General features: G+C 72.8%; 47 protein-coding genes and 1 tRNA gene (1 of these 48 cut by a window edge). 24 read left to right on the top strand and 24 right to left on the bottom strand.

From position 1 onward, the window contains the following. Positions 1-25 precede the first annotated feature (25 nt). The 3 genes from cydD (at position 26) to AB0E05_RS06345 (ending at position 7,074) form a co-directional block, all read left to right on the top strand. Positions 26-3,670 carry a thiol reductant ABC exporter subunit CydD gene (gene cydD / locus AB0E05_RS06355; RefSeq protein ID WP_361959642.1) on the top strand — a complete coding sequence of 1,215 codons (3,645 nt, stop codon included), beginning with the start codon at positions 26-28 and terminating at the stop codon, positions 3,668-3,670. A 68-nt stretch (positions 3,671-3,738) separates the two neighbouring features. Further along, positions 3,739-5,595: a GAF domain-containing protein gene (locus tag AB0E05_RS06350; RefSeq protein WP_361959639.1), complete on the top strand. Its 1,857-nt coding sequence runs from the start codon at positions 3,739-3,741 to the stop codon at positions 5,593-5,595. A 231-nt stretch (positions 5,596-5,826) separates the two neighbouring features. Continuing rightward, positions 5,827-7,074 (top strand): peptidoglycan DD-metalloendopeptidase family protein, encoded by a 1,248-nt coding sequence (locus tag AB0E05_RS06345; protein ID WP_361959636.1) that lies wholly within the window; start codon positions 5,827-5,829, stop codon positions 7,072-7,074. Between the two features lie 30 nt (positions 7,075-7,104). Here the strand turns inward: AB0E05_RS06345 and AB0E05_RS06340 are convergent, their stop codons facing one another. Both AB0E05_RS06340 and AB0E05_RS06335 read right to left on the bottom strand, forming a co-directional pair. Continuing rightward, positions 7,105-7,944, bottom strand: a complete 840-nt coding sequence (locus tag AB0E05_RS06340; RefSeq protein ID WP_361959633.1) for a Cof-type HAD-IIB family hydrolase — start codon at positions 7,942-7,944, stop codon at positions 7,105-7,107. A gap of 422 nt (positions 7,945-8,366) precedes the next feature. After that, positions 8,367-9,272, bottom strand: coding sequence for an LLM class flavin-dependent oxidoreductase (locus AB0E05_RS06335; RefSeq protein WP_361959630.1), 906 nt, complete (start codon positions 9,270-9,272; stop codon positions 8,367-8,369). A gap of 80 nt (positions 9,273-9,352) precedes the next feature. Between AB0E05_RS06335 and AB0E05_RS06330 the strand changes: the two genes are divergently transcribed. After that, positions 9,353-9,601 (top strand): type II toxin-antitoxin system CcdA family antitoxin, encoded by a 249-nt coding sequence (locus tag AB0E05_RS06330; RefSeq protein ID WP_361959627.1) that lies wholly within the window; start codon positions 9,353-9,355, stop codon positions 9,599-9,601. Next, entirely contained in the window at positions 9,598-9,999 is a 402-nt protein-coding gene (locus AB0E05_RS06325) for a DNA-binding protein (RefSeq protein ID WP_361959624.1), read from the top strand. Before AB0E05_RS06330 ends, AB0E05_RS06325 begins: the two co-directional genes overlap by 4 nt. 85 nt (positions 10,000-10,084) lie before the next feature. Here AB0E05_RS06325 and AB0E05_RS06320 read toward each other — a convergent pair whose 3' ends face one another. The 3 genes from AB0E05_RS06320 to AB0E05_RS06310 all read right to left on the bottom strand — a co-directional run bounded on the left by AB0E05_RS06320 (position 10,085) and on the right by AB0E05_RS06310 (position 13,822). Continuing rightward, positions 10,085-11,038: a MerR family transcriptional regulator gene (locus AB0E05_RS06320; RefSeq protein ID WP_361959621.1), complete on the bottom strand. Its 954-nt coding sequence runs from the start codon at positions 11,036-11,038 to the stop codon at positions 10,085-10,087. Beyond that, positions 11,035-12,849, bottom strand: a complete 1,815-nt coding sequence (locus tag AB0E05_RS06315; protein ID WP_361959618.1) for an SDR family oxidoreductase — start codon at positions 12,847-12,849, stop codon at positions 11,035-11,037. The genes AB0E05_RS06320 and AB0E05_RS06315 overlap by 4 nt, the downstream gene beginning before the upstream one ends. A gap of 112 nt (positions 12,850-12,961) precedes the next feature. Beyond that, on the bottom strand, positions 12,962-13,822 hold the full coding sequence (locus AB0E05_RS06310; protein ID WP_361959615.1) for a M24 family metallopeptidase: 861 nt from the start codon (positions 13,820-13,822) through the stop codon (positions 12,962-12,964). Positions 13,823-14,231: 409 nt separating this feature from the next. On the opposite strand from AB0E05_RS06310, the gene AB0E05_RS06305 reads away from it, so the two are divergent. From AB0E05_RS06305 to AB0E05_RS06290, 4 genes are all read left to right on the top strand, one after another. Next, on the top strand, positions 14,232-15,272 hold the full coding sequence (locus tag AB0E05_RS06305; RefSeq protein WP_361959914.1) for an ABC transporter ATP-binding protein: 1,041 nt from the start codon (positions 14,232-14,234) through the stop codon (positions 15,270-15,272). Continuing rightward, positions 15,269-16,171, top strand: a complete 903-nt coding sequence (locus AB0E05_RS06300; RefSeq protein WP_361959612.1) for an ABC transporter permease — start codon at positions 15,269-15,271, stop codon at positions 16,169-16,171. The genes AB0E05_RS06305 and AB0E05_RS06300 overlap by 4 nt, the downstream gene beginning before the upstream one ends. A gap of 67 nt (positions 16,172-16,238) precedes the next feature. Further along, complete coding sequence (locus tag AB0E05_RS06295; RefSeq protein WP_361959609.1) at positions 16,239-17,150, top strand: ABC transporter ATP-binding protein; 912 nt, start codon at positions 16,239-16,241, stop codon at positions 17,148-17,150. A 16-nt stretch (positions 17,151-17,166) separates the two neighbouring features. After that, on the top strand, positions 17,167-17,886 hold the full coding sequence (locus tag AB0E05_RS06290; protein ID WP_361959606.1) for an ABC transporter permease: 720 nt from the start codon (positions 17,167-17,169) through the stop codon (positions 17,884-17,886). A 390-nt stretch (positions 17,887-18,276) separates the two neighbouring features. Here the strand turns inward: AB0E05_RS06290 and AB0E05_RS06285 are convergent, their stop codons facing one another. From AB0E05_RS06285 to AB0E05_RS06245, 9 genes are all read right to left on the bottom strand, one after another. Next, positions 18,277-19,092 (bottom strand): Cof-type HAD-IIB family hydrolase, encoded by an 816-nt coding sequence (locus AB0E05_RS06285; protein WP_361959603.1) that lies wholly within the window; start codon positions 19,090-19,092, stop codon positions 18,277-18,279. Beyond that, a complete protein-coding gene (gene serS / locus AB0E05_RS06280) occupies positions 19,089-20,366 on the bottom strand; it encodes a serine--tRNA ligase (protein ID WP_361959599.1) in 1,278 nt (425 codons plus the stop codon). Before serS ends, AB0E05_RS06285 begins: the two co-directional genes overlap by 4 nt. Positions 20,367-21,011: 645 nt before the next feature. Beyond that, positions 21,012-21,947 carry a prephenate dehydratase gene (gene pheA, locus AB0E05_RS06275; protein ID WP_361959596.1) on the bottom strand — a complete coding sequence of 312 codons (936 nt, stop codon included), beginning with the start codon at positions 21,945-21,947 and terminating at the stop codon, positions 21,012-21,014. A 76-nt stretch (positions 21,948-22,023) separates the two neighbouring features. Continuing rightward, positions 22,024-23,307: an iron uptake transporter deferrochelatase/peroxidase subunit gene (gene efeB, locus AB0E05_RS06270; RefSeq protein WP_361959910.1), complete on the bottom strand. Its 1,284-nt coding sequence runs from the start codon at positions 23,305-23,307 to the stop codon at positions 22,024-22,026. 36 nt (positions 23,308-23,343) lie between these two features. After that, positions 23,344-25,317 carry a copper resistance protein CopC gene (locus AB0E05_RS06265; protein ID WP_361959593.1) on the bottom strand — a complete coding sequence of 658 codons (1,974 nt, stop codon included), beginning with the start codon at positions 25,315-25,317 and terminating at the stop codon, positions 23,344-23,346. Between the two features lie 19 nt (positions 25,318-25,336). Continuing rightward, on the bottom strand, positions 25,337-25,816 hold the full coding sequence (locus AB0E05_RS06260; protein WP_361959907.1) for a copper chaperone PCu(A)C: 480 nt from the start codon (positions 25,814-25,816) through the stop codon (positions 25,337-25,339). A 56-nt stretch (positions 25,817-25,872) separates the two neighbouring features. Then, positions 25,873-26,523: an SCO family protein gene (locus AB0E05_RS06255; protein ID WP_361959590.1), complete on the bottom strand. Its 651-nt coding sequence runs from the start codon at positions 26,521-26,523 to the stop codon at positions 25,873-25,875. 79 nt (positions 26,524-26,602) lie between these two features. Then, a complete protein-coding gene (locus AB0E05_RS06250) occupies positions 26,603-27,358 on the bottom strand; it encodes a YcnI family protein (RefSeq protein WP_361959587.1) in 756 nt (251 codons plus the stop codon). 136 nt (positions 27,359-27,494) lie between these two features. After that, positions 27,495-28,337, bottom strand: a complete 843-nt coding sequence (locus AB0E05_RS06245) for a hypothetical protein (protein ID WP_361959584.1) — start codon at positions 28,335-28,337, stop codon at positions 27,495-27,497. Positions 28,338-28,582: 245 nt separating this feature from the next. Here AB0E05_RS06245 and AB0E05_RS06240 point away from each other — a divergent pair, with 245 nt between their 5' ends. Next, the gene (locus AB0E05_RS06240) at positions 28,583-29,125 is read left to right on the top strand and encodes an ATP-binding protein (RefSeq protein WP_361959581.1); all 543 of its coding nucleotides are present in this window, start codon (positions 28,583-28,585) and stop codon (positions 29,123-29,125) included. A gap of 40 nt (positions 29,126-29,165) precedes the next feature. On the opposite strand, the gene AB0E05_RS06235 is transcribed toward AB0E05_RS06240, so the two are convergent. Both AB0E05_RS06235 and AB0E05_RS06230 read right to left on the bottom strand, forming a co-directional pair. Further along, positions 29,166-30,623, bottom strand: coding sequence for an aminopeptidase P family protein (locus tag AB0E05_RS06235; protein WP_361959578.1), 1,458 nt, complete (start codon positions 30,621-30,623; stop codon positions 29,166-29,168). A 140-nt stretch (positions 30,624-30,763) separates the two neighbouring features. Then, complete coding sequence (locus tag AB0E05_RS06230; protein WP_361959904.1) at positions 30,764-32,299, bottom strand: PP2C family protein-serine/threonine phosphatase; 1,536 nt, start codon at positions 32,297-32,299, stop codon at positions 30,764-30,766. An 831-nt stretch (positions 32,300-33,130) separates the two neighbouring features. On the opposite strand from AB0E05_RS06230, the gene AB0E05_RS06225 reads away from it, so the two are divergent. After that, on the top strand, positions 33,131-33,814 hold the full coding sequence (locus AB0E05_RS06225; RefSeq protein ID WP_361959575.1) for a bifunctional DNA primase/polymerase: 684 nt from the start codon (positions 33,131-33,133) through the stop codon (positions 33,812-33,814). A gap of 893 nt (positions 33,815-34,707) precedes the next feature. Continuing rightward, entirely contained in the window at positions 34,708-34,845 is a 138-nt protein-coding gene (locus AB0E05_RS06220; RefSeq protein WP_361959572.1) for a hypothetical protein, read from the top strand. A gap of 311 nt (positions 34,846-35,156) precedes the next feature. On the opposite strand, the gene AB0E05_RS06215 is transcribed toward AB0E05_RS06220, so the two are convergent. From AB0E05_RS06215 to AB0E05_RS06205, 3 genes are all read right to left on the bottom strand, one after another. Beyond that, positions 35,157-36,152: a DUF5926 family protein gene (locus tag AB0E05_RS06215; RefSeq protein WP_361959569.1), complete on the bottom strand. Its 996-nt coding sequence runs from the start codon at positions 36,150-36,152 to the stop codon at positions 35,157-35,159. Positions 36,153-36,343: 191 nt separating this feature from the next. Then, a complete protein-coding gene (locus AB0E05_RS06210; RefSeq protein ID WP_361959567.1) occupies positions 36,344-36,916 on the bottom strand; it encodes an ATP-binding protein in 573 nt (190 codons plus the stop codon). Positions 36,917-37,139: 223 nt separating this feature from the next. After that, positions 37,140-37,949, bottom strand: coding sequence for a glycerophosphodiester phosphodiesterase (locus AB0E05_RS06205; RefSeq protein ID WP_361959564.1), 810 nt, complete (start codon positions 37,947-37,949; stop codon positions 37,140-37,142). A gap of 273 nt (positions 37,950-38,222) precedes the next feature. On the opposite strand from AB0E05_RS06205, the gene AB0E05_RS06200 reads away from it, so the two are divergent. From AB0E05_RS06200 to AB0E05_RS06190, 3 genes are all read left to right on the top strand, one after another. Then, complete coding sequence (locus AB0E05_RS06200; RefSeq protein ID WP_361959561.1) at positions 38,223-39,890, top strand: trypsin-like peptidase domain-containing protein; 1,668 nt, start codon at positions 38,223-38,225, stop codon at positions 39,888-39,890. Positions 39,891-40,402: 512 nt separating this feature from the next. Continuing rightward, positions 40,403-40,756: a DUF4333 domain-containing protein gene (locus AB0E05_RS06195; protein ID WP_361959558.1), complete on the top strand. Its 354-nt coding sequence runs from the start codon at positions 40,403-40,405 to the stop codon at positions 40,754-40,756. 119 nt (positions 40,757-40,875) lie between these two features. After that, a tRNA-Ser gene (locus tag AB0E05_RS06190) sits at positions 40,876-40,960 on the top strand. A gap of 246 nt (positions 40,961-41,206) precedes the next feature. Here AB0E05_RS06190 and AB0E05_RS06185 read toward each other — a convergent pair. Next, positions 41,207-41,695, bottom strand: coding sequence for an N-acetylmuramoyl-L-alanine amidase (locus AB0E05_RS06185; protein ID WP_361959555.1), 489 nt, complete (start codon positions 41,693-41,695; stop codon positions 41,207-41,209). Positions 41,696-42,255: 560 nt separating this feature from the next. After that, entirely contained in the window at positions 42,256-43,719 is a 1,464-nt protein-coding gene (locus AB0E05_RS06180; RefSeq protein ID WP_361959552.1) for an amidase, read from the bottom strand. A 201-nt stretch (positions 43,720-43,920) separates the two neighbouring features. Between AB0E05_RS06180 and AB0E05_RS06175 the strand changes: the two genes are divergently transcribed. Together AB0E05_RS06175 and AB0E05_RS06170 are read left to right on the top strand one after the other, a co-directional pair. Beyond that, positions 43,921-44,514, top strand: coding sequence for a helix-turn-helix domain-containing protein (locus tag AB0E05_RS06175; protein ID WP_361959549.1), 594 nt, complete (start codon positions 43,921-43,923; stop codon positions 44,512-44,514). Positions 44,515-44,632: 118 nt separating this feature from the next. After that, on the top strand, positions 44,633-45,595 hold the full coding sequence (locus AB0E05_RS06170; RefSeq protein WP_361959546.1) for a GNAT family N-acetyltransferase: 963 nt from the start codon (positions 44,633-44,635) through the stop codon (positions 45,593-45,595). Here AB0E05_RS06170 and AB0E05_RS06165 read toward each other — a convergent pair. Then, positions 45,523-46,146, bottom strand: a complete 624-nt coding sequence (locus AB0E05_RS06165) for a GNAT family protein (protein WP_361959543.1) — start codon at positions 46,144-46,146, stop codon at positions 45,523-45,525. The genes AB0E05_RS06170 and AB0E05_RS06165 overlap by 73 nt on opposite strands. Before the next feature lie 178 nt (positions 46,147-46,324). On the opposite strand from AB0E05_RS06165, the gene AB0E05_RS06160 reads away from it, so the two are divergent. Continuing rightward, positions 46,325-47,125: a VOC family protein gene (locus AB0E05_RS06160; protein ID WP_361959540.1), complete on the top strand. Its 801-nt coding sequence runs from the start codon at positions 46,325-46,327 to the stop codon at positions 47,123-47,125. Here the strand turns inward: AB0E05_RS06160 and AB0E05_RS06155 are convergent. Beyond that, the gene (locus tag AB0E05_RS06155; protein WP_361959537.1) at positions 47,088-50,765 is read right to left on the bottom strand and encodes a hypothetical protein; all 3,678 of its coding nucleotides are present in this window, start codon (positions 50,763-50,765) and stop codon (positions 47,088-47,090) included. The two genes, AB0E05_RS06160 and AB0E05_RS06155, sit on opposite strands and share 38 nt — an antisense overlap. A gap of 285 nt (positions 50,766-51,050) precedes the next feature. Beyond that, on the bottom strand, positions 51,051-51,980 hold the full coding sequence (locus AB0E05_RS06150) for a bifunctional DNA primase/polymerase (protein ID WP_361959534.1): 930 nt from the start codon (positions 51,978-51,980) through the stop codon (positions 51,051-51,053). Positions 51,981-52,362: 382 nt separating this feature from the next. Between AB0E05_RS06150 and AB0E05_RS06145 the strand changes: the two genes are divergently transcribed. From AB0E05_RS06145 to AB0E05_RS06120, 6 genes are all read left to right on the top strand, one after another. After that, a complete protein-coding gene (locus tag AB0E05_RS06145; RefSeq protein ID WP_361959531.1) occupies positions 52,363-52,671 on the top strand; it encodes a hypothetical protein in 309 nt (102 codons plus the stop codon). Between the two features lie 248 nt (positions 52,672-52,919). Continuing rightward, entirely contained in the window at positions 52,920-54,164 is a 1,245-nt protein-coding gene (locus AB0E05_RS06140; RefSeq protein WP_361959528.1) for an acyl-CoA dehydrogenase family protein, read from the top strand. Between the two features lie 131 nt (positions 54,165-54,295). Further along, positions 54,296-55,357 (top strand): OB-fold domain-containing protein, encoded by a 1,062-nt coding sequence (locus AB0E05_RS06135; RefSeq protein ID WP_361959901.1) that lies wholly within the window; start codon positions 54,296-54,298, stop codon positions 55,355-55,357. Between the two features lies 1 nt (position 55,358). Next, positions 55,359-56,459: an acyl-CoA dehydrogenase family protein gene (locus AB0E05_RS06130; RefSeq protein WP_361959525.1), complete on the top strand. Its 1,101-nt coding sequence runs from the start codon at positions 55,359-55,361 to the stop codon at positions 56,457-56,459. An 83-nt stretch (positions 56,460-56,542) separates the two neighbouring features. Beyond that, positions 56,543-57,058, top strand: coding sequence for a MaoC/PaaZ C-terminal domain-containing protein (locus AB0E05_RS06125; RefSeq protein WP_361959898.1), 516 nt, complete (start codon positions 56,543-56,545; stop codon positions 57,056-57,058). Next, a protein-coding gene (locus AB0E05_RS06120; RefSeq protein ID WP_361959522.1) for a lipid-transfer protein crosses the window boundary here: on the top strand, positions 57,055-57,671 show its 5' portion. It continues 550 nt past the right edge of the window; the window shows 617 of its 1,167 coding nt (coding positions 1-617); it begins with the start codon at positions 57,055-57,057; its stop codon lies beyond the right edge, outside the window. The genes AB0E05_RS06125 and AB0E05_RS06120 overlap by 4 nt, the downstream gene beginning before the upstream one ends.

Here is a 57,671-nt window from a genome sequence, read left to right as displayed (position 1 = left end):
CCCACCCGCCTCTCGTCCGTAGGGGATGTTTCACGTGAAACCGATCGACCCGCGTCTGCTGCGCTACGCCCGGACCACCCGTCGCTTCCTGATCGCGGTGGTGCTGCTCGGCCTGGTCGGGGCGGCGCTGGTCATCGCCCAGGCGATGCTGATCGCCGAGATCGTGGTCGGGGCCTTCCAGCAGGGGCTCTCGGTCGCGGACGTGTTCACCCCGCTGACGCTGCTGGCGGCCGTCGCCGTGGCCCGGGCGCTGGTCTCCTGGCTGACCGAACTCGCCGCCCACCGGGCGAGCGCGGCGGTCAAGTCGGAGCTGCGGGGGCGGCTGCTGGAGCGGGCGACCGCGCTGGGGCCGGAGTGGCTGAGCGGACAGCGCACCGGCTCCCTGATGGCGGTGGCGACCCGGGGCATCGACGCCCTCGACGACTACTTCGCCCGCTATCTGCCGCAGTTGGGCCTTGCGGTCGTCGTGCCGGTCGCGGTGCTCGCACGGGTGGTGACCGAGGACTGGGTCTCCGCGGCGATCATCGTGGGCACCCTGCCGCTGATCCCGATCTTCATGGTCCTGATCGGCTGGTACACCCAGACCCGGATGGACCGTCAGTGGCGGATGCTGTCCCGGCTGTCGGGTCACTTCCTCGACGTGGTCGCCGGGCTGCCCACCCTCAAGGTCTTCGGGCGGGCCAAGGCCCAGGCCGAGTCGATCCGTTCCATCACCGCCGAGTACCGGCGGGCCACCATGCGGACGTTGCGGATCGCCTTCGTCTCCTCCTTCGCGCTGGAGCTGCTGTCCACGCTCTCCGTGGCGCTGGTCGCGGTCACCATCGGCATGCGGCTCGTGCACGGCGGCATGGACCTCTACACCGGGCTGGTCATCCTGATCCTGGCGCCCGAGGCGTACTTGCCGATCCGGATGGTGGGCGCGCAGTACCACGCCGCCGCCGAAGGGCTGGCCGCCGCCGAGGAGATCTTCGAGGTCCTGGAGGAGGAGCCACGCGCCGCCGGCACCCGGCCCGTACCGGCCGGGCTGCGGCTGGAGCTGGACGGCGTGACCGTACGGCACCCGGGGCGCACCGAGCCCTCGTTGGACGCCGCGTCCCTGACCGTGGCCGAGGGGGAGACCGTCGCCCTGGTCGGTCCCAGCGGCATCGGCAAGTCCACGCTGTTGGACGTGGTGCTCGGCTTCCGGGCCCCCAGCGCGGGGCGGATCAGCGTCGGCGGCGTCGAGCTGGCGGAGCTGGACCCGGCGCGCTGGCGGGAGCGGATCGCCTGGGTGCCCCAGCGGCCGTACTTCTTCGCCGGCACGATCGCCGAGAACGTACGGCTGGCCCGACCGGACGCCGAGGACGCGGCGGTGGAGACGGCGCTGCGGCAGGCCGGGGCGTATGACTTCGTGGCCGCGCTCCCGGACGGCGTCCAGACCCCGCTCGGCGAGGACGGCGCGGGGCTCTCGGCCGGTCAGCGCCAGCGGCTGGCGCTCGCCCGGGCATTCCTCGCGGACCGGCCGCTGCTGCTCCTGGACGAGCCGACGGCCGCGTTGGACGGGGAGACCGAGGCGGGCGTGGTGGAGGCGGTGCGGCGGCTGGCTGCCGGCCGGACCGTGCTGCTGGTGGTGCACCGCCCCGCGCTGTTGGCGGTCGCGGACCGGGTCGTCACCCTGACCCGTACCTCTCCCGTCGCCGACGTCCCGGTGGAGGAGCCGGAGGCGGCCACCGCGCGGGAGCGGGCCGCCGTGCGCGCTGCGGGCCGTGGCGACCGGGTGGAGTGGCTGGAGGAGTCGTCGCGCCCGACGGGAACCGCGCGGGACACGGAAGACGCGAAGGACGCCGCGGGATCCGAGCGGGGCGACGGGTACGCCTTCGATCCCGCTGGCGGCGACGTCGAGCGGAAGCGGGTGCCGGTGCTCACCCGGGTGCGGCGGGCCGCCGAGCAGCAACGGGGCCGCTTCTGGCTCGCCCTGCTGCTGGGCAGTCTGGCGCTGGCGTCCTCGGTGGGCCTGATGGCCGTCTCCGGCTGGCTGATCTCCCGGGCCTCCGAACAACCGCCCGTGCTCTATCTGATGATGGCCGTCACCGCGACCCGCGCCTTCGGCATCGGCCGGGCCGTGTTCCGCTACGCGGAGCGCCTCGTCTCCCACGATGCCGTGCTGCGGATGCTCGGCGAACTGCGGGTCGCCGTCTACCGGCGCCTGGAGCGGATCGCCCCGGCCGGGCTGGGCGCCCGCCGCCGCGGCGACCTGCTGGCCCGGCTCGTCAACGACGTGGACGCGCTCCAGGACTACTGGCTGCGCTGGCTGCTGCCGGCCGGCTCCGCGGTCCTGGTCAGCGTCGCCGCCGTCGGGTTCACCGGCTGGCTGCTGCCGGAGGCCGCCGCGATCCTCGCCCTCGGGCTGCTCGCCGGCGGCCTCGCCGTACCGCTGCTCAGCGGTGCGCTCGCACGGCGGGCGGAACGCCAACTGGCGCCCGCCCGGGGCCGGCTCGCCGCCCGCACCGTCGACCTGCTGCGCGGCACCGCCGAGCTGACCGTGGCCGGGGCGCTCGGCACCCGGATCGCCGGCACGCGCGCCGCGGACCGGGAGCTGACCGGGATCGCCCAGCGCGGCGCCGCCGCCACCGCGCTCGGCGCCGGGCTCTCCGCACTGGCCTGCGGGCTCACCGTGGTGGCCGCCGCGGCCGTCGGCGTCCAGGCGGTGCGGGACGGCCGGCTCGACGGGGTCAACCTCGCCGTCGTCGTCCTCACCCCCCTCGCCGCCTTCGAGGCGGTCACCGGTCTGACGCTGGCGGTGCAGTACCGGCAGCGGGTCAGGCGGAGCGCGGAGCGGGTGTACGAGGTGCTGGACGCGCCCGTGCCCGTACGCGAGCCCGAGCAGCCGGCCGCGGCGCCGGACACGGCGTTCCCGCTGCGGCTGACCGGCATCCACGCCCGGTACCCGGGACAGCGTCGGGACGCGCTCGACGGGCTGGACCTCACCGTCACCGCCGGCAAGCGGATCGCCGTCGTCGGCGCCTCCGGCTCCGGCAAGACCACGCTGGCACAGGTGCTGCTGCGCTTCCTGGACGCCCGGGACGGCACGTACGAACTCGGCGGGGTGCCCGCGGACCGGCTCGACGGGGACGCCGTGCGCGGCCTCGTCGGACTCTGCGCCCAGGACGCCCACATCTTCGACAGCTCGGTGCGGGAGAACCTGCGGATCGCCCGTACCGGGGCGAGTGAGGACGAGCTGCGGCAGGCGCTCGCCGACGCGCGGCTGCTGGAGTGGGTCGACGCGCTGCCGCAGGGGCTGGACACCCTCGTCGGCGAGCACGGCGCCCGGCTCTCGGGCGGCCAGCGGCAGCGGCTCGCGCTGGCGCGGGCGCTCCTCGCGGGCTTCCCCGTGCTCGTCCTCGACGAGCCCGCGGAGCACCTGGACGTGGCGACCGCGGACGCGTTGACGGCGGACCTGCTGGCGGCGACGGAGGAGCGCACCGCGCGCGGGGCCGCGACCGTGCTCATCACGCACCGGCTGCACGGGCTCGACGCCGTGGACGAGGTCGTCGTCCTGGCGGAGGGACGGGTCGTCCAGCGCGGTCCGTACGCCGAACTGGTCGCCGTCGAGGGGCCGCTGCGCGCGATGATGGAGCGCGAGCGGGCGACCGACGCGGCGGCGGAGCTGGTGGGGGCCGGCAGGGGCTGAGCGCCGTGGCCCGGGCCGCCAGCAGAGCCGACTTTCCTCGCTAAATAGGAATTACTAGGCTCAAGGCCATGACAGTGCCCGAACCGAAGGACGCGGTGGAACCGACCGGATCCGGGGCGTCGCCGGAGGCCCCGGATCCGGACGGGCGCGGCGGACCACCGGCGTCCGGAAGAACGGAGCAGGACGCCGCCCCGCAGGCCGGTCCGGACGCCGGCTCGGGCATCGGCCCCGGCGCACGGGACCCGCTGGAGGCCGCGACGCGCGCCACCCGCAGCCTCCAGGGCCTGTCCACCGAGCTGACCGCCCGGGTCCCCCAGCTCCTGGAGGCGATGCGCTCCGTCGGCACCGGCCTGGAGCTGCACACCACCCTGGACCGGATCTGCGAGACCGCGGCGGAGCTGGCCGACGCCCGCTACGCCGCGATCGGCGTCGTCGACGAGGAGGGCCGAGGCCTCTCCGACTTCGTCACCCACGGCATCGACGACGAGGTCGCCGCCCTGATCGGCCACCGCCCCGACGGCCACCGGGGACTGCTCGGCGCGCTGATCCACGACCCCGTCCCGGTGATGCTCGCGGACCTGACGTCCGATCCGCGCGCCGCCGGCTTCCCGCCCGGCCATCCGCCGATGCGCACCTTCCTCGGCGTGCCGATCCGCGTCCAGGGCGAGATCTTCGGCAACCTCTACCTCGCGGAGAAGCGCGGCGGGGCCGAGTTCAACGACGACGACCTGCACATGGTGCGCGTCCTCGCCACCGAAGCCGGCATCGCCATCGGCAACGCCCGGCTGTACGAGGCCGCCCGGCAGCGCGAACGCTGGATCGACGGCTCGGTCGCCGTCACCACCGCCCTGCTGTCCGGCGGCGACGCCGAGGACGCCCTGACCGTCGTCGCCGAACAGGCCCGCAGGCTCGCCGACTCCGCGGCCGGCATCGTGCTGCTCCCCGCCGAGGAGGGCGGTCTGGAGATCGCCGCCGTCGCCTCCGAACAGCCCACGACGTTCCTGGGCGAGGTGATGCCCCCGGAGAGCCCGGTGATCGCGCAACTGCTCGCCGGCGAGGCGGTCTTCGTCGCCGACGCGGCCAGCGATCCGCGGATCATCACCAAGGTCGCCGGGCGGTACGGGCCGTGCATGATGCTGCCGTTGCAGAGCGGCGGGCGGGTGCTGGGAGCGCTCGCCACCCCGCGGCGGCGCGGCGGGAAGCAGTTCACGGAGGCCGAACGGACCCTCGCCAGCCAGTTCGCCTCGCAGGCCGCCCTGGCGCTGATCATGGCGGAGGCGCAGCGCGACCGGGAGCGGCTCGCCGTCTTCGAGGACCGCGACCGGATCGCCCGCGACCTGCACGACCTGGTCATCCAACGGCTGTTCGCGACCGGGCTGATGCTGGAGGGCGCCCAGCGCCGCTCGGTCGTGCCCGCGCTCCAGGACGGCGTCGGCAAGGCGGTCGACGAGTTGGACGTGACGATCCAGGAGATCCGCACGGCGATCTTCGCCCTGCAACAGAGCCCGGCGGAGGCGCCGTCCGGGCTGCGGACGCGGGTGCTGCGCGAGATCAACATGGCGGCGGTGCCGCTGGGGTTCAAGCCGGGACACCGGTTCGTGGGCGCGGTGGACGCCCTCGTCGGCGAACTCACCGGGAAGAACCTGATCGCGGCGTTGCGGGAGGCCCTGTCGAACGCCTTCCGGCACGCGGATGCCTCGCGCATCGAGGTCGTGGTGGACGCGACCGTACGGCTGCCGGACGGTGCGGACGGCGTACGGCTGACGGTGGCCGACGACGGGGTCGGCATCCCGGACGGCGGCCGGCGCAGCGGGCTGCGCAACCTCGCGCGCCGGGCCGAGTCGCTGGGCGGGTCGAGCGCGTGCGGGCCGGGCATCGGGACGGACGGGCGCGGCACGACGGTCCGGTGGGAGGCCCCGCTCTAGGGTCTTTCGTTTGGATCGGGCTGGGCGAGCCCAGCAAGATCCAAGCGAGCGGCCCTAGGGGCGAGCCGGAGCGGTGCGGGCCGGGCGGGACTTTCCGGGCCCGTTCCAGGGCCCGGGCTGCGCCGGGGGTGGGGCGATTGTCCGTGGCCTGGGGGTTTTTGCTGGGCCGGGTGGCCGTACGACCTTCCGCGGTCCCCGGATTCGGGCGGGGGCCGGGTGACCATCCCGAGCATGTCCCGAAGATGCCGGTCGCCGTTGCTCGCCCTCGTGGTGGTGCCGTACGTGCTGCTGACGCCTGCCGGGGCCGCCGGCGCTTCCGGGGTGTCCGAAGCGGTCGACGAGTCGCCGCCCCCGTCCGCCGCCGCTCCTCCACCGTCGCCGTCCCCGGTGCCGTCGGCCGGTCCGGTGCGGCAGGCGGCGCTGGTCCCGGCTGCCGCCACCGCACCCGAGGCCGCCCCGAAGCCCCCGGCACCGTCCCCGCCGTCGGCCCGGAAGCCGTCGCACGGGCCCGCCGCCGACACCACCGCCGAGACGGCCCGGCTGTTCGAGGAGGCGGCGAAGGTCACCGCCGCGTACGAGAAGAGCCTGCGGCAGGCCGAGGAGCGCCGGAGGGAGGCGATCCGGCTCCAGGGCGAGATCGAGCGGCAGCGCAAGGAAGTGGCCGCGATCCACGACGCCGTCGGCGCGGTCGCCCGCGAGCAGTACCGCACGGGCGGTCAGCTCACCGCCACCGCGCAACTGCTGCTCAGCCGGGACCCCGACGAGCTGATGCGGCTGCGGCGGCTCGCCCGGCAGGCCGAGAACGCCGTACGGCAGCTCCTCGGCAGCGCGCGGCAGGCGGAGCGGCAGCTGGTGGCCGCGGAGGACCGGGCGCGCCGGGCCTGGCACGACCTCGACGAGCGCAAGGAGAAGCTGGCGAAGGTGAAGGCGGGCCTGGAGACCAAGCTGGAGAAGGCCCGCTGGACCCTCCAGGGCGAGGCGGACGACCGGGTCGCCGCGGGCTCGTGCCCCGGGGCGGTCCGGTCCACGGAGCCGGCCCCGGACCCGGTCGGCGCGGGCGCCGGGTGGGTGGCGCCGGTGGCGGAGTACGTGCTGTCCGCGGGCTTCGGCAGCGGCGGCGCGCGCTGGGCGAACCGGCACACCGGCCAGGACTTCGCCGTGGACATCGGCACCCCGGTGCGCTCGGCGGGTGCCGGTCGGGTGCGTTCCGTCTCGTGCGGGGGCGCCTTCGGGATCGAGATCGTCGTCGAGCACCCCGGCGGTTACTACACGCAGTACGCGCACCTGTCGTCGGTCGCCGTGGACCAGCGCGACCCCGTGGCCGCCGGCCAACTGATCGGGCTCGCCGGCTCCACGGGCAACTCGACCGGGCCGCACCTGCACTTCGAGGTGCGGCTCACGCCGTACCTGGGCTCGGGCGTGGACCCGGCGGCGTGGCTGCGGGAGCGCGGGGTGCGGTTGGGGTCGGCGGGGGACTGACCGGGCCTTACGGCCCCTTGCCCCGCCGGCTCACGGCAGGTCGTGCAGGATCCGCTCGATGACGACCGCGACGCCGTCCTCGTTGTTGGCCACGGTGCGGCCGGACGCGGCGGCCAGCACGTCGGGGTGGGCGTTGCCCATGGCGTACGAGGTGCCGGCCCAGCGCAGCATGTCCACGTCGTTCGGCATGTCCCCGAAGGCGACGACCTCCGCGGCCGAGATGCCGCGCTCGGCGCAGCACAGCGCGAGGGTGCTGGCCTTGCTCACGCCCGGACCGCTGATCTCCAGCAGCGCGCTGGGGCTGGAGCGGGTGAGGGAGGCGAGCGAGCCGGCGTGCGTACGGGCCAGGTCGAGGAAGGCGTCCGGGGTCAGCTCGCGGTGGTGGGCGAGCAGCTTGAGCACGGGGGCGCCGGCGCCGGTCTCGACGTGCAGCAGCTTCTCGGCGGCGGCGACGATCGTGCCGGCGTCGTGGCTGAACAGCGGGGGGTAGGCCGGCTCGTGGTGGAACCCCGCGGTCGTCTCCACGGCGAACGTGGTGCCGGGCGCGGCGGCGCGCAGCGCGTCGACGACGTCGAGCGCGGTGGGGCGCTCCAGGGGGTGCGTCTGGAGCAGCCGGCCGCCGGAGTGCAGGTCGACGACGGCGGCGCCGTTGGCACAGATCGCCAGGCCGTGGCCGTGCACGTGCGCGCTGACGACCTCCATCCAGCGCGCCGGCCGGCCGGTGACGAAGAAGACCTCGATGCCGGCGTCCTCGGCGGCGGCGAGCGCGGCGACGGTGCGTTCGGAGACGGACTTGTCGTCGCGCAGCAGCGTGCCGTCCAGATCCGTGGCGATGAGCCGGGGCGCGGGGGCATCGGTTGCAGGGGTCACTCATGCATTCTTGCGCACCTACCGCACGGACGTGCGAGTGGTTGCACACATGAGTGCGGTGCGCTGCGCCGGCGGCTGGCCTTGGTGCGGGTGCGCGCGGCCCACGGCGCGGCTGCCGGACTGCCGTGCCCGGGCGGGCCCACGGTTTCCTTGCCGGGGCGTTGGCCTCTGCGGCTTGTCCGTGGCTTGTCGCGCAGTTCCCCGCGCCCCCAACCCCCTCCCGGCTGCGGGCCGTGGGCGGTGCGCCCGGCACGCTCGTGGGGCGTGGAGTTCGAGGGCCGCGGGGAACTGCGCGATCCACCACAACGTGGGGCGCTGCCCGAGCAGCCCACCTCCGGGGCGCGGAGGCCCGGGTACGGCAGGGGGAGCTGGGGCCGCACGGACCCGGGGCTTGGGCGCCCGGCAGGCACGACGGAGCGCGGTCAGCGCAGTTGGGCGAGCGCGTCCGTGGCGATCTTCTCGAAGACCGCCTCGTCCGCCGCGAACTCCGAATCCGCGATCGGCGCGTGGATCACGATCTCGTGGATCCCCAGCGCGAAGTGCCCGCCCGCGAAGTCGACGAACGCGTCCAGGGACTCCAGCATCCGGCCGTGGTCCGGTGTGAAGCCGGTGAGGAGGACCTTGTCCAGGTCGCGCACGTCCCGGCCGGCCTCCTCGCACGCCTCGCCGAGGCGGCGCACCTGCGCGCCCACCGCCCGGAGGGACTCCTCGGGCGTGCCGCCGCTGCGGCCGATCTTCGGGTCGCCCGTGGTGACCCACGCCTGTCCGTGCCGCGCGGCCAGCCGCATGCCGCGCGGGCCGGTCGCGGCGACCGCGAACGGGACGCGCGGGCGCTGCACGCAGCCGGGGAGCGCCCGCGCCTCGTGCGCGGAGTAGTGGGTGCCCTCGTGGGTGACCGCCTCCTCCGTGAGCAGGCGGTCGAGGAGCGGGACGAACTCCGCGAACCGGTCGGCCCGCTGCCGCGGGGTCCACGCCTCCTGCCCGAGCGCGGTCGCGTCGAAGCCGTCGCCGCCCGCGCCGATGCCGAGGGTGAGTCGCCCGCCGCAGACGTCGTCGAGCGTCATCAGCTCCTTGGCGAGGGTCACGGGGTGCCGGAAGTTCGGCGAGGTGACGAGCGTGCCCAGGCGCAGCCGGTCCGTGGCGGTCGCGGCGGCCGTCAGGGTCGGGAGCGCGCCGAACCAGGGGCCGTCGCGGAAGGCGCGCCACGTGAGGTGGTCGTAGGTGTACGCGGTGTGGAAGCCCAGCGCCTCGGCGCGGGTCCACTGGTCCCGCCCGCCCTCGCTCCAGCGGCGTACGGGCAGGATCACGGTGCTCAGACGCTGACTCATGGCACCGAGGCTACGTGGCTGCGGTACGCCCTCTCCGGGAAGGCTGCTCAGCGACTTGCATACCGCAGTATGCTTCCCTTATGTCAGCAACCACGCGCATCACCGTCACGCTCCCGACGGAGCAGGTGGCCGAGCTCAGGAAGCTCACGGACAACGTCTCCGGGTACGTTGCGGAGGCGGTCGCCCGTCAGATCCGACACCAACTGCTCGCGGACGACCTCCGTCGCTACCAAGAAGAGCACGGGGCGTTCAGCGACGACGAGATGTCCGCAGCGCACGCCAGGATCTTCGGTCCCGACGGGTCGGCTGATTCGGCGAGCGCCGCGTGACCGAGCGCTTCGAAACCGTCGTGCTGGACTCCCAGGGAGTCTCCGCCTGGCTCACGCAGGACCGCGAGGTCCTGGCGATGCTCCATGTGTTCAACACCATGGGAGCCGACCTCGTCGTCGGCGCGAACACCATCGTGGAGGTCACTCACGCACGGGTGAACGAGGCCCGGCTGAACTGGACGCTGTCCCGGGTCAAGGTGGAGCCGGTCACCGAGCAGGCCGCCAAGAGCGCGGCCAGGCTGCTGAAGCAGGCCGGCCTGCACGGTCACAAGTACGCGATCGATGCGACCGTGGCGGAGATGGCGCTGCGCCAGCCTGGCCCGGTGGCCATCCTCACTTCGGACGTCGACGACATGGCCAGGCTCTGCGACGGCCGAGTCCGGCTCATCGCGATCTGAGTCGCAGAGAAACTCTTTTCGCGCAGAGGTTTGATCCACAGCCAACAGGAGTTATCCACAGGGTAATTGGCGATTCTGTGGACAACTACTCTGCGTCGACGCCGTTTTGTGTAACTTCGTGACCAGTGAACGACCTTATGGTCAGTGCGTCCAACATCCTGGCCTGCACCTCCCGTTCGGTCGCCGCCGTGACGAACGCCGCCACGTGCTCTGCGCCAACCAGGCTCCTCACGGCGCGGATCGTCTCGGGCGGCAGGGCGACGGCGCGTGGCGCCGGTGCCTGGGTGGGTGTCGGGGTCGGGGCGTCCGCGGTCAGGTGGCGGTGGAGGTGGCGGGTGGCGAACGTGCGCATCGCGCGGGCCAGTTCGGCGTCCACCGTCTGTTGGGCGAGCGGGCGCAGTCGGCGGACCAGGGACGCGGCTTCGTCCGCATCCGCGTCGTTCGGCGGGCGATGACCCAGGTAGCGGGCGAAGACATGTTCCGTCGTGAACTCCAGGAAGCGGGACGCGATGTGCTCGACCTGGCCGCGAAGCTCCCGCAGGTGACCGGAGATTGCGGACAGCGGTACGCCCGCGGCGTGCAACTCGGCGGCCACCGCCAGCTCCTGGGGGCTCGGCACCAGGAACTCGTCCTCGCGGCCCGGGACCGGTTCCAGGACGCCCAGCTCGACCGCTTCCGCCACGGCCTCCTCGTCCGGGCCGCCGCCGAACGTCGCGGCGAGTTCGGCGCGGGTGATCCGGGCGGCCTGCTCGTCCGTCCACGGGCCGTGCACCTCGGCGACGAGGCCCAGCACTCCGCCGAGGCCGCGGCCGGTGTCCCACGCCTCCAGCAGTTCCTTGATGGAGGCGAGGGTGTAGCCGCGGTCGAGCAGGTCGGCGATCTGCCGGAGCCGCGCCAGATGGGCCGTGCCGTACACGTTGGACCGGCCCCGCCGCTCCGGCTTCGGCAGCAGACCGCGGTCCTGATAGGCGCGGATCGTCCGGACCGTGGCACCGCTGTGGTGCGCCAGGTCCTCGATCCGGTACTCCCCGGGCCTCACAGCGGCGGCTCCAATCGGGCGACCCCGCGCAGCGCCCGCGGGGCGAACCGGGACATCCACAGCGCGCCCCGCGCCTCCGGGGTCACCGGCACCACCGCCCGGTCGTGCACCACCGCGGCGAGGATCGCGTCGGCCACCTTCTCCGGCGGGTAGTTCCGCAGGCCGTACAGCCGGGAGCTGCGCCGCTGCCGGCGCTGCTCCTCCGCCGCGTCGACCCCGGCGAACCGGGCGGTGGACGTGATGTTGGTGTTGACGATGCCGGGGCAGATCGCGGACACCCCGATGCCCCGGCCCGCCAGCTCGGCCCGCAGGCACTGGCTGAGCATCAGGACCGCCGCCTTCGACGTGCTGTACGCGGGCAGCGCCTTCGACGGCTGGAAGGCCGCGGCCGACGCCACGTTGACGACGTGGCCGCCCTGGCCGCGCTCCGCCATCTGCCGGGCGAAGAGGCGACAGCCGTGGATCACGCCCCACAGATTGACGTCGAGGACCTTGCGCCAGTCGTCGGGAGAGGTGTCCAGGAAGGAGCCCGACAGGCCGATGCCGGCGTTGTTGACGAGGACGTCCACCACGCCGTACTCGGTGGCGACCTTCTCGGCCAGCTTCTCCATCGCCTCCTCGTCGCCGACGTCGACCACCTCGCCCCAGGCCGCGGGCGCGCCGATCAGCCGGCACATCTCGGCGGTCCGCGCCGCCCCGTCCGCGTCCCGGTCCACGGCCACGATCCGGGCGCCCGCCTCGGCGAACGCGAAGGCCGTGGCCCGCCCGATGCCGCTGGCCGCGCCCGTGATCAGGACGAGCTGGCCGCCGAACCGCTCGCCGTACGCACTGCGGACGACGGGCGCCGCGGCGGTGCCCACGGCCGTCCCTCCCGTGCCCGTGGGGCTGTCCTCGTGGGTGTGGACGAAGTCGGCCACCCATGCGGCCAGTCGGTCCGGGCGGGAGCGCGGGACCCAGTGCCGCCCGGGCAGGGAGCGCCGGGTCAGCCGTGGGGCCCACTCGCCCAACTCGTCGTACAGCCGCGGGGACAGGAAGGCGTCACCGGTCGGGGTGATCAGCTGGACCGGTACGTGCGCGTACGCGTCGGAGCGGGGGCGCAGCAGGCGGGCCCGGACGTTGTCGCGGTAGAGCCAGGCGCCGTGCGCCGCGTCCTCGGGCAGGGAGGCGGTCGGATAGCCGTCCGTCGGCGGCTTCTCCATCCGCTCCAGGACCTTCGGCCACGCCCGGCCGAGGGGGCCGCGCCACAGCAGCTCCGGCAGCGCCGGGGCGTGCAGCGCGTACACGTACCAGGACCTGGCGCCCTGGCCCAGCAGCTGGCCCACCCGGCGCGGGGTGGGGCGCCGCATCCGCTTCTTGATCCACTGGCCGAAGTGGTCGAGCGAGGGGCCGGAGATCGAGGTGAAGGAGGCGATCTTGCCCTCGGTCCGCGGGACGGTGACGAACTCCCAGGACTGCACCGAGCCCCAGTCGTGCCCGACCAGGTGCACCGGCCGGTCCGGGCTCACCTCGTCGACGACGGCGAGGAAGTCGTCCGTCAGCTTCTCCAGCGTGAAGCCGCCGCGCAACGGCTTCGGTGCGGACGACCGGCCGTGGCCCCGCACGTCGTACAGCACCACGTGCAGGCCGTGGTCGTCGACGAGTCGGCGGGCGACCTCGGACCAGACCTCCTTGCTGTCGGGATAGCCGTGCAGGAGCACCACCGTGGGCTGCTCCGGCGCGCCCAACTCGGCGACGCACAACTCGATCCCGCCCGTACGGACCCAACGCTCGCGGGCTCCCGGAATGTCCGCGCCCATCGCTTCGTCGCTCATGCGCCCCACGCTTCCCTCGCTGCCCTGACCTGCTGCCTGTCCTGTCCTGCCGTCTGTCCCGTCTTGCCGTGCCGTGCCCGCTGGCATGCCCCGACTGCGGTACGCCCCGCTCTCACGCCGCCCAGCGGCGCACGTGCGGCAGGTCGTCGTCCAGCCAGAAGGCGCTCTCCAGCGGGTCCTTGGAGTCGGTGACGACCAGCAGCTCCTCGAACTTCGCGCCTGTGCCCCGGAATCCGAGGTGCGGCTCCACCGCCCACAGCCCCGGCTTCGGCGGGTGGTCCGAGAAGCGGTACGGGCTCCAGAGCGGGGACCAGCCCTCCCGGTGGCCGCGGACCGCGTCGCTCAACAGGCCCTTCAGCGCCTGCGTACCGAACCCGAAGGCGGTGGGCGCCCAGCGCCGCTCCCGCACCCGGTCCACCTTGTGCGCGATCACGCCGAACGGATAGGCGCGGTGACGATTGGCGTACCCCTGGCGGACCATGAGGCGGTCCACGTCCTCGTAGATCTCCCGTAGCGAGCGGCGCTCGCGCACCTCGCGCAGGATCAACTCGCGGTGCTCGCGCAGGTCCGTCACCAGCTTGTCGTGCAGCGGGCTGGGGCCGAGGCAGCCCGAGTAGCCCACGTCGGCGGTGAAGCCGCGGTGCACCGGAGCCATGTCGAGGATGAACGGCATCCCCGCCTCCAACGCCCGGTCCGTGGGGAAGAACTGCAGCGGTATCCGGAAGCCGGCGAAGGCCGTGCGGTCGCCGAACCAGGCGAACGGGAGGTGGAACCAGTCCCGCACGCCGCGGCGCCGCAGCCACTCCCGCTGCATCCGGGCCGCCTCCCGCTCGGTCACCCCCGGCTTCAACTGGGCGGCCACCGCCTCCGCGCAGTCGTACGCCAGGCGCTGCACCTCCTTGAAGCCGCGCAGCTCCGCGCCCGGCCCGCCCGACGTCGCCCTCGGCGCCGCCGACGTCACCACCGAAGCCATGGCACAGCCCCCTCACCCGTAAAGACCTGTAAAGACCCGTAAAGACCTGCCAAGGCTCGTCGAAGGGCAACTGCCCACGGACCGTAGCCCTACGCGTCCGTAACATGACCCACACCGTGCCACTGATGAATGTGACAATGCTCGACGGCTGCGTCAAGGGCCGTGCACCAGCCTGTGGAAAACTCCCCACCGACCACCCGCACCGAACGGTCCCCGCCGGCCGCGCGCACAACCCGCGACGTCGGAACGACGTCCTTCGGATGACAAAGGGCGGCGCCCGCACCACCCCGGCCGTCCACTTTCGTAGGCCACCCCTACGGGGAACTCCCCCTGGAGGCGTACGCGGAACCGACCGCCCAGGCTGACGACCCCCGCCGTCCCGGCCACTACGGTCGAACCTGTGACGAGTGTGATCGCGACCGAAGGTTTGAGTAAGCGGTTCCCCAGGGTGACCGCGCTTGACCGGCTCTCCTTGGACATCGGCCCCGGCGTGACCGGGCTGGTGGGCGCCAACGGAGCCGGCAAGTCCACGATGATCAAGATCCTGTTGGGTCTGTCCCCGGCCACCGAGGGACGCGCCGCCGTGCTCGGCCTCGACGTGGCCACCCACGGCAGCGCCATCCGCGAGCAGGTGGGCTACATGCCCGAACACGACTGCCTGCCCCCGGACGTGTCGGCCACCGAGTTCGTCGTGCACATGGCGCGCATGTCCGGCCTCCCGCCGACCGCCGCCCGCGAACGCACCGCGGACACCCTGCGCCACGTCGGCCTCTACGAGGAGCGGTACCGCCCCATCGGCGGCTACTCGACCGGCATGAAGCAGCGGGTGAAGCTCGCCCAAGCCCTCGTCCACGACCCCAAGCTGGTCCTCCTGGACGAGCCGACCAACGGCCTCGACCCGGTCGGCCGGGACGAGATGCTGGGGCTGATCCGACGCGTCCACACGGACTTCGGCATCTCGGTCCTGGTGACCTCGCACCTCCTCGGCGAGCTCGAACGCACCTGTGACCACGTCGTCGTCATCGACGGCGGCACCCTGCTGCGCTCCAGCTCCACCAGCGACTTCACCCGCACCACGACCACCCTCGCGGTCGAGGTCACGGACTCCGACGAGCACCCCGACGGCACCGCCGCCCTGCGCGAGCGCCTCGCCGCGGCCGGCGTCCCCCTGCACGCGCACACCGAGGACGGGCTGCCCGGCGCCGGCCACATCCTGCTGCTCGAAGCGGAGAGCGAGCAGACGTACGACGTGGTGCGCGACACCGTCGCCGACCTCGGCCTCGGTCTCGTACGGATGGAACAGCGCCGCCACCACATCGCCGAGGTCTTCCAGTCCGGGCCCGCGACCCGCACCGCAGCGGCGCCCGACGCGGCCGTCCCGGCGGACGTCGAGACCGGGACCGCGACCGCGCCCTCCACCGCTTCCAGCACGATGGGGCAGCCCCGATGAGCACCCACACCCCCGGCGCGGCCCCCGAGTCCGCCCGCATCCACAACATCGGCTACCGCCACTACGACGGTCAGCGCCTCGGCCGCGCCTACGCGCGCCGCTCGCTCTTCTCGCAGTCCCTGCGCGGCGCCTACGGACTCGGCCGCTCCGCCAAGTCCAAGGTGCTGCCGATGATCCTCTTCGCGGTGATGTGCCTGCCCGCGGCCATCATCGTCGCGGTCGCCGTCGCCACCAAGGCGTCCAAGCTCCCGCTCGACTACACCAACTACGCCCTGGTCACCCAGGCCGTCATCGGGCTCTTCCTGGCCGCCCAGGCGCCCCAGTCCGTCTCCCGCGACCTGCGGTTCAAGACGGTCCCCCTGTACTTCTCCCGCCCGATCGAGCGGGTCGACTACGTCCTCGCGAAGTACGCCGCGATGGCCTCGGCCCTCTTCGTCCTCACCGCCTCACCGCTGCTGGTCCTCTACGCGGGCTCGCTGCTCGCCAAGATGGACTTCGCCGACCAGACGAAATGGTTCGCCCAGGGCATGGTCTCCGTCGCTCTCCTGTCGGTCCTCTTCGCCGGGCTCGGCCTGGTGATCGCCGCCCTCACGCCCCGCCGCGGCTTCGGCGTGGCCGCGATCATCGCGACCCTGACGATCACGTACGGCGCCGTCTCCACGGTCCAGGCCATCGCCTACAGCACCGAATCCACCGGCACGATCCAGTGGTTCGGCCTGTTCTCGCCCATCAGCCTGATCGACGGCGTGCAGACCGCGCTGCTCGGCGCCTCCTCGGGCTTCCCCGGCGGGCACGGCCCGAGCACCGCCGTCGGCCTGCTCTACCTGCTGGTCGTGCTGGGGCTCGTCGCCGGTTCGTACGGGGTGCTGATGCGCCGCTACCGGAGGGCCGGCCTGTGACCGCGACCGCCGCCAACCGCCCGGGGCGCACCGAGCCCCAAGAGCCTCAAGAGAGTGGGCCGCGCCCGTGACCACCATCTCCATCGAGCACGTCTCCCGGTGGTTCGGGAACGTGGTCGCCGTCAACGACGTCACCATGGACATCGGCCCCGGCGTCACCGGACTGCTCGGCCCCAACGGCGCCGGCAAGTCCACCCTCATCAACATGATGGGCGGCTTCCTCGCCCCCTCCACGGGCAGCGTCACCCTCGACGGCCAGCCGATCTGGCGCAACGAGTCCGTCTACCGGCACATCGGCGTGGTGCCGGAGCGGGAGGCGATGTACGACTTCCTCACCGGCCGCGACTTCGTCGTCGCCAACGCCGAACTGCACGGCCTCGGCGAGAAGGAGGCCCGGCGCGCCCTCGCCACCGTCGAGATGGAGTACGCGCAGGACCGCAAGATCGCCACGTACAGCAAGGGCATGCGGCAGCGCGTGAAGATGGCCTCCGCGCTCGTCCACGAGCCGTCCGTGCTGCTGCTCGACGAGCCCTTCAACGGCATGGACCCGCGCCAGCGCATGCAGCTCATGGAGCTGCTGCGGAGCATGGGGGCCGCGGGCCGCACGGTGCTCTTCTCCTCCCACATCCTGGAGGAGGTCGAACAACTCGCCTCGCACATCGAGGTGATCGTCGCCGGCCGGCACGCCGCGTCCGGGGACTTCCGCAAGATCCGCCGGCTGATGACGGACCGCCCGCACCGCTACCTGGTGCGCTCCAGCGACGACCGCGCGCTCGCCGCCGCGCTCATCGCCGACCCGTCGACCGCGGGCATCGAGGTGGACCTCGGGGAGGGCGCGCTGCGCATCCAGGCCGTCGACTTCGGCCGCTTCACCGAACTGCTGCCGCGCGTCGCCCGGGACAACGGGGTCCGGCTGCTGACGGTCTCGCCGTCCGACGAATCCCTCGAATCGGTCTTCTCCTACCTCGTAGCGGCCTGAAAGGAGCTGTGACGTCATGTACCACCCCACCGTCGCCCGGCTCACCTACCGGGCCGTGCTCGGCCGGCGCCGGGCCGCGATCCTGTTCATCCTGCCCGCCCTGCTGCTGCTCATCTCGGTGGCCGTGCGGGCCTTCCAGGGCGCGGACGACCAGGTCGCCAACGACCTGCTCGCGGGCTTCGCCATCGCCACGATGGTGCCCCTCGTCGGAGTGATCGCCGGCACCGGCGCCATCGGGCCGGAGATCGACGACGGCTCGATCGTCTACCTGCTGGCCAAGCCGGTGAAGCGGCACACGATCATCTGCACCAAGCTGACCGTGGCGATCGCCGTCACCATGGCGTTCTCCGCGATCCCCACCCTGATCGCCGGCTTCATCCTGAACGGCAACGGACAGCAGATCGCGATCGCCTACACCGTCGCCGCGCTCTTCGGCTCGATCGCCTACAGCGCGATGTTCCTGCTGCTGGGCACCGTCAGCCGGCACGCCGTCATCATCGGACTGATCTACGCGCTGGTGTGGGAGGGCATCTTCGGCAGCCTGGTCTCCGGCGCCCGCACGCTCAGCGTGCAGCAGTGGTCGCTGGCGCTCGCGGAGAAGATCGCCGGCGAGGGTCTGATCGGCTCGGCGGTCGGACTGCCGCTCGCCGTGGTGCTGTTGTCGGTCGTCACCGTGGGCGCGACCTGGTACGCGGGGCAGAAGCTGCGCGTCCTCAAGCTCGCCGGCGAGGAGTGAGGCGACCCGCCTCCGCCCTCGCCCCGCCCGCCCTTCTCCCGCCTTTGACCAGCCCGTACGACCGGCTTTGACCAGCCCGTACGACCGGCCGGTACCGGGCCGTACGACCCGGAAATAAGGTGACGCAGAAGGGTTGTTGGGAGAGAGTGAAGACACCGGGCGCACACCAGTGCGGGCGGTGCACCTACCGGGAGCGGAGCGGGACGTCGACCTCAGAAGGTCCGTCCCGTTCCCGACTGGGTGCCGGTGGACCGGCCGCGGAGCAGTCTCACCCGCTGCCCGCGCCACGCCGGTGCCCGAGGGGGCGGTCGCTTCGAGCGCGCGCAAGCGCGGACCGCCCCCTTCCCCGGTGCGTACGGAGCGCACCGCGAGCAGGGGGCGGTCGTCGTCTCAGCCCGCGAGCAGGGCTTCCAGCTTCGTGGCGATGCCGTCCTCGTCGTTCGACAGGGTCAGCTCGTCCGCCACGGCCTTCAGCTCCGTGTGGGCGTTCGCCATCGCCACGCCGTGCGCGGACCAGCCGAACATCGGTATGTCGTTCGGCATGTCCCCGAAGGCGATCGTGTCCGTCGGGCGCATCCCCAGCCGGCGCGCGGCCAGCGAGAGGCCCGTCGCCTTGGTCAGCCCCAGCGGGATGATCTCCACGACGCCCGGGCCGGCCATGACCACGTCCACGAAGCCGCCGATCGTCTCCTTGCCGATCTGCGTCAGCGCGTCGTCGTCGAGCGTCGGGTGCTGTATGTAGAGCTTGTTCAGGGGCTGGGCCCACAGCTCGTCCACGTCGGTGAGCGGCACGTACGGCAGCGGGCCGTCGTGCGCCGCGTAGTCCGGGCTCACCAGCACGTCGCCGTCGAGCCCGTCGCGGCTGGCCGCCAGCGCCAGCGGCCCGACCTCGGCCTCCAGCTTGGCCAGCGCGATGGCGGCGATCTTGCGGTCCAGGGTGAGCGACGTCAGCAGCCGGTGCTCACCGGCGTGGTACACCTGCGCGCCCTGGCCGCAGACCGCGAGGCCCCGGTAGCCGAGGTCGTCGAGTATGTAGCGGGTCCAGGGCACGCCGCGGCCGGTCACGACGATGTGTGCGGCGCCCGCCTCCGTGGCGGCGGCCAGCGCGGCGCGCGTGCGCGCGGAGACGGTGCCGTCCTCGCGCAGCAGCGTGCCGTCCAGGTCGGTGGCGATCAGCCGGTACGGGAAAGCGGTCGCGGTGCTCACCGGGCGATCGGCTCCAGGGTCTCCCGCCCGCCGAGGTAGGGGCGGAGCACCTCGGGCACCCGCACCGAGCCGTCGGCGAGCTGGTGGTTCTCCAGGATGGCGACGATGGTGCGCGGAACGGCGCACAGCGTGCCGTTGAGCGTCGCGAGCGGCTGGACCTTCTTGCCGTCCCGCATCCGCACCGAGAGGCGGCGGGCCTGGAAGCCGTCGCAGTTCGACGCGGAGGTCAGCTCGCGGTACTTGCCCTGGGTCGGGATCCACGCCTCGCAGTCGAACTTGCGCGAGGCGGACGAGCCGAGGTCGCCCGATGCGACGTCGATGACCTGGAAGGGCAGTTCGAGGGAGGTCAGCCACTGCTTCTCCCACTCCAGCAGCCGCTTGTGCTCGGCCTCCGCGTCCGCCGGGTCGACGTACGAGAACATCTCGACCTTGTCGAACTGGTGCACCCGGAAGATGCCGCGGGTGTCCTTGCCGTACGTGCCGGCCTCGCGGCGGAAGCAGGGCGAGAAGCCGGCGTACCGCAGGGGCAGCTTGTCGGCGTCGATGATCTCGTCCATGTGGTACGCGGCGAGCGGGACCTCGGAGGTGCCGACCAGGTAGTAGTCGTCCTTCTCCAGGTGGTAGACGTTCTCGGCGGCCTGGCCGAGGAAGCCGGTGCCCTCCATGGCGCGCGGGCGGACCAGCGCGGGGGTGAGCATCGGGGTGAAGCCGGCCGCGGTGGCCTGCGCGATCGCCGCGTTGACCAGGGCCAGCTCCAGCAGGGCGCCGACGCCGGTGAGGTAGTAGAAGCGCGATCCGGACACCTTGGCGCCGCGCTCGACGTCGATGGCGCCCAGGGCCTCGCCCAGCTCCAGGTGGTCCTTGGGGGCGAAGCCCTCGGCGGCGAAGTCGCGGACGGTGCCGTGGGTCTCCAGGACGACGAAGTCGTCCTCGCCGCCGACCGGGACGTCCTCGTGGACCAGGTTGCCGAGGCGGAGCATGAGCCGGCGGGTCTCTTCGTCGGCCTCGTGCTGGGCCGCGTCGGCGGCCTTGACGTCGGCCTTCAGCTGCTCGGCCCGCTGGAGCAGCTCGGCGCGCTCCTCGGGGGTGGCCTTGGGGATCAGCTTGCCGAGGGACTTCTGCTCGGAGCGCAGCTCGTCGAAGCGGGCGCCGGACGACCTGCGCCGCTCGTCGGCGGAGAGCAGGGCGTCGACGAGTTCGACGTCCTCTCCACGGACGCGCTGGGAGGCGCGCACTCGGTCGGGGTCCTCACGGAGCAGGCGAAGGTCAATCACCCCACCAGGCTACCGGTGCCCACCTGGCGCCCGGCCACTTGATTTTGCGTTGCGCCGCCCTTTGTCCCTGTTTGGAGGTTTTGGTGGAGTATGGGGTGGGCCTGCCCTAAGCCCGTTCCGTCGTCAATCGCGACGGTTTCGTTCCCCGGAAAGGAGCATCTCGCGGCGGCCGGAATTGACCCATGTCCTTTGTGGGCTGCGGGACTTGGTTCCTCGTTGTCCACAGGGGTGCCCTTGAGGGAAAAAGTTATCCACAGGCTGTGCGAAGAAACTGTGGATTACGGAAGTGATCATTACTCGGCGTGGGGTCGAGTTGCCGGATTCTTCTCGCAAACCTCTCCAACCAACTCATTCGGGTGGGAATTGCTCGCTCCAACGAGTTGCTCGATGAAATGCGGGTGACGGGAAGGTGGCAGGGCCACATATCGGCCCTGTGGAGGGGGTCACGCCGAGTGCAGCGATTTGTCGACTGGAGCGGGATGCGTTGTCGACTTGTCCCCAGGGTGGAGTCGGGCCCTGTGGATAACTGTGGATAACTCCGATGGGCCTGTGGACGGGGAAAGTCAGCAGGTAGGACAGTTCCGGTCAGCGCCGGCCCGGCGGGCACCCCGGTGGAAGCCCCCGCAGGGGCCCGGCGGACGCCGGTCAGGGGCGGCCGTCCTGGCAGCGGGCCAGCCAGTCCGCCGCCGCGGTGAACTCCGGATCCGACGTCCCCGGCCGCGGCCCGGTGACGTCCGCCGGCAGCACCCCCGCCCGCGGATACGAACCGAGGAACCGCACCTCGGGACAGATCCGCTTCAGCCCCATCAGCGCCTCCCCCACGCGCCGGTCGGAGATGTGGCCCTCCGCGTCGATCGCGAAGCAGTAGTTCCCGATGCCCGCGCCCGTCGGACGGGACTGGAGCAGCATCAGGTTGACGCCCCGCACCGCGAACTCCTGCAACAGCTCCAACAGCCCGCCCGGGCGGTCGTCGTGCTGCCAGATGACCACCGACGTCTTGTCCGCGCCGGTCGGCGCCGCAGGCCGCGCCGGGCGCCCCACCAGGACGAACCGGGTCTCCGCGTTCTGCGCGTCGTGGATGTCCTTGACCAGCGGCTCCAGGCCGTACGTCGCCGCCGCGAACTCACCCGCGAAGGCCGCGTCGTACCGCCCCTCCCGCACCAGCCGCGCACCGTCCGCGTTGGAGGCGGCCGACTCCCACAGGGCGTCCGGGAGGTTCGCCCGCAGCCACTTGCGCACCTGGGGCTGGGCGACCGGGTGCCCGGTCACCGTCGCGATGTCGGAGAGCTTCGTCCCCGGCCGCACCAACAGCGCGAACGCGATCGGCAGCACCACTTCGCGGTAGATCATCAGCGGCTCGCCCGCGGCCAGCTCGTCCAGGGTGGCGGTCACCCCGCCCTCGACGGAGTTCTCGATCGGCACGAGGGCCGCCGCGGCGTCCTCGTTGCGTACGGCGTCGAGCGCGGCCGGGACCGAGACCATCGGGACGAGCTCCCGCGTGGCGGCTTCCGGCAGCGTGCGGAGGGCGGCCTCGGTGAAGGTGCCCTCGGGACCCAGGTAGGTGTACCGCGTGGCTGACATACGGTCACCCTAGAACGTGTCGCACCCCCGCCGCGGCCGGCTGATCGATCACGGCCGGCCGCGGCGGGGACGGCGGTCACGCCTCCAGGAGCCGCTGGCCCACGTACTCGCCCCGGCCCGGGCCGCCCGGCACCGCGAAGAGCCCGCTGGCCTCGTGGCGTACGAACACCGACAGCGCGTCCCCCCGGTCCAGCCTGCGCTGCACCGGCACGAAGCCCCGCAGCGGATCCGCCTGCCAGCAGACGAAGAGCAGCCCGGCGTCCGGCGACCCGTCCGCCGCGGCGCCGTCGTGGTACGAGAAGGGGCGGCGCAGCATCGCCGCGCCGTTGTTCTGCTCCGGCGCCGAGATCCGCGCGTGGGCGTTCGACGGGATCACCAACTGCCCGTCCGCGGAACGGTCGTCGAGCGCCAGCGCAGTCGTCTCGGAGCCGCCCGTCAGCGGGGCGCCGTCGGACTTGCGCCGCCCGATGACCCGCTCCTGCTCGGGCAGCGACAGCCGCTCCCAGGGGTCGAGGAGCATCCGGATCCGCCGGACGACCGCGTACGAGCCGCCCGCCAGCCACTGCGAATCCGGCGCGTTCCCGGTGGCGGGGACGAAGATCCGCTCGTCGAAGTCGGGGTCGGCGGGCTTCGGGTTGTTGGTGCCGTCGACCTGCCCCATCAGGTTGCGCGCGGTCATCGGGCGGCCCGTGGCGCCCGGCGCCCGGTTGAAGCCGGCCATCTGCCAGCGCACCCGCGCCGCCCCGCCCGCCTCCCGCTGGAGCGCGCGCACCGCGTGGAAGACGACCAGCGCGTCGTTGGCGCCGATCTGCACCCAGACGTCGCCCTCGGAGCGCCGCGGGTCGAGCTGGTCCGACGAGAAGGCCGGCAGCGGGTCGAGGCCGGCCGGGCGCCGCGCCGTCAGCCCCGTGCGGTCGAAGAAGGTGCGGCCGAAGCCGAAGGTGAACGTCAGCGAGGACGGCCCGGCGTCCAGGGCCACGCCCGTGTCGGCCGACGGGGCGGGGTCGCCCGCCATCAGCGCCGCCGCCAGCGCCGACCAGCGGCGCAGCAGGGCCGCGGCCTCCTTGCGGCCCGCCCCCGCCGCCAGGTCGAAGGCGAGCAGTTGGCCGTGGGCCTGCAGGGGGGTGGTGATGCCCGCCTGGTGGGTGCCGTGGAACGGCACGGCCGTCGCGCCGACCGACGTCAGTGCGGTCGGCGCGTCGTCGGCGGTGACGGCGTGCGTCACCGCGCCGCCCGCCCCGCCGAGCGCCAGTCCGCCGGCACCGGCCGCCGCCGCGGTCGAGAGCACCCGCCGCCGGGACGGCCCGTCGGGGGCGGACGGCGCAGGGGACGGGTCGGTGCGGGCTGCGGCCGGTTCCACCGGCGGCTTGCGGGAGTCCAGGGGTGCCACGGTCGCTCAGCCGATCCTCACGTGCTCGTCGACGGTCGTCTGGTCGATGTCCGACGTCCGCACGGTCACCTTGACCTGCCATTCGCCGGGCATCGGAATCTGTACGGAGCCCGCGCTCCAGTGGCCGGGCGCCACCTTCGCGAGGGTGACCGGCAGCGGGCCGATCTCCTTGTCCTGGAGGGTGAACGACACCCGCACCTCGGGCGCGTCCAACGGCTTGCCGTCCGCCGCCGCGACCCACAGGTGCAGCTCGTTCCCGCCGGGGCGCGCGGGCCCCAGGGTGAGCCGTACGGTGCCCTTGCCGTTCGCGGCGCCCGTGTCGAAGGGGACCTCGACCTCGGCCGGGCCGCTGGACCCGGACGGCGCACCGTCGCCCGTCGACGCGGACGCGGACGCGCCCGGCGAGCGACCCGCCTCCTCCTGCGTACGGCCCGGTTCGGTGGCCGTCAGGACGGTGGTCACGGCCAGGACGACCACGGCGACGCCCGCCTCGATGAGGACCGAGCGGCGCAGCCGGGCCCGTACGGGATCGGCGTCCCGGGCCTTCTTGCGGCGGACGGTGGCCATGGCGGCGCGCTGGCGGGCGAGTTGGGCGGCGCGTACGGGATCCCCGACGGCGTCCGTCCCCTCGGCCTCCTCCGTGTCGAGGGGCTCATCGGTCTCGGCAGCCTCGTCAGGAGCCTCGGCCAGTTGCGCGGTCCAGCGCCGCGACACCCGGGCGATCGCCACGAGCGCGGCCACCAGCACGACCTTCGCGATCAGCAGCCGTCCGTAGTCCGTCCCCGTCAGCGCCGACCAGGAGCCGACCTGCCGCCAGGACTGGTACAGCCCCGTCACGGCGAGGACGACCACGCAGACGAACGCCACCCGGGAGAACTTCCGCACCGCCGACGCGTCGAGCGACGGCGCCCGGTGCAGCGCCGTCAGCAGCGCCGCGAGGCCGCCGAGCCAGCCCGCGACGGCGAGCAGGTGCAGCACGTCGACGGGCATCGCCAGACCGGTCTGGATGCCGGTCGAGGCGTGCTCCGACAGGGCCCAGGTCGCCGCGATCCCGGTGGCGACCACCGACCCGCCCACGCCCAGCCCGAAGGCGAGGTCCTTCTGTCGCTCGCGGCCCGGGTCGTCGTCCCCGTCCGCGCCGTCGTCGCCCGCCGGTTCGGCGGCGCGCCCGCGCTGCGCGTACGCCCCGAAGAGCACCGCGACGAACAGCGCCGCCACGCCGAGCAGCAGCAGCCGGGAGACGAGCGCCGTGCCCGTCTTCGTCTCCAGGACGTCCTGGAGCCCGTCCAGGTCGAAGGCGTCGGCGAGCCGGCCCGAGCCCGTGTACGGGGAGCGCAGCATCAGCATCGCCAGGGTGGCGACGGTCAGTGCGACCCAGCCGTACGCGACGAGCCGCTGAACCGGCCGTACGGACGCGCCCCGGGGCCAGCACAGCAGCACGAAGGCGGCTGCGCCGACCAGCAGCACGAAGCCCGCGTAGGCGACGTACCGCGCGACGTCGTACAGCACGCCGACGAGCCCGCCACCCGCCTCCCCGTCGGACAGGGAGACCGAGGTCGCCGAGGGCGCGCCGACGGAGAAGGTGAACGCGCCGGAGATGGGGTGGCTGTCGGCGGATACGGCCCGCCAGGCCACGGTGTAGGTGCCGTTCGGCAGGTCGGGCAGCAGGTCGACCGCGTAGGAGACCTTGCCGCCGGCCGACGTGTCGCGGACCTTGGCCGCGTTCGCGCGCTTGCCGCTCGGTTCGAGGACCCGGATCGAGTCGTCCCCCATGGCGATGTGCTCGGAGAAGCCGAGCGACACCTCCTTGGGGGCGGTGGCGACCACCGCCCCGTCCGCGGGGTTGCTGCCGGTGAGGGCCGCGTGCGCGCTCGCGGGGCCGGCCGCGGTCAGCAGCGCGGCCAGCACGGTGCCGACGAGCACGACCGCGGCCAACAGCGGTCGGTGCGGTGCCCGTCGGCCCGGGACGGTGGTTGCCATGTGTCGTCGCGTCCTTCGCTCAGTGGTGACTGGTCGTGGAACCGGTACCGGTCGAGCCGCCGTCGTCCTGCGACGGCTTCGACTTCGGCGGGACGTACGTCGGCTCCATGACGGGAAGCTCGACCCGGATCGGGTCGGACTTCTCGAAGCGCAGCTCGACGGTGACCTTGTCGCCCTTCACCGGTCGCTGCTTCAGCCGGTCGAGCATGATGTGGCTGCCGCCGCGTTCGAGCGCCAGCTCCCCGTCGGCGGGGACGTCGAACCCGTCGACCTTCCGCATCGTCTGCCCCTTCGACTCGTGGATCGTCACCTCGTCGGAGAGGGGGCTGGTGACGGAGGTCAGCCGGTCGGCGGCGCCGCCGTCGTTGCGGACGGTCAGGAAGCCGGCGCCCATGTCGCTGACGGGCTGCGGCATGAAGGCGCCGCTGACGCTCAGTTCGGGGCCGCTCGCCCCGTCCGCGCCGTCGTCGGAGCCCGACGAGCAGCCCGTGAGCGCCAGCGCCGCCGCGACCGCACCGGCTGTCCAGGGGAGCCGGTGGAGTCGTGGCCGGGGGCTCACGGCTTCTCTCCGCGCACCAGCTTCGGCAGGTCCTTCTTGTAGTCGTCGGGCGTGGTGTCCTCGCCGTAGACGACGTATCCCTTGTCGGTCTCCGGAGAGAAGGCCATGACCTGGGCGCCGTGCATGGAGACGACGGAGTCGCCCTCCTTCTTGGCCGGGTCGATGCCGATGCCGATCGACTTGGCCGCGGCCTGGATCTTCGCGAAGTCGCCGCTGAGGCCGACGAAGGAGGGGTCGCCCGCGCCCGGCAGCCACTTGGCGAGCTGGGCGGGGGTGTCCCGCTCCGGGTCGGTGGTGATGAAGACGACCTGGAGCTTGTCCTGGTCGGCCTTGGAGAGGTTCTTCTTGGCGATGGCGATGTTGCTCATCGTCAGCGGGCAGACGTCCGGGCAGTTGGTGTACCCGAAGAAGACCAGGGTGGGCTTGCCCTGCGTCTCCTTCCGCAGGTCGTACGGCTTGCCCTTGGTGTCGGTGAGCACGAGGTCGGGCTTCTCGAAGGGCTGGTCGAGCACGGTGCCCGGCTTGGCTTCCGGTACGGAGACCTCGGCGACGGAGCTCTTGCCGCTGGTGCTGCTGGTGGAGCAGGCGGAGAGAGTGAGCACGGCGGTCGCGGCGAGTGCTGCCGCCAGGGCGGTCTTCTTGCGCATGGAGGGAGTCCTGGTTCGAGGAGTGCGAGGAGTTCTGGGAGGGGTGCTGTTCTGTTGCGTGCGGTCGGTCGGGGAGTCGTCAGGAGGCGCGCCGGCGGCCCGCCAGCACGCCGAAGGCGACTCCCGCGGCCCCCACCAGGATGCCGACCACGCCGAGGACCCTTGCAGTCGCATCCGTGCCGTCGTCGGAGTCGTCCTTCGCGGCCTGGTCGGACGCCTTGTCACCGGCCTCGTCACCGGCCGCGCCGTGGCCGTGGCCCTCCGCGGCGGCGAGCTCCAGGACGGGCGCGGGCGACTCGGGCTCGGCCCCGCCCTCCTCCGCCGCCTCGATCCAGCGCACGACCTCCTTGTTGTCGTACGTCTGGAGCGCCTTGAAGACGACCTGGTCGGCCTTCTCCGGCAGCGGCCCGAGGGAGAGCGGGAACTGCTGGAACTGCCCCGGACCGATCTTGGAACCGTCCGCGGTCCAGGTGACCTTGGAGACCGCCTCGGTGACCTGCTTGCCGTGCACCGTCAGCGGCTTCGCGAGCTTGGTCTTGGTGACCTCGGCCCGCCAGCCGGGCACGGGCTGCGGCATCACCGAGGTCATAGGGTGCTCGGTGGGCAGGTTGAGCTCCAGCTTCACGGTGGACGCGTTGTCGCGCTCGTTCGGCACCTTGACGAAGACGGTGGCATAGCCGCCCCGGGCGGCCTCGCCCTGCGGCTGGACGCTGACGTGCGCGGCGGCCGGCCCGGCCAGCAGCACCGAGGCGACCCCGGCACCGGCCACGACGGCCACGGCCCGCAACGCGCGGGACGAAAGGGGCTTACGGGATGCATAGGAAGAAGCGTTCATGGTGAAGGCACTCCACGGTGTGGGAGGAACGGTGGGCGCGCCCGGGCGTACGCGGCAGGGCACTCCTCACCCAGGGGGCGCGGAGGCGCGCGAGGTGCGCGGGCACCGCGGTCGCACTCCCGTCGAGCGGACCGCGTCAGGCAGCGAGGGCGTACCGGACCGGCGGACCGCGCCTGATCACCGCGTGCTGAAGCGCCTCGGCCGCGGCCGGCGGCGGCTGGTCGTCCACCGCGCGCGCCGGGCGCACGCCCGGCGCCGGCAGGCGTACGAGACCGGAGCACAGCGCTCGTACGAGCGTGAGCGCCGCCCGCAACGAGCGCAGCCGGCCCGCCTCGGCCATCAGCTCCCGCGCCTCCTCGGCGGAGGAGGCGGACAGCCGGATCAGCCGGAGCAGCGCCAGGTCGCCGTGGCGCAGCAGCCACCCCGTCGCCAGCGCGGCCAGCAGGTGCGCCAACAGCATGGGCAGCGAGGGCAACAGCTCGGGCCCGGCCAGTGCCTCCTGCGCCGGGTGCACGGGGTGCGCCGTCGGCGGGGCGATCCCGGCCGCGGTCACGACCTGACGCGCCTCGGCGGGGGAGAGGGGCGCGGCGCCGACACCGCACACCAGCTTCGCGGCCATCCGCAGCAGCACGTCGTCCGCTGTCGGACCGATGCGGACCTGGTGCTGCTGGCCCACGCCGAAGAGCGCGTGCAGCGCGAGTTGGCCGAGGCCCAGCGCGACCGCGAGGGCCGGCAGGGCGCGCGCCCGGCCGGCGAAGGGCAGGACGAGGGCGAACGTTCCGGCGAAGCCCACCGCCACCGTCCACCACGGGACGCCGGCGCAGGCGGCGATGGCGTGCCCCGTCGCGGACAGCGCGACGCAGACCGCGGCGAACACCGCGGCCCGCAGCAGCCGGACACCGGCGCCGGCGCGCTCACCGGGGGCTCCGGTTCGAGCGGCTGCACCGGGCGCACCGGGTGGGAACGACAGGGACGACATGGCCGGCTCATCATCCCACCACGCCCCCGAGCGCGGTACGGCAGGTCCGTAACGCCCGATTTGATCACGCCGGACGATCACGGTCGGCCCGCGCCGTCGGCTCGCACGCCCCGGCCGGCCCTACACCTTCGCGCCACTGGCGCGCTTCCGCCGAATGAGCGCAATCACAGCAACTCCGCGCTTACGGACCGTGCCCTGGGGCAATACGTATCGGTATGTCAAGCCGCAGTCAGGAGGGCTAGAGCATGAGCATCTGGTGGTCTCTGCACTTGCGGCGCGAAGCTGCGAGCATCCCGCTCGCCCGGCGACTGCTCATCGGTGCGATGGAGACCGCGGGGGTGGATCCCGACATCTCCTTCGACCTCTCCGTCGCGCTGAGCGAAGCCTGTGCGAACGCCGTCGAACACGGCGGCGGGCCGGCCCCGGGCGATCCGTCGGGAGCCTCGGAGGCGTATCGCGTCACGGCGTATCTGGACGGCGAGAGGTGTCGTATCGAAGTGGCCGACTCCGGGCCGGGTTTCCCCGCCAGGACGCGGCAGGGCGGCTGCGCCCACGCGGGCGGCCTGCGCCAGGACGGCCGGGAGGGCCGGGAGGGCCGCGAGGCGAGAGAGGGTCGGGACAGACCCGAGCGGCAGGCCGTCGCCCTCGCAGAGGGCGGACGGGGGCTCTGTCTGATCGAGGAGCTTGCGGACCACGTCGACTTCAGCAACCGCCCCGGCCGGGGCGCCGTCGTCAGCTTCGACAAGGTCCTGAAATGGCGGGAGGACGCGCTCCTCAAGGTCTCCTGAGGGACCTCGGTTCGCGCGTCCTCCGCACGGCCGCTGCTCGTCAGCCCTTGAGCGAGGCCATCCACGTCTCGATCTCGTCGGCGCGGCGCGGCAGCGAGTCGGAGAGGTTCCGGTTGCCGTCCTCCGTGACGAGGATGTCGTCCTCGATCCGGACGCCGATGCCGCGGTACTCCTCCGGCACGGTCACGTCGTCCGCCTGGAAGTACAGCCCCGGCTCGACGGTCAGGCACATGCCCGGCTCCAGGGTGCCGTCGACGTACGCCTCGGTGCGCGCGGCGGCGCAGTCGTGCACGTCCAGGCCGAGCATGTGGCCGGTGCCGTGCAGCGTCCAGCGGCGCTGGAGGCCCAGCTCCAGGACCCGCTCGACCGGGCCCTCGACGAGGCCCCACTCCACCAGCCGCTCGGCCAGCACCCGCTGGGCCGCGTCGTGGAAGTCGCGGTACTTCGCGCCCGGCTTGACCGCCGCGATGCCCGCCTCCTGGGCGTCGTACACCGCGTCGTAGATCGTGCGCTGGAGCTCGGTGAAACGGCCGTTGATCGGCAGGGTGCGGGTGACGTCCGCGGTGTAGAGGGTGGTGGTCTCCACGCCGGCGTCCAGGAGCAGCAGCTCGCCGGAGCGGACCGCACCGTCGTTGCGGACCCAGTGGAGCGTGGTGGCGTGCGGTCCGGCGGCGCAGATGGAGCCGTAGCCGACGTCGTTGCCCTCGACGCGGGCGCGCAGGAAGAACGTTCCCTCGATGTAGCGCTCGCTGGTCGCCTCGGCCCTGTCGAGGACCTTGACGACGTCCTCGAAGCCGCGGGCGGTGGAGTCGCACGCCTTCTGCAGCTCGCCGATCTCGAACGCGTCCTTCACCGCGCGCGCCTCGGAGAGGTACACGCGCAGCTCTTCGTCGCGCTCGGCCGTGACCTTGTCGGTCAGCGCCGTCTCGATGCCGGCGTCGTGGCCGCGGACGACGCGGACCGGGCCGGTCGCCTCACGCAGCGCGTCCGCCAGCTCGCGGACGTCCTTGGTGGCCAGGCCCAGCAGCTGCTCGGCCTCGCCGAGGGAGGTGCGGCGGCCGACCCACAGCTCGCCCTGGCCGGACAGCCAGAACTCGCCGTTCTCCCGGTTGGAGCGGGGCAGCAGGTAGACCGTGGCCTCGTGGCCGTCGGCCGTGGGCTCCAGCACGAGGACGCCGTCCTCGGTCTGGTCGCCGGTGAGGTACACGTACTCGGTGGAGGCGCGGAACGGGTACTCGGTGTCGTTCGACCGGGTCTTCAGCTTCCCGGAGGGGACCACCAGGCGTTCGCCGGGGAACCGCTGCGACAGGGCGGCGCGGCGGTCGGCGGTGTGGGGGGCCTGCGGGATCGGCGCCAGGTCGTGGCGCTCGGTGTCCGCCCAGCCGCTCGCCATGTTGGCGGCGAGTTCTTCGGAGACGTCCGGGTAGAGGCCGTTCTTGCGCGGCTTGGCCGGCTGCTCTTCTTCTTCCGGAGTGCTCGGGTTGAGCTCTTCGGCCACGTCTGCCTCCTCGATGCGTCATCGGACCGACGTCCATCGTATGTGTCCTGTGAAGACGCTCTCCACAGGTGTGAGGAGTCAGACATTTCGGGTGTACCACTGGTCCCGGCCGGGTCCCGGCCGGGGGCCTTTGGATCCGGTCAGTCGAAGCGCGCGGCGAGCAGGACGACGTCGGGCCCGGCAGGTCCCGCGGCGTCCGCCGGCACCATGGCGTGCAGCACGTGGTCCGCGATCGCCCCCGGGTCCTCCCGGGCCGCCCTCGGCACGCTCGCCGCGGCGGCGTGCAGCCGGGCGAAGGCCCGGTCCATGGGGTCGCCGCCGCGCCGCAGCAGCCCGTCGGTGTACAGGAGCACCGTTTCTCCCGGCTGCGGGCACACCTCGATGCTCGGCGCCTCCCAGCAGGACAGCATCCCCAGCGGCGCCGACAGCGAGGTCTCCACGAACTCCGTGCGCCGGTCGCCGACCACCAGCGGCGGGGTGTGCCCGGCCCCGGCCAGCACCACCTTGCCGGCGGCGGGCTCGGCGTACGCGAAGAGCGCGGTGGCGGTCCGTGCCGGCTCCGTCAGCCGCAGCAGCAGTTCCAGGTCGGAGAGGACGGCGACGGGGTCCTCGCCCTCCATGACCGCGTACGCCCGCAGGGACGCGCGCAGCCGCCCCATCGCGGCCAGGGCGCTCGGCCCCGCCCCGCTGACCGAGCCGACCGCGAGCCCCAGCGCGCCCTCCGGCAGCGGCAGGGCGTCGTACCAGTCGCCGCCGCCGAGGGGGCCGGTGCGGTGCCGGGCCGCCAGCCGTACGCCGGGCACCCGCGGCAGCCGGCTCGGCAGCAGTTCCTCGGCGACCGTGGCGACGGTCTGCCGGGCCCGGGCCACCTCGATGAGCCGGGCCAGGTGCTCGGTGGCGTACCGCACGTAGAGGTGCATCAGATGGCGCCGGCGGTCGACCGGGGCGGCGGGCTCGTCGTAGAGCCAGACGGCCGCGCCGAGGGTGCCCGCGGTCTCGGACGCGAGGGGCTGGGTGTACGCGGCGGCGCAGCCGAGGCGCACGGCGACCTCCCGGCGCAGCGGGTCGAGCGTCGCGTCGCCGAGGATGTCGGGGTGGGCGACGGCCTCGGGGGCGGGGTGCCCGGCCGGGTCGCGGTGGCCCTCCAGGATGCGGCCGTACGCGGTGAGGGCGCGCGGCACGGTCTCGATGTGGCCGAGTTCTGCGTGGGACAGCCCGTACCCCCGAGTGAGACTCGTGAGGCTCGTCGGACCGGCCGGGCTGGTGACGTCGGTCGGGCCGGTGGGCGGTTCGAGGACGACCAGGCCGCGGCGGGCGCCGATGAGGGCGGCGCCGGCACGCAGCAGTTCGTCGAGGGCGTCGTCGAGCGAACCGGTCGCGGCCAGGCGCTCGGTGAGTTCGTGGAGGGTGGTCAGCTCGGAGACCCAGCCGGCGAGCCGGTCGTGGAGCGGGGCGCCGTGCGGGCCACCGTCCGTGACGGCGTTTGCCGTGTGTGCGGCATCGTTTGCGACGTCTTCGTCGGGAGCGGTCCGGTCGGACGGCGTCGCCGTGACGCCTTCAGCGAGGGCCGCCGAAGTCGCCGCAGTGTGCGGGGAGTGAGGACTCGGAGAGTCGATTCCGGCCACTTTCGGAAAGTGAGGGGCGCTCACGGGAGTGGTCTTTCCAATGGGCGCAATTCATGCAATAGCATCGCAAACCCCCGTGTCATTTCGCGTGCCTGACAATGGGTCCACATCTACACGCAGATGTAAGGGGATGTCCAGCATTGCACCAGTGGGATTGATGGTGTCTACGGGACTTTGGGAAGGCTTTGGGGTGTTCTTGACGGAGCGTTTCCAGCCTGGCCGTACGGTCGGTTCCGGGCATGCATGTATCGCGAACTTGGCTGGAAATTGCACCTGGCTGCCGCTCTTTGCGGTCGACTGAACGCGCTTGACAGTGATCCTTCAGCGGATTCCCCGGGGCGCGATGCCCGGGCGGGCGTCGCCGAGGGCGACTGCACGGGCGCGTCATACCGAACGTGGTGGGTACGAAAAGGGTGACGTCCGGCGGTCAGTTGGCATCGTCCGGAACCTGGCGACGGGCTCCGACGTCCTACTGTCCGTAGGGCCGAGACGGAACCCGGGAAAGAACCCCGGGCAGACCCCCGGGATGTGGGGAAGTGCCGGATCGACCCGTGTGTGCGGGTTTGACTCGGTGGTGTCGGTCACGGGACACGCAAGCACTGAGCGCGCATTCCCCGCCGTGCGTTTAATGGAGTAGGGCCCACGTTGGACCCTCGGGCGGCGATCCTGCCGCAGGCCACCGAGGGACGTCCGTGCCGACGGCACGGGTGGTGACGCGCCGACCAGCCGATCCGTACGTACGAGTACCCGCGTTACATGCGAAGGACGACGTACGTACACGCACGCAGTAAGTACATGCAGGGCGTATTCGTACGCACAGTGAAAAGCTGCACACATGGTGTGATGTGGACCTCGGCGTTCAACGGAAAGGAACGAGCGCTCATGCGCGAGATCCTCGGAAAGCGACGCAGGCTCCGGTTGTGGCGCAAGAAGGGGCCGGCACAGCCTGCACCGCTGGAAGCGGCGCTGACCTGCGCCGCATGGCGGTGGCCCGTCATTCCCGGGGTGGGACTGCCCGCGGCGGGCGGCGGCAACGGGCGGCGCTGCGCCTGCCCGGACCCCGAGTGCGTCGTCCCCGGCGCGCACCCCTTCGACCCCTCCGTCCTCGCGGCGACGACCGACGAGCGCATGCTCCGCTGGTGGTGGACGAACCGGCCGAACGCGCCGATCGTTCTGGCCACCGGCGGCGCGGCGCCTTGCGCGGTGAGCCTGCCGGCGCAGGCCGGGGCGAGAGCGCTGGCGGAGCTGGACCGGATGGACATGCGGCTCGGGCCCGTCGTGGCGACGCCCACGCGGTGGTCGCTGCTGGTGGCCCCGTACACCCTCGAACAGCTCGGTGAGCTGCTCTTCGCGCAGGACTGCGTGCCCAGTTCGCTGCGGTTCCACGGCGAGGGCGGCTACGTGGTGCTCCCGCCGTCGGAGACGGGCACGGGGCAGGTCCGCTGGGAGCGGGCGCCGCTGCCCGGCTCGGCCGCGCCGTGGCTGCCGGACGTGGAGGCGGTCGTGGACGCGCTGGTCGAGGCGAGCACGAGCGCTCCGGACGAGGGAAGCCGACTGACTTACTGAGTCCGGCCACGGGAATGACGACCTGACTGACGGCGCGCCGCGAGCAAGCGGCGCGCCGCCTCGTCGCCGCCCGGCGGAGCCCGACGGGCGGCGACCGGGGGCGGCGTCGCGGGGCGGGTCACCCGATCGGGTAGGAGTGGGCCGGAGTTGTACGGGAATCGGGTGCGCGGTTCGCCGTGCGCCCGCACTCCGTCGCTATCGTCGCCCCACCGCTGCCCCTCGCACGTGCCCCCGGCACGGCGTGGAGCCGGCCCCTTCTGTGCTTCTCCGCCTCTTTCCCGCTTCTGTGCTCCCCCGCGTTCCCGCTTCCCCGCGCCGTCCGCGCGATCGGCAGGTGACCCATGTCCGTGTCCGTCCGTGTGGTCGGGCTGGTTTCCGTCGTGATGGCCGCGGCGCTGGTGCCGTTGGCGGCGCGGGGCCAGGGGGTGCCTGGCGGCGCGGAGCGCGCGTACGGGGTCGTACGCACCGATCCGGGACCGTCGCTCCGACCGCCCGCCGGCCGCCCCCACCCCGCGCCGTCCGTGACCACCGCCGGCGTCTCCCAGGGCACTCCAGGTGCGCGGGGCGCTCGCGGCACTCAGAGTTCGGTGGCCACGGAGATCACTCGATCCACTCAAGGAACTGAAGGAACGCAGGTCCGAGTGCACTGCGGGCCGGAACTCACCTCGCCCGAAGGAGTGGAAGCCCAGACGTGTGTACTGGCCGATGGCCTTGCCACATGGGCACGTACGTACTACCGGAATGCCACGGGCGCGGAATTGACTTCCGTACTGACTCTGATGGGTCCGCAGGGACGCACGCTACAGATCAACTGCACCGTCGAAGCAGGTGATGAGCCGGGTGTCTGCGAGACCCCGAGAGAGCGTTCCCGGGGCGGTGCCGGTTATTCGGCGGTGGCGGAGTTCGCGGCGGCCGACGGTACCGCTGATCCGGCGGTCGACGGGGCGGCCGGGGCGGCGGCGAACGGGCTCGGGGGCGGTCGGCTGCTGCTGCGGGCCGGCAGCAACTCCGCGCGGGCCGGCGGGGGTTGAGCGGACGTCAAGGTTCCGGCCGGGGCGGGCGATCCAGCGCCCGGAAATGGAGAGGCCCGGTCGCTGGCGACGGGGGATGCACCAGCGACCGGGCTCTAAGAACGGTAACAAGAGATCTGCGGTTCGCAAATTCGATCTCGGCTATTCGGACACGGAAACGGCTGACAGTGGCGGGAGTTGTGACTGGAGTCACCCGGTAATGCCGCGCGGCGTACCGGGCTCAACCGCGGGTCCCGGGCCCGAAGGCGGCCGGGATTCCCGTCGGCGTCACGTTCCGGCCAGTTTCCCGGCCGCCTCCATATTTGGCGTGTTCAGCTCAGGGTGACCTGACGGTTGGTGAGTCCACCGCGTGCCCGACGCTCGTCCGCACTGAGCGGAGCGTCAGCTTCCAGTGCCTCCGCCAGTCGCTCGGCGAACTCGGCGGCCGGCTTCTCGCACTCCTCGGCGCCCATTCCGGTCGGCAGGTCCCAGACCGGGACGACCAGACCGTGCGCCCGGAACGACCCGACGAGCCGGGTGCCCTCGCCCAGCGAGCTGCGGCCGGCCGTGTGCAGTCGGGCGAGCGCGTCGAGCAGCTTCTCCTCGGCGTGCGGCATGACCCAGCGCAGGTGGTTCTTCTCCGGGGTCTCGCACCAGTACGCGGCGTCGACGCCGGCGAGCTTGACGGTCGGGATCGCCGCGGCGTTCGCCCGCTCCAGGGAGGCGGCGACGTCCGGCGTGGAGGACTCCGCGTCCGGCACCCAGAACTCGAAGCCGGAGTGCACCACGGGCGCGAACGGCGCGTCCACGTCGAGCAGGTCCTGGAGCCGTACGCCCTCGTCGGAGGCGGCGCGCTCGGCGCCGACCGGGCTGCCGGGCTCGGTGCGCAGCGCACGGGCCAGCGTCTCGCCCAGGTCGCGGCTGAGGTCGCCGGACGAGCCGTCGTTCTGGAGGCCGAGCAGGACGGAGCCGTCGTCGCGGCGCAGCGCGGGCCAGGCCATCGGCAGCACGGTCGCCAGCGTCACGGACGGCACGCCGTCGGGCAGCCCGTCCTTGAGGGCGAGCTCCACGGTGGCGGCGGGGACCAGCTCGCGCAGGGCCACCCAGTCGCACTCGCCCGGCAGCCCCTCGAAGGGCCGCTGCACTCGCTCGGTCACGGCGTGCGCCGCGGCCCGGCCGTGGCACGCCTTGTAGCGGCGGCCCGAGCCGCAGGGGCAGGGCTCGCGGGCGCCGACCACGGGCACGGACTCGGCCGCGCTGCCGGCGGACTTGCCGCGGCCCTGGGGCTGGTGCTTGGCGGCCTTGGTCTGGGGGCGCTTCTTGGCCATGGTGCGGCTTCTCCCGAATGCGGCGATGCGTGGTGCGGTGCTTGGGCGAGCCTAGTCGTCCGCCCCGCGGGCGGGGGCGCGGCACCCGAGACCGGGGCGCGTGCCGCTGGTGGGGCGGGGCGGCCGGGTGGTGCACGGGGGCGCACGGCCCTTGTGGGTCGCCCGCTCCCTGGTCTCCGGAGTGCCCCCGGTCAGTTGTGTCCGTCCTGTGTGACGCGCGTAGCGAAACGGTCGTGGCGCTGTCCATCCGTAACGAGCGCCCACACGGTCACCTCGCCGGCGGGGTCGTCGCGCACGCCCCAGTCCTTCGCCAGCGCCGTGATGATGTTCAGCCCGCGACCGCCGCGCGCGGTGACCGAAGGCGTCGACGGCACCGGCCGGGTGGGCCCGCCGCCGTCCGTGACCTCGACCATCAGCCGGCCGTCCAGATCCACGCGCCACGCGGCGCGCACGTCCCCGTCGCCCACTTCCGTACGCCCCAGCGGTCTGCCGTGCCGGCAGGCGTTGCTGAGCAGTTCGGAAAGGATCAGAATCGCGTCGTCGACGACCGATTCGGGCACTCCGCCCAGGCGCAATTGCTCGCGCATGCGGTGTCGCGCCTCGCCCACGCCGGCAGGGCCATGGGGTACGGCCATGCTCGACGACGTGGGCACTTCTTGTGCCACCACCAACGCCACCCCCGAGACCTCCTTTGCCCCACGCCACCGTCTGAATGCCCCCCTGGACTGGACCGGAAACCGGACCGGAGCCGCCCGGTGGGGCACGACTGACCGGCGAGTACGTTACGAATGCGCCGGTGCACTCCCCGTAGTGGTTGCCCTGGCCAAGCATGGTGGGGCGGAGGGTGGTGAACCGCACCGTAGGGGTACGAATGCGACGGTACGTCGCGGTCGACGGGCGTCCCGTGTGTGCTTCGTCTCTCCGCGGTTCTTCTTGGGTTCGGGCAGCCGTTCTTGAGGCGGGACTCAGCCGTGGCTGATGCGGGACTCAGCCCCGGCCGAGTTGGGCGAGCACCTGGCGCGGCCGGTTGGTGATGATCGCCTCGACGCCGAGGCGGGCGCACAGCTCCACGTCCTCCGGTTCGTTCACCGTCCACACGTGGACCCGCTGGCCGGCCCGGTGCAGCCGCTCGACGTACCCGGGGTGGTTGCGCACCAGTCGGATGCCGGGCCCGGCGATCCGCGAGCCGGCCGGCAGCCGCCCGTCGCGCAGCCGGGGCCCGATGAACTGCATCAGATAGACGGTGGGCAGGGTGGGTGCCGCGACCGCGACCCGGTTCAGGGAACGGGCCGAGAAGCTCATGATCCGCACCGGGGACTCCTCCGGGCCCGCGGGCGCCGCGAGCCCGAACCGGCCGAGGAGCTGGAGCAGCTTCTCCTCCACCTGCCCGGCCCAGCGCGTCGGGTGCTTGGTCTCGATCGCCAGCTCCACGCGGCGCCCGGAGTCGGCGACGAGCTCCAGCAGCCGCTCCAGCGTCAGTACGGAGGTGAGCGACGGATCCCCCCAGTCGGGGCTCTCGGTGGAGTCCTCGCGCCCCTTCCACGTACCGAAGTCGAGCGCGGCGAGGTCGGCGAGTTCCAGCGCGGAGACGGCGCCCCGGCCGTTGGACGTGCGGTTGACGCGGCGGTCGTGGACGCAGACGAGATGGCCGTCGGCGGTGAGCCGCACGTCGCATTCGAGCGCGTCGGCGCCGTCCTCGATGGCCTTCATGTACGCGGCCAGGGTGTGCTCGGGGGCGTCCTCCGAGGCACCGCGGTGGGCCACGACCTGGATGTGGGGCTGCCGTGCTGGGGTCACCGCGTCATGGTGTCACCGGCGCGGGCCGGGGCAGGGGTGGGGGTGTCGGATCGGGGCGCCGGTGCGGCCGTTGGCGCCGTGGCCGGAGTGGTTGGCGGCGCGGTGGGCGGCGTGGCTGACGGCGCGCCCATTATGTCCGTTGTAAGGGAATGCCGGGATACGCACAGCTCCTGCTTACAGTGGCCTGACGGGCCTTGGGAAATGCTTGTCTGAGACAGCTGCGGAGCGGATTTTCCGGCCGACCAGAGCTTGTGGACCTTAGAGGAGAAAAGCGTGAGCACCGAGAACGACGGCCACGAGGGCACTGCGCAGCCGGCCGCCCCGTCCGTACCTCCCGTGCCGGCAGCCGCTCCTCAGGGCCCGCCCCCGCCGCCGGCCCCGCCAGCGGCTCCCGCGCCCCCCGCCCCGCCGTCGCCCCCGGCGTACGGCCAGGACGCGACGCAGGTGCAGGACGCCGCGGCTGAGGCCCCGGCCCCGCCGGCCCCGGTTCACCAGGCTCCGGCGCAGGACGCGACGCCCGAGCAGCAGCCCGCGGCGTACGGCGAGGCGGCGCCGCACGGCCAGCCCCCGGCGCACGGCCAGCCCCCGGCGCACGGACAGTCCGCTGCGTACGGGCAGGACACGGCGCACGGCAAGTCCGGTGCGTACGGGCAGGACACGGCGTACGGCCAGAGCGTGGGTCATGCGCAGGCCGGCGCCTGGCCCCCGCCCCCGCCTCCGCACGCCGCGGCCCCCGGCAGCGGTGACGGCACGGTCTGGGGTGCCCCGGTCCAGCCCGCCGCCAAGCCCCCGCGCAAGCGCCCCGGCGCCCTGGCCGCCGCCGTCCTCGTCGCCGCCCTGGTGGCGGGCGCCGTCGGCGGCGCCGCGGGCTTCTGGGCCGGCGGTCGCGAGGACGGCCCCGACGACTCGACGACCGTCACCGCCTCCGAGATCCCCAAGGACCTCAAGCGCGACCCCGGCACGATCGCCGCGGTCGCCGCGAACGCGCTGCCCAGCGTCGTCACGATCGAAGCGAAGTCCGGCGGCGGCGACAGCTCCGGCGACCTCGGCGGCCGACCCGACTCCGGCACGGGCACCGGCACCGGCTTCGTCTACGACAAGCAGGGCCACATCCTCACCAACAACCACGTCGTCGCGACCGCGGCCGAGAACGGCACCCTCTCCGCCACGTTCTCGAACGGCAAGACGTACGACGCGGAGGTCGTCGGCCGCGCCGAGGGCTACGACGTCGCCGTACTGAAGCTGAAGGACGCCCCCACCGGGCTGACCCCGCTCGCCCTCGGTGACTCCAACAAGGTCGCCGTCGGCGACTCCACCATCGCCATCGGCGCCCCCTTCGGCCTGTCCAACACGGTCACCACCGGCATCATCAGCGCGAAGAACCGCCCGGTCGCCTCCGGCGACGGCGACAAGAACTCCTACATGAGCGCCCTCCAGACGGACGCCTCCATCAACCCCGGCAACTCGGGCGGCCCGCTCCTCGACTCCCGCGGCTCGGTCATCGGCATCAACTCCGCCATCCAGTCCACCGGCGGCGGCCTCGGCCAGTCCCAGGCCGGCTCCATCGGCCTCGGCTTCGCCATCCCCATCAACCAGGCGAAGAACGTCGCGGAGCAGCTCATCAAGACCGGCAAGCCGGTCTACCCGGTCATCGGCGCCGTCATCGGCATCGCCGACCCCACCACCACCGGCGCCAAGATCGCCCCCGAGGGCACCGGCGGCGCCCCCGCCGTCCCGCCGAACGGCCCCGCGGCCAAGGCCGGCCTGAAGCCGGGCGACGTCATCACCAAGCTGAACGACAAGCCCATCGACAGCGGCCCCACCCTTATCAGCGAGATCTGGAACCACAAGCCCGGCGACCAGGTCACCCTCACCTACGAGCGCAACGGCAAGGAATCCACCACCCCGGTCACCCTCGGCTCCCGCACCGGCGACAGCTGACGCGACACCCCTGGGCCCCGTCGACCACGCGTCGGCGGGGCCCTGCGCGTTCCTGAAGAGGAGAGGCCCCACGGCTCCTCCGCCGTTCGCCACGCGGCCGCCCGCCCGGGTGCTCGGCACCAGGTCCGTTTCCAGGTAGCCCGCCGCCCGCTTCTTGTCGCTCGACGAACTGGCAAGCGTCTGCTCGACGGAGCTTCCGGATCCCATGGCACCCCCCGCTACGGTCGTGCCTCACCCGTCGCGCGCCCAGCAACCGGTGAACACAACCTTGTTGGGGGCGTCAGCGGCTCCTCATCGAGCCTCGGTGCGCATTCCGATATCCGCGCGGAAACGCGTACAAGCCGTACCCAATTGAGGCCCGTTGGCGGCCATCGGCACGGCCGATGCGAGCCGCGGGGCTCGTGCGGCAGGCGACGTGTGCCCTTCCCGCGTACCGGCACCCCAAGAGAACGAGGCCAACGCGCCGAGTAGGCTTCCTGCTTCCCGCCCAGATCCCCGGACCGGAGTCCACCATGACCGCAACCCGGTTGACCGCAGCAACGTCGATCTTCACGGCAGTGGCCGCCAGTGCACTGCTCGTCGGGTGCTCGGCCGAGGCCGAGGTCAGAACGTCCGAGGCGAAGATGTCCAAGAACAAGCTGGCCGACACGGTGGCCGAGAAGCTCGCCGAGACGACGGGTCAGCCGAAGCCGAAGGTCACCTGCCCCGACGACCTCGCCGGCAAGGTCGACACCACCACCCGGTGCGAACTCACGGCGGGCGACGGCAGCACCCTGGGCGTGACGGTCAAGGTGACCTCGGTCGAAGGCGACCAGATCAACTTCGACATCAAGGCTGACGACACACCCACGCCAGCCACGAACTGACCCCAAAGCTCACACTCCCCTCCCGGCCCAGCCCCACCCTCCGGTGGACACTCCTCCGCACCGAGCCCCTCCAGCCGGTACTCTGTACCCCGCTCCGCGCCGGACGAGGCGGGGCGCTGGGTGGGTTGCCCGAGCGGCCTAAGGGAACGGTCTTGAAAACCGTCGTGGCGCGAGTCACCGTGGGTTCAAATCCCACACCCACCGCGTGCAGATCAGCGTATGCGCTGGTCAGAAGGGGTGCCCCGCGCTGAGGGGCACCCCTTCCGCATGTGGCCTGTCCCTCTCTGATTCCCCTCTGGCACGTCGCTGACCAGTGTCTGCGGACCAGGGGTGGACCAGGTTTCGACCTGGAGAACCGAAGCCACAGGTTGGAGCCGGTATCCATCTGCTGGTGCTGGTGCTGGTGCTGGTGCTGCGGTGCGACGGAATGTCGCCGCGCGCTCGGTGCCGTCACGTCCGTAGTGACTGCCGCACGCGCTTCATGATGGCGTCGCGCTGTGCCGCCCGTCGCGGGCCGGGGCACGCGTGGCCGCCCCACGCGGCGCCGCCCATGGAGTGGGTGCCGAGGCCGCGGCCCTGGGGGGTGTTCGTCACTTCGAGGGGCCAGGCGTGGACGCGGGCGCCCCAGGTGTAGACGTGGGCGACGGCTTCGATCTGGGCTGGGGTGAGGGGTTTGCCGGTGAAGCCGGACGTTTCGATCGAGGCCCAGTCGGCGTTGCCCGCGCGTTGGGTCCAGGCGCGGTCGTGGATCGATACGTACTGCTCGATCTCACCCGCTTGCGACACCCAGAAGTGGGCCGAACTCCGCGTCCCGGGGGCGGAGAAGCGCTCGAAGAGAGATCCCTCGCCCTCCTGGACGTGCAGTATCAGGCCCCGTTGCACCTCCCGGCCGCCCGGGGTGAAGTTCGCTTCGATCGGCTTTCGGGAGATGCCTTCCATCCACCCGGGAGGGCTGGCGGCGGGGGAGGCCGACGTTCGACGGATGCCCTGTGACGGTGGCGGCGCAGCGGGTGCCTGCCGCGGTGGCCGGTCCGGTCGGAGGAGGAGGGCCGCCGACAGGGGGGTGAGGACGAGCCCTCCGCCGAGGGCGAGGACGCCGCGTCGGCTCGGCCGGCGGTGGGCCGGTGTCACGGACGCCTCGTACCGGTGGTGGTCGTCGCGCCGTTCTTCCCGGAGGTCACCATGGCGACGAGAGTGCCTCCGCAACATGGTCAGCACTGCATGAGCATGTGATGGGACGGCAACATCGGACCTCAAAGGCCCGCTCGCGGGCTGTCGTTGATCTGGCTCGCCCTGGAGTCCTGGGGCTGGACGCCACGGTGGAGCCTGGTCCGTCCCTGGGGACGGGTCTTCCCGCGCTGGGTGCCGTCCCTGCGCGGAAGGCGCGTCCCGCGCTGGCTCCCCCCATCCCCGCGCTGATCGGCGCCGCGCCCCTCCTCCCGTACGGGGTGATCGGAGTCGGTTACCCCGCCAGGCAGACGGGACTTCGAAGACACGACCTAGTGCGCGCCCGCCAAGCTCCCCGCCCACACCGGCGGCCTCCGGTCCGCCCACGGGCTCGCCTGCTCCAACTGACCCGCGAGGCGGAACAGGCGGCCCTCCAGTCCGTAACCCGACGCGAACTGCATGCCGATCGGGAGGCCGGTCGTCGGGTCGGGCGGTGCGGGGACGGACATCGCGGGGGTGCCCGACACGTTGAAGGGAGCGGTGAAGGGGGAGTGGTCGAGCAGACGGCGGAGCCAGCCGAGGCCGTCCAGGGACTCGGCGCCCTCGGCGTGGGTGCCGAGGGGGACCGGGAGGTCCGGGGTCGTCGGGGTGAGCAGGACGTCGTACGCGGTGAAGTGGCCGGCCAGGGTGCGGGCGACGCGGTTGCGGACCGCGAGGGCGGCGACGAGTTCGGGGCCGGTGACGCCCCGGCCGTACGCGTAGCTCGCGAGGACCGGCGGCTCCAGGGTGGTGGAGTCGATCGGCCGGCTGAAGGCGGTGGCCAGTTCGTCGATGGAGGCCGTGAGGTTCGCCGTCCACTGGCGGGCGCTGGCCAGCACGAACTCGTCCCAGTCCACGCCGAGGTCGACCTCCGCCCCGACCTCCGTCACCCGGTGGCCGAGCGATTCGAGGAGGCGGACGGTGCGGGCGAGGGCGTCGGCCACGGGCGGGGTGGTGCGGTGGCCGCCCCACGCCTGGGCGAGGACGCCGATGCGCAGTGCGCCCGGGTCGCGGGTGACCTCTTGTGCGTACGGGCGCGGCGGCTCGGGCGCGACGTAGGGGTCGCCCGGCTCCGGGCCGCGGATCTGGTCGAGCAGCACCGCGCTGTCGCGTACGGAGCGGCTGACGCTGCCGTGGACGGCGAGGCCGTTGAAGACCTCGTCGAAGTGGGGGCCCGCGGAGACCCGGGCGCGGGTGGGCTTCAGGCCGAAGAGGCCGTTGTGCGCGGCGGGGACGCGGATCGAGCCCGCGGCGTCGGTGGCGTGCGCGATCGGGACGACGCCGGCGGCGACGGCCGCGCCCGCGCCCCCGCTGGAACCGCCCGCGCTGCGCTGCGTGTCCCAGGGGTTGCGGGTCGCGCCGTACAGCACCGGCTCCGTCGTGTTGCTGTACGCCATCTCCGGCGTGGAGGTGCGGCCGAACGTCACGAGGCCGGCGCGGCGGAAGCGGTGCATCAGGGCGGAGTCGACGTCGGCGGTGTGGCCGGCGGCGAGCCGGCTGCCGAGCTCCATGCGCCGGCCGGCCATGAAGACGGCGATGTCCTTGATGAGGAAGGGGACACCGGCGAGGGGCGAGGTGCTGCGGGGGGTGAGGGCGTTGTCGGCGGGCCAGGTCTCCACGACCGCGTTGATCTGTGCGTCGACGACGTACGCGGCCCGGCGCGCGGCTGCCTCCACCTCGTCGGGGGCCACCTCGCCCCGGGCCATCAGCTCCGCCAGTCCGACCGCGTCGAAGTTCACGTACTCGGCAACCTTCACAGTCCCTCTCCCAGTCCAGTCGTCGACGACGGATCGCCGGATCGATACCGTTCGGTTCTTTACGGTACCCATCGGTATCGCTCGGGACGTGCTGGTACCGTAACAGGGGTGCAACGGGCCGGTCCGCACCACACCGGCCGTCACACCGGACCTCCAGACGTCCGGATGCCCGGATGTGAGAGAACGAGCGAGCGGGTAGTCATGGCATCGACCGCCAGCAGACCGAGCAGGGTGGCGAAACTGCCGCCGCGCGAGCGCATCCTCGACGCGGCCGAGGAGCTCTTCCAGCGCGAAGGGATCCGACGGGTCGGCGTGCAGGCGATCGCCGAGCGGGCCGAGACCACCAAGATGGCGATCTACCGGCACTTCGAGACCAAGGACGCACTGGTCGCGGAGTGGCTGCGGATCGTCGCCGCGGACTACCAGGCGGCGTTCGACCGGGTCGAGGCCGAACATCCCGACCGGCCCCGGGAGCAGATCCTCGGCCTGGCCCGCTTCATCGCCGACGGGCTGCCGGCGATCTCGCACCGGGGCTGCCCGTTCATCAACTCGATCGCCGAACTGCCCGACCGCGACCACCCCGCACGGCGGGTGATCGAGGAGCACAAGGCGCTCCAGACCCGCCGACTGGTCGGGATGTGCACCGCGGCCGGGCTGCCCGACCCCGAACAGACCGCGGCGGAGATCACCTTCGTACTGGAAGGCGCGCAGGTCAGCACGCAGAACGGCAGCATCGACGGGGCGGGGGAACGGCTGCTGCGGATCGTCGAGGGGGTCGTGGCGCGGCACGCCTGACGGTGTAGCCGGGGCCCGGGCCGGCGGGCTCCCCTATGTCGCGGAATGCCGTCGATTGACGGCGATTGCCCTACGGAAAACCATTGGCGCGCGCCCTCCGCCTCGAAAAGCATGGGGGATGCGCTCAGACCTCCAGCACCCGCAGCACGCTCAGCACTCGCAACACCAGTGGCACCTCACCGACGACGCCGGCGACTTCCTCGCCCACGCCGGCGACTTCCTGCGCTCCGACCCCGTCCTGCACACCACACCGCTCTCGGTCACCGAGAAGCTGCGCACCCAGGGGCCCGGCGCGTACGGCCCCAAGGCCCCCGTCCTCGGCCGGTTGGAGTCGGACGGCGAGGTCCGCGCCACCTTCCACCGCCTCTCGGGCGGCGGCCTCAGCCCCACCGCCCTCACCCCCGAGCAGGCTGACGGCCTCGCCGCGCACCTGCTCTCCCTCGGGCACACCCTGCCCCACGTCACCGCGGAGGAGAGCACCGCGAACGCCTTCGCCGAGGCGTGGCAGCGGCGTACGGGCGCGACGTACGCGCCGCGCGTACGGCTCCGGCTGAACCGGCTCGGCACGCTCACCCCGCCGGACCCCTTCCCCGAGGGGCGCGGCCGACTGGTGGGCGAGCCGGAGCATGAGCACCTGATGCAGTGGTGCCGCGAGTTCGCCGCGGACGTCGGCGAGGACGTCACCATCGACGCCGACACCTGGGCCGGCACGCGCTTCGCCGAGAAGCACTACACGTACTGGGAGACCCCGGACGGCACGCCCGTCTCCATGGCCGGCGTGAATCCGCTGGTCGGCGGCCAGGTCCGGATCGACCCCGTGTACACCCCGGCCCACCTGCGCGGACGCGGCTACGCCGGCGCCGTCACGGTCGAGGTCAGCCGGGCCGCGCTCGCTGCGGGCGCCAAGGAGGTCGTGCTGTACACGAACGCGGCGAACCCCACGAGCAACGCCCTGTACCAGCGCGTCGGTTACGTCCCTGTGGCCGAGGTCGTCGTGTACGACTTCTCCTATCCGGCGGACGGCGCTGCACCGGCGGACGGCGCTGCACCGGAGGCCGCAGGGACGGAGGCCGCCGGCTGAGCGTCGGCGAACTTGTCGGCGAACTCCTCGGCGAGCATGCCCATCAACACGAGGTCGTGGTGCCGACCGGCCGTGAACACGTGGTCCCGAAGGCGCCCCTCCTCGACGAAGCCGAGCCGGCGGTGGAGCGCCAATGACGGCTCGTTGTGGGCGAGGATCCGCGCCTGGCACTTGTGGAAGCGCCGCTCGCTGAACATGTAGCGCAGCAGGAGGACGGCGGCTTCCGACGCGTAGCCGCGGTGTCGATGGGTGGCGCCGATGGTGACGCCGTACTCGAACCAGCCAGCGCGGGCGTCGGCGTGGTGCGACCCGACCGCGCCGACGATCTCGCCGCTGTCGACGGCCTCCACGGCCAGTTGGAACCGATCGCCGTCCCCCGCTCCGGCCGTGGCGCGCTCCCGCGTCCAGTTTCGGTGTTCCTCGGCGGATCGAGGGGGCTGTATGAGGTCGCCGAGCCCCTCCTCGTCGACGGCGAAGCGCATGAACGCCGTCCAGTCGTCGGGCTCGATGCCCCGCAGCCGTACGCGTTCGCCCGTCCAGAAGGAGGTCATCCCTCATTTGATCACCCGGGAGTGCGGGCGGGGAACGGAGCGGTGCGAGGGCGGGTTCTGGGTCGGCACGCGCTTTATTCGAATAAGAGTTCGGATTCGGCGGGCGTTCTGCGCCGTGAGTGACTAGCGTGAAAGCGGAGGCACCGGACGGCGCCAACGATCGGGAGGCGGCACAGCCATGACCGTGAAACCCCAGGGAACTCCTGTCTGGGCCGACGCGATGTTCGCGGACGTCGAGGGGGCGAAGAAGTTCTACGGCGCCGTTCTCGGCTGGACTTTCGGGGAGATGCCGTCGGATCAGGGCGCGTACGCGCAGGCTTATGCGGACGGGAAGGCGGTCGCCGCCGTCGTCCCGCCGATGCCCGGCGAGGAGGGCACCTCGCGCTGGTGCCTGTACCTGGCCTCGTCCGACGTCGCCGCCACCGCGGCCGAGGTGCAGCGCCACGGCGGCCGGGTGCTGCTGGAGCCGACGCAGGTCGACGACCTGGGGGTGCTGTGCATCGCCAGCGATCCCGACGGCGTCGTCTTCGGCGTGTGGCAGGCCGGGGTGCACGAGGGCTTCGAGGCGACGAAAGAACAGCCCGGCGCGTTCTGCTGGGCCGAGGTCTTCACCCGTGAGCCGGCGCGGGCGGACGCCTTCTTCCCCGCCGTCTTCGGCTACACGTCCCAGCAGATGGACGACCCGAACGTGGACTTCCGGATCTACCACGTCGAGGGCGAGCCCGTCCTGGGGCGGATGAAGATGACGGACGACTTCCCGCCCGAGGTGCCCCCGTACGTCAACGTGTACTTCAGCGTCTCCGGGTGCGACGAGGCCGTGGCCCGGGCGACCGGGCTCGGTGCCGTGCTCCGCTACGGGCCGGTGGACAGCCCCTTCGGGCGCTACGCCTCGCTCACCGACCCGCAGGGCGCCGACTTCTCGATCCTGGACGTCACCCACCTCACCGGCGAGGAGCCGGAACTGACCGACCTCCCCTGACCCCGTCCGGCACCGGCGCGGCCAGCACGTCCTGCGCACCAGGTATGTCCGGTGCATCGGGTGCACCCGGCGCTTCGGCCACGTCCGCCCCGGCTTCCGCGTCCGCCGCGGTCAACCACGCCGACAACTGCCGCAGCCGCAACCGCCGCGGGGCATACGTACTCGGGTCCGCGATCAGCTCCCGCATCCACCCCACCGCTTCGGCCACCGCCTCCGCCCGCTCGATGTCCATCAGCAGCCGCAGCTCCGACTGCTGCGGCGGATACGGCATCCCGATCGCGTGCCGCCACAGCTCCAGCGCCGCGGCGCGCTCACCCAGCGCCGCCAACCCCTGGGCGATGTCGCAGAGGTGTTGCCAGGTGAGTTCGCTGTGCTCCTTCGCCGTCTCGACGACGTACGGGATGGACGTACGCCCTTCCAACTCGCCCAGGGTCTCCAGGGCCAGCAGCACGTCCGTGCTCTGCACCGTGCCGAGGTCGATCAGCTCCCTGGCGAAGTGGCAGGCCGCGGCGGAGAGTTGCGGCGCCTCCTCCTCGTAGCCGGCGAAGGCGTCCAGGACGCCGTGCAACCAGGCGCTGTTGATCGCCAGGCCGGGGCACTCGTCCCAGATCGTCCGCAACTGCTCGGCCGCGCCCTCGCCCGCCACCTGCAGCAGGACGTCCACCGACTGTTGGTAGCGCTTGTGGGACAGATTGGGCGTGCGCAGCGCGCACTCGGCCAACTCGCCCGCCTCCGCACGGGCGCCCGCGTCGAGCAGCACCTCCGCCGTCTCCGCCCGTGAGTACCCCTCAAGGAGCCGGCCGCGGTCGATCCTCGTCATGACCTCGTCGACCACCGCCGGGCCGCCGGACGCCAGCCAGGTGGACACGACGGCGCCGCCCTCGAACGTGCCCCAACGGTGGTCGGTCAGGGTGTCCTTGGCCCAGTCGGCGATCTGCGACTCCGCCGCGAAGACGGCGATCGACGAGAGCAGCGCGGCCGGGGTGTCCAAGTCGTGCCCCTGGTCGGCGCTGCTGCCGGCGACCGCCTCCAGCACCGTCGCCACCGCGTCCGCGCCCCGCACCTTGACCCAGGTCCTGGCCGCGGACGTGAGCGCCGTCGAGTCGGGGGTGCCCGAGCGCAGCACCTCGCCGGCGAGGAGCGCCGCCGCCTCCGACTCGCCGGCCTCCTCCAAGACCTTCGCGACGGTGGCCCGGCCCTGCTGGTCCACGGCGGGGCGCTGCTGCGCCAGCTGCGCCACGATCGCCGCCTCCGCCGGGATCGCCTGCGTCCAGGCTTCCGCGGCTTCCTTGAGCTGGGGCGAGCCGGCGAACGGGTCCGTCAGCACCTCACGCGCCAGGGTCGCCGCCTCCTCGGGCTGGCCCAGCCGCTCCAGCGCCACGGCGGACCGGGCCCGCAGGAACACGTTCGACTCCGGCCCGTGCGCGAGGGCCCAGGCGCGCCGGCGCACCGCCTCGCGCGCGCCGTCCCCGATCGAGCAGGCCACCTCGGCGGCCCGCGGCACGGCCCCGTAGATCCACCCCAGCACGGGGCCGAGCAGCCGCTCGGCCTCCTCCGCCTCCCCGGCCTGGCTGTACCCCTCGACCGCGTACAGCCGCAGCATCGGGCCGAGCGGCTCCGACGACGCCATGCGCGCCAGCCGCTCCAGGACGCTCGGCCGGCCGCCGAGGCCCCCGAGGACCTCCAGCGCCTCCTCGCTGTCGTCCACGTCGGCGTTGCGCGCGACCGCTTCGAGCCGGTCCAGGACCAGGGACTCCTCCGCCTCCCCCAGGGACACGCCCTCCGCCAGCAGGAGTCCGGCGAGCAACGACCGCTCGTGCCCGCCGCGCGTACCGGCCAGCAACTCGCCCGTGATGCGGCCCCCCGCGCACTCGGGGCGCTCGGACCACATGCAGAACACGAACATCACGAACGTCTGCTCGTCGTCCTTGTAGGCCCGCCGGATCCAGTCCTCGACGTCCGGGAACTCCGGCGGGATCTCCAGGGCGTACGACTGCGCGGCCATGAACTCCGCGAACGAGTGGTGCAGGAAGCGGTAGTCGTCGTCCGCGGGCACCAGCAGCCCCGTGCCCTGGAGGAACTCCCGGATCTCGGACTCCCAGCCCGCGGGCAGCGGTCGCCCGGCCGCGTGCTCCCGCACCCAGCGCAGCGCCGCCTTTGCCAGGGAACCCTCGCCCTCCGTGCGGCACCGGCCGAGGACGCCCAGCACTTCCTGCTTCTCCCCCTCCAGCCAGAGGTGGAAGGCGCGCCGCTCGGGGTCGTCGCGATGGCGCCGGTTCAGCTCGGCGCGGACCGCCGCCGCGCTCTCGCCGCGGGTCAACAAGTGTTCGCAGAAGCGCTGGTAGAGGCTGAGCCGACTGGTGGGCAGCGGGCGCGAGCGGTCGACCGTGGCGTTCACCGCGGCGATGGTGGCGAGCAGCGGATTGCGGACGAGCTCCTGGAGGCGGCCGTCCCGGGTCTCCTTGAGGAACCGGTCGGCGGCGGCGCGGGCCCGCTCCTTGTCCCCGTCGTACTGCGCCGCGAACCACTTGCCGGCGAAGTCCCGCAACTCGGCGTCCCGGAAGGGCTCCATCCCGTACGCGCCGACGAGCGGCGTGCGCAGCGGGGCGAGTTCGGACTCGGGCAGGGGGCGGGTGGTCACCACGAAGCGGTAGTCGCTGCCCGCGCGCGCGTGTTGGGCGATCGTACGGATCACTCCCGTGCGCGCGTCGTGGTCCGCGATTTCGTCCAGGCCGTCCACCATGACCAGCCAGCGCACGCCCTGCACCCGGCCGGCGAACAAGGCCGGGTCCGGATCGGCGACCAGGCTGCGGCCGAGGGTGCGCCGGGTCGCCTGGCACAGCACCGCGCTCCACGACCCGCCCTGGTCGACGAGGGTGCGGGCGGCGATACGCAGCGGGATGACGGGCTCGGGCACCGGCGCTTCGAGGCTGGTGTCCTGGCGGAGCCAGATCCGCGACAGCGTCCAGGCGAGATGGCTGGAGAGGGTCGACTTGCCGGCGCCGGGCTCGCCCGTGATCAACAGGTGGTCGTGGCGGGCGAGGGCGTCGGGGACGGGCAGCACCGCATCGAGCGCCGGGCCCTCATCCCGCGCGGAGTCCGTGGAGCGCCGGGCGCCGTCGCCGGCGGTCCGCACGTCACGCGGGGCGTGGCCCTCGCCGGCGCGGGCGGAGGCGCGGATCCGCGGGCGGACGTACACCGCGGACATCGGCGGCTCCTCCACCGCGAGCCGATCGTACGGAAGGCGCTCCACCGCCTTGCTCTGGGCCTCCACCAGATTGCGCAGGGCGAGGTCGGGCAGGGGGAGCTGCGACCAGGAGGTGAGGTGCGGGGCCCGGTCCGCGAGGCGGTCCGCGGCGGCGCGGTCCACGGCCTCCTTCGCGCGGGTCCACAGGGGCTCGACCTCGGCGGGGTCGCGGCCGAGGGCGACCGCGAGGGCGCGCACGACGTCCAACTTGAGGAACCGGGCGGCACCGTGGATGCCGTACACGACGTTCTTGTGGGCGATCTCGGCGCGCACGACCGCGTTCGGACTGGGGTAGCCGGCGTCCGCGATGGCCTGACTGAACCAGGCGGCCAGCTCTTCCAACTCCGGGTAGCGCTTGGGTCCGTCGTCCTTCGGCGGGCGATCTCCGGCCATGGATTCCCCATCCCCCTCCGCTGCTGCGGTCCGGCACCCGGTGTGCTGAGCTTCTCGAATTTCCGGGTGCTTCTTCAGCCTAGAGGGAAACTGACGACGCGTCGGAGGGTTGTGGACAGACCGCGGTCGAGAAGCCGTCGCCACCACCACTCATCCACAGGAGAGTGCCATGGGAGTGTCGGCACTAGCGGGTCTACCTGGGCTGATGGCGGAGCAGCACCCGATGCCGCTGACTGTTCTGATGGTCCTACCGGCGATCACGGCCGTGCTGCGGACGAGGTGCGGTCAGGTGCCGGTCATGCGGCGCGCGGAGGCGATCGTCGCGCGGGCTTCGCGTTCGGTGAGGCCCGCGCGGACGGCCGCGTCGGTGAGGGCGTCGGCGAGCGCGTCCCCGAAGCCGTTCTCGTACGCACGGCAAGCGGCCCAGAAGAGCCGGGTGTTGCGCTGCCCCTCCTGCGCGGCGAGGACGAAGTGGACGAGGCCCTGGGCGCGACCGGGGTCGTGAGCGGTGCCGTGGGAGGTGCGGGTGGGGTGGTGAGGGCGCGCGGGGGGCGCGACAAGGTGCAGAAGAGCGCGGGGGCAGGGGGCAGGTGAGAATCGGGCGCTCCCAGGCGCGAGTCGATACGTCCCCTGGGCGGTGACCGAGCCGGGGCCGACCAGGTAACCCCCAGCTCCGCGTACGTCGATGCCGGGCGCGAGCCGGCTCGCGGAGTTGGGGACGACGACGTCGGCGGGGCCGGTCAGCCAGAGGTGTCGGCCGCCGCTCGGGGTCAGGACGGTGACCGTCTCGGGGATCGTGAAGAGGTGCCGCAGGGCGAGGTCCCGGAGCGATGACAAGGAATCGGCCAGGGCGCGGTCGGCACCGCGGCCCGTGCCGGCGGCGCTGTCACCGGACCCGTTCGCTCCGAAGACGTCCAGGTCGATGCCGATCAGATGGTGCGGGGGCCGGCCGCAGGCGATGCCGTACCCCGTGGCCCAGGGCGCCGCGGCGAAGAGCGCCCGTACGGCCGCCGGGTCCGTGGTGGCGTCGTGGACGCCGTGTCCCGGGAACCCGCACTCGCCGCGGCACCGGTTCGGCAGGGCGTCCTTGCGGTGCGGCGAGCGCAGGGCCGGGAGCTTGGAGGCGGACAGCGGGATGACGGGGAGCCCGCGCTCCGCGGCGGAGAGGGCGTGGGCCAGGGCGAGGGTGACGGTCTGCCGATCGGTGATGGCCATGCTTCAGTTTCGTACGAGTGTTCGAAGAAAGGAAGGGTGCCATGTTGGCCAAAACGGTGCCGAAACGGTTCACCCCATGAGTTGGCCGGGTTCCGTACTGCGGCATCGATGGTTGGACGTCCCGGTCTGCGGTTTTGCGGGAGTGAAGGGGGTTTATCTGCTTGTCCTCACGCTTGAGGGCGAATCGCTCCGGGGCGGGTGGTTCGCCAGAGGATCGCTGGGCAACTCTGACTGCGCGACGTCGTGTTCAGATCCGGAGCGGTCGGCCAACCGCCCGGGATGTTGAGCGGAGCTCGGGCTCCGCAGCAGTGCACAGCACAGCAGTGGCCCGTCGGCACGTGCTCCTGCTGATCGATCTTTTGTGATTCTTGGAGGAAATGACATGGCAAGCGTCCGTACCGCCCGCGTTCTCGCCGCCGTCGCCGCCCTGCCCCTGACGGCCGCCCTCTTCACGGGCGTTGCCGCGGCCGACAACGGCGCCTTGGCGGGCGACGGATCCAATGCGGCCGTGGGCTCGATCATCGGCAGCGGCGTCGTCGGCGACAACCTGGGCAACTCCACCACCACCCAGCAGGTGGCCAGCGGACCCGGAGCCGCCAACCAGAACAACACCGCGAGCGTGAACGGTTCGGCCTTCACCGCCATCGACCAGGACAACGTGGCGGTGAACTTCACGCATCTGTGGTGGTAGGGGCCGGCCCGATGGGGGTGTGAGCAAGGGGTGAGCAGCCGCCTGTGCGGCGGCGCTTCGGCGCCGTCGCACAGGCGGTTTCGTGCGTGCGGCGATGACCTTGACAGCAATCCATTTCTGACGGACAGTCAGAAACCCGAAATCCGGACGACCCGGAGCATCCACACCCGTGCCCACGCACCCTACGCATCCGCACGTTCACGCATCAGCGCATCCACGCCCTTCCCCGCGCCCGGGAGGCCGCCGCCGTGCACCTCGCCCCGACCGAGCGTCAGCGACAGCTGCGCGCCGAACTCCGTTCCTACTTCCGGGACCTGATGCCTGACGGGACCCCGCCCGCGACCGACGCGGCGCAGCAGCGCGCCCTGCTGCGCCGCATCGGGGACGACGGACTGCTCGGGCTCGGTTGGCCCGTCGAGTACGGGGGCCAGGGCCGCGGCCCCGACGAGCAGTTCGTCTTCTTCGACGAGGCGTACCGGGCCGGCGCGCCCGTCTCGATGGTGACCCTGAACACCGTCGGCCCGACCCTGATGCAGTACGGCACCACGGAACAGAAGTCCTTCTTCCTGCCCCGCATCCTGCGCGGCGAACTCGTCTTCGCGATCGGCTACAGCGAGCCGGAGGCCGGGACAGACCTCGCGGCGCTCCGCACCCGCGCGGTACGGGTGCCGGGCGACGGATCCGAGGGGTCCGAGGGCGATTCCGGCCCGGCCGATGCCAGGGAGGAGGGCTCCGGAGCCCAGGGCTCCTGGGTCATCGACGGCCAGAAGGTCTTCACCAGCAACGCCCAGAACGCCGACTGGATCTGGCTCGCCTGCCGCACGGACCCCGACGCCCCCAAGCACCGGGGCATCTCCATCGTCCTCGTGCCCACCGACGACCCGGGATTCTCCTGGACGCCGATCCACACCGTGGGCGGGCTGACCACGACTGCCACGTACTACGACGGCGTGCGCGTCCCCGCCGCCAACCTCGTCGGCGCGGAGAACGACGGCTGGCGGTTGATCACCAACCAGCTCAACCACGAACGCGTCGCCCTCGCCGCCATCGGCATGCAGGCCGAGGACTTCTTCGCGTCCGCGCTCGCCCGGGCCCGCCGGCCCGACCCCGTCACCGGCAGCCGGCGCGTCGACGAGCCGTGGGTCCGGCTCCGGGCCGCCGAAGCACACGCACGACTCGCGGCGACCCGCCTGCTGAACTGGCGGTTGGTGGGGGACGTGGGCGCCGGGCGGCTGGCGCCTGGCGACGCCAGCGGCGTGAAGTTCGCCGGCACCGAGTCCGCGGTGGAGGTGTACCGCATCTGCCAGGAGATCGCGGGCGACGAGGGCCTGATCCGCGCCGGTTCGCCGGGAGCGCTGGGACCGGGGGAGCTCGAAAGGGGGAACCGGGCGGCGCAGATCAACACCTTTGGGGGAGGCGTGAGCGAGGTGCAGCGAGAGATCGTGGCAACGATGCGACTCGGCATGAAGAGCATGAAGAGGGGGAGCCGATGACGACGCAAGGGACGACCGTGACTTCGGGATCGGCGCCGGCGGGAGACCCCGCCAACTTCACCGCGCCCGCCGACCCCGCCGACCCCGCCGACGCCGTTGACGCCGTTGACGCCGTTGACGTCTATCCGCAGTTGAAGGAGTTCGAGGGCCGACCCGCCGTCATCGGCGGCGTCGGCAAGGACCTGGTCAACGAGCCGATGATCAGGCACTGGTGCGAGGCGATGGGCGACACCAACCCGGCGTACCGCGGCCCGCACGCCGTCGCCCCGCCCACGATGCTCCAGGCGTGGACGATGGGCGGACTGTCCGGACACAGCCGTCCTCAGGGCCAGGACGTGGATCGGGGCCAGGACCTGGATCTGGTCCTCGATGAGGACCTGGGCCACGACAGCGCCCACGACGAGATGTTCGCGCTGCTCGAATCCGCCGGATACGGCTCGGTCGTCGCCACCGACTGCGAGCAGGAGTACCTGCTCCCGCTGCGCCCCGGGCAGCAGATCACCTTCGACGCGGTGATCGAGTCCGTGTCCCCGCGCAAGCGGACCGCCCTGGGCACGGGCCACTTCATCACGACCCGCATGGACGTACGCGCCGACGGCGAGCTGGCCGGCACGCACCGCTTCCGCATCCTGAAGTACGCCCCCGCGAACCGCCGACCACAGGGCACCACCCCGGGGGCCGCCCCGCCCCGAGGCCCGGTTGCGGCCCGCCGCCCCCGCCCGGTCGTCAACCGCGACAATGCCGGCTTCTGGGAGGGCGTGTCCGCGCACCAGTTGCTGATCCAGCGCTGTACGGCCTGCGCGCGGCTCCGCTTCCCCTGGCTGCCGGGGTGCAACGCCTGCGGTTCGGACGCCTGGGACACGGTTCCCGCCGCCGGCACGGGCACCGTCTTCTCGTACGTCGTGATGCACCACCCCCCGTTCCCGGCCTTCGACCCGCCCTATGCCGTCGGGCTGGTCGAGCTGACGGAGGGCGTGCGGATCGTCGCCGGGCTGACCGGGGTGCCGTACGACCGGGTGCGCATCGGGATGCCCGTGGAGCTGGAGTTCCACCGGTTCGACGAGGACCCAGGGGACGCGGCGCGCGGCGGCAGCTCCGTTCGTGCGGGCGGCTCGCGCGACGCCACGGACGTGCCCGTCTTCCGGGTCGTCGGGGAGCCGGCCGCGGCAGCAACCGAGTCGATGGGGAGCTGACGTGGACTTCACCCCCACCGAAGCGCAGTCCGCCGCGCGCGACCTCGCGGCCACGGTCTTCGGCGACCTCGCCACCCCCGAGCGGCTCTCCCGCCTCGGCAGCGGGAGCGATCCGGAGCTGTGGCGGGCCCTGTGCGCATCCGGGCTGACGGCCGCGGCCGAGGACGTCGGGCTGCTCGGCCTGGTGCTGCTGCTGGAGGAGCAGGGGCGCCGGACCGCCCAGACGCCCCTGGCCGTGACCACGGCGTACGGTCTGCTGCCCGTCGCCGCACACGGCACGGACGACCAGCGCGTCCGCCTGCTCCCCGGGCTGCGCGACGGCACCCGGATCGCGACGGGCGCCCTGACCGCGGGTGCCTGCGCGGTGCGGAGTTCGGACCCGGGCCGGCTCACGGGCACCGTCCCCTGGGTCCCTTGGTTGCGCGACGCCACGGACGTCCTGGTCGCGGACGTGGAGCAAGCCCTGTGGTGGGTACGGGTCGCGGACGCGCGGGCCGTCGAGGACGTGGAGACCACGGCGCCGTGGGCGGCCGGCCGACTCGTCCTGGAGGCGACTCCCGCGGAACGGCTCGGCGCCGCCCCGGATCCGCCCCCGCGCTCCGGCCAGGCGACCCCCGCCGTGCCGAGCCCGCACACGGCTCCTTCTGCGTACGGGGACGTCCTCGCCACCGCGCGGGTCGCCTTCGCCGGCCTCCAGGCCGGAGTCTGCGCCGGCTCCCTCGCCCGCGCGGTGGAGCACACCGCGGTGCGCGAGCAGTTCGGCCGCCCGCTCTCCACCCACCAGGCCGTCCTGATGCGCGCCGCCGACGCGTACATGGACACCGAGGCGATCCGGGTCACGGCGTACGAGGCCGCCTGGCGCCGCGACGAGGGCCTGCCGTACGACACGCACGCGCTCACCGCGGCCTGGTGGGCCTCCGAGGCGGGCAAGCGGGTGGTGCACACGGGCCAGCACCTGCACGGCGGACTCGGCGCCGATCTGGACCACCCCGTCCATCGGCACTTCCTGTGGGGACGACAGCTGGACGCGTATGTGGGCTGCGGCAGCGAGGTCCTGGCGGAGCTGGGTGCCCTGCTCGCACGGGAGGAGGAAGCCGCATGACCACGACGCCACCGGACGCCGACGACTCACACGACGCCCCGCACCCCGGCGTGGACCTCAGCCCGGACCTCGGCCCCGTGCCCCTGCGTCCCGGGGACGAGCTGGCCCCGCTGGAGATCCCCGTCACCCGCACCCTGATCGTCTCCGGCGCGATCGCCTCGCGGGACTACCAGGACGTGCACCACGACGCGGAGTTGGCGCGGCAGAAGGGCTCCCCGGACATCTTCATGAACATCCTGACGACGAACGGCCTGGTCGGGAGGTACGTCACCGACCGCGTCGGGCCCCGGGCCGTGCTCCGCAAGGTCGCCATCCGCCTCGGCGCGCCCAACTACCCCGGGGACACCATGGTGCTGCGCGGCACCGTGACCTCGATCCGCGGAGGCGACGGAGGTGGCACCGGAGCCGGCGGCAGCGTGGCGGAGATACGGATCACCGGTGCCAACGGCATCGGCACCCACGTCACCGGCACGGTCACGGTCACCCTCCCCACCCCGACCGACCCGAGCCTGACCGACCTCACCCCGACCGCGTCGAGCCTTGCCGACCCGAGCCCGACCGCCAGCCATCCCCCGAGCGAAACGGAGGGCATCCGATGAGTCCGCGCACCAAGGACGGTCTCGGCGGGCGGGCGGCCGTCGTCGGCATCGGGGCCACCGAGTTCTCCAAGGACTCGGGCCGCAGCGAGCTGAAGCTGGCCGTCGAGGCGGTGCGCGCGGCGCTGGACGACGCCGGCCTCGCCCCCGCCGACGTCGACGGGCTCGTCACCTTCACCATGGACACCAGCCCGGAGATCACCGTCGCCCAGGCGGCCGGCATCGGCGAACTGTCCTTCTTCTCCCGCGTCCACTACGGCGGCGGCGCGGCCTGCGCCACCGTCCTCCAGGCCGCCCTCGCCGTCGCCGCCGGCATCGCCGAGGTCGTCGTCTGCTACCGCGCCTTCAACGAACGGTCCGGCCGCCGCTTCGGTGCGGGCGTGCAGCAGCGGGAGCCCTCGGCGGAGGGCGCGGCCCTCGGGTGGAACCTGCCGTCCGGCCTGCTCACCCCGGCCTCCTGGGTCGCCATGGCCGCCCAGCGCTACCTCCATGCGTACGGCCTCACCCCGGAGGCTTTCGGCCACGTCGCCGTCACCGACCGCCGGCACGCGGCCCGTAACCCCGCCGCGTACTTCCACGGCAAGCCGATCACGCTCGCCGAGCACGCCGCGTCGCG

The sequence above is a fragment of the Streptomyces sp. NPDC048057 genome (genome assembly GCF_040653095.1).
Classification (GTDB): domain Bacteria; phylum Actinomycetota; class Actinomycetes; order Streptomycetales; family Streptomycetaceae; genus Streptomyces.
Note: the sequence above shows the minus strand (reverse complement) of the source record. Positions and strands in the feature narration are given on the sequence as shown.

What these genes read in the sequence shown, in the direction of transcription:
- AB0E05_RS06150 (WP_361959534.1), bottom strand. Translation starts at nt 51,980, where the DNA reads ATGGCCATCACCGATCGGCAGACCGTCACCCTCGCCCTGGCCCACGCC.
- AB0E05_RS06195 (WP_361959558.1), top strand. Translation starts at nt 40,403, where the DNA reads ATGACCGCAACCCGGTTGACCGCAGCAACGTCGATCTTCACGGCAGTG.
- AB0E05_RS06245 (WP_361959584.1), bottom strand. Translation starts at nt 28,337, where the DNA reads ATGTCGTCCCTGTCGTTCCCACCCGGTGCGCCCGGTGCAGCCGCTCGA.
- AB0E05_RS06255 (WP_361959590.1), bottom strand. Translation starts at nt 26,523, where the DNA reads ATGCGCAAGAAGACCGCCCTGGCGGCAGCACTCGCCGCGACCGCCGTG.
- AB0E05_RS06330 (WP_361959627.1), top strand. Translation starts at nt 9,353, where the DNA reads ATGTCAGCAACCACGCGCATCACCGTCACGCTCCCGACGGAGCAGGTG.
- AB0E05_RS06315 (WP_361959618.1), bottom strand. Translation starts at nt 12,849, where the DNA reads ATGAGCGACGAAGCGATGGGCGCGGACATTCCGGGAGCCCGCGAGCGT.
- AB0E05_RS06310 (WP_361959615.1), bottom strand. Translation starts at nt 13,822, where the DNA reads ATGGCTTCGGTGGTGACGTCGGCGGCGCCGAGGGCGACGTCGGGCGGG.
- AB0E05_RS06240 (WP_361959581.1), top strand. Translation starts at nt 28,583, where the DNA reads ATGAGCATCTGGTGGTCTCTGCACTTGCGGCGCGAAGCTGCGAGCATC.
- AB0E05_RS06185 (WP_361959555.1), bottom strand. Translation starts at nt 41,695, where the DNA reads ATGGAAGGCATCTCCCGAAAGCCGATCGAAGCGAACTTCACCCCGGGC.
- AB0E05_RS06335 (WP_361959630.1), bottom strand. Translation starts at nt 9,272, where the DNA reads ATGAGTCAGCGTCTGAGCACCGTGATCCTGCCCGTACGCCGCTGGAGC.
- AB0E05_RS06265 (WP_361959593.1), bottom strand. Translation starts at nt 25,317, where the DNA reads ATGGCAACCACCGTCCCGGGCCGACGGGCACCGCACCGACCGCTGTTG.
- AB0E05_RS06290 (WP_361959606.1), top strand. Translation starts at nt 17,167, where the DNA reads ATGTACCACCCCACCGTCGCCCGGCTCACCTACCGGGCCGTGCTCGGC.
- AB0E05_RS06345 (WP_361959636.1), top strand. Translation starts at nt 5,827, where the DNA reads ATGTCCCGAAGATGCCGGTCGCCGTTGCTCGCCCTCGTGGTGGTGCCG.
- cydD (WP_361959642.1), top strand. Translation starts at nt 26, where the DNA reads ATGTTTCACGTGAAACCGATCGACCCGCGTCTGCTGCGCTACGCCCGG.
- AB0E05_RS06145 (WP_361959531.1), top strand. Translation starts at nt 52,363, where the DNA reads ATGGCAAGCGTCCGTACCGCCCGCGTTCTCGCCGCCGTCGCCGCCCTG.
- pheA (WP_361959596.1), bottom strand. Translation starts at nt 21,947, where the DNA reads ATGTCAGCCACGCGGTACACCTACCTGGGTCCCGAGGGCACCTTCACC.
- AB0E05_RS06160 (WP_361959540.1), top strand. Translation starts at nt 46,325, where the DNA reads ATGACCGTGAAACCCCAGGGAACTCCTGTCTGGGCCGACGCGATGTTC.
- AB0E05_RS06300 (WP_361959612.1), top strand. Translation starts at nt 15,269, where the DNA reads ATGAGCACCCACACCCCCGGCGCGGCCCCCGAGTCCGCCCGCATCCAC.
- AB0E05_RS06350 (WP_361959639.1), top strand. Translation starts at nt 3,739, where the DNA reads ATGACAGTGCCCGAACCGAAGGACGCGGTGGAACCGACCGGATCCGGG.
- AB0E05_RS06250 (WP_361959587.1), bottom strand. Translation starts at nt 27,358, where the DNA reads ATGAACGCTTCTTCCTATGCATCCCGTAAGCCCCTTTCGTCCCGCGCG.
- AB0E05_RS06225 (WP_361959575.1), top strand. Translation starts at nt 33,131, where the DNA reads ATGCGCGAGATCCTCGGAAAGCGACGCAGGCTCCGGTTGTGGCGCAAG.
- AB0E05_RS06165 (WP_361959543.1), bottom strand. Translation starts at nt 46,146, where the DNA reads ATGACCTCCTTCTGGACGGGCGAACGCGTACGGCTGCGGGGCATCGAG.
- AB0E05_RS06155 (WP_361959537.1), bottom strand. Translation starts at nt 50,765, where the DNA reads ATGGCCGGAGATCGCCCGCCGAAGGACGACGGACCCAAGCGCTACCCG.
- AB0E05_RS06170 (WP_361959546.1), top strand. Translation starts at nt 44,633, where the DNA reads ATGCGCTCAGACCTCCAGCACCCGCAGCACGCTCAGCACTCGCAACAC.
- AB0E05_RS06215 (WP_361959569.1), bottom strand. Translation starts at nt 36,152, where the DNA reads ATGGCCAAGAAGCGCCCCCAGACCAAGGCCGCCAAGCACCAGCCCCAG.
- AB0E05_RS06175 (WP_361959549.1), top strand. Translation starts at nt 43,921, where the DNA reads ATGGCATCGACCGCCAGCAGACCGAGCAGGGTGGCGAAACTGCCGCCG.